This is a genomic window from Domibacillus sp. A3M-37 (genome assembly GCF_024213455.1).
Classification (GTDB): domain Bacteria; phylum Bacillota; class Bacilli; order Bacillales; family Domibacillaceae; genus Domibacillus; species Domibacillus tundrae.
Genome location: NZ_JANAVL010000001.1, coordinates 1 through 56,044, shown reverse-complemented (window position 1 = coordinate 56,044; position 56,044 = coordinate 1). Strand labels below are relative to the sequence as shown.

Sequence of the window (56,044 nt, the reverse complement as noted above, 5' to 3'; positions counted from 1 at the left end):
TTTGCAGGGTGATGCTTGAATCTTTTAAATTTTTTGATATTGTTTCTTGTGGGCAAAAAATTTAAAAGAAAGGAGAATCGTTTATTATGAGAACAAATTATGCTTACCCACTTTTAGCTCTTTCCCTCATTTTTATACTAGGAGCTTGCTCAGATCAGGAGAAAGAAACACAAACAGAAGATGACCAGCCTGCTAAAACTCAAGAAAATCAAGCAATAAAACCATCTGACGCTCATTGGTCCTACAAAGAGGGGGAAACAGGTCCTGAACAATGGGGAGAACTGGATTCTTCTTACTCTGCTTGTATGAATGGAAGTGAACAATCACCGGTCAATATCGAATTTAGTCAAGTGAAAACAAGTGAAAAATCAGGAAACATTGAAATTAACTATACGCCGGCCGCTTTTTCACTCGTTAATAACGGCCATACCGTACAAGCCAACGCTGCAGGCTCAGGTAACCTTATGATCTTTGACGGAAAAGAGTATAACCTGGCTCAATTTCATTTCCATACACCAAGCGAGCATCAATTTAATGGCCACCATTTAGATATGGAACTTCATCTTGTACACCAAGACGCAAATGGCGAGCTTGCCGTTCTTGGGGTGATGATTCAAGAAGGAAAAGAAAACGAAAACCTGGCATCTGTTTGGGATAGGTTACCGAAGGAGGAAACAGAGAAAGAGGTTTCTGTAGAAGAATTGGACTTACAGCCGCTACTCCCTAAAGACCAAGCCTCTTTTTACTACAATGGCTCGTTAACAACACCTCCTTGTACGGAAGAAGTAAAATGGATTGTCTTTGACCAGCCGATTGAAATGTCGAAAGAACAAATTCAAGAATTTCGACAAATTTTCCCGGATAACCACCGTCCAGTCCAGTCTTTAAATGAACGGGAAATCATTAAGGATTAAAACATTTAATGTAATCATACAGACACTAAGCCATTAAGAGGTCAGCACCACAAGGATTTAATTACATAAGAAGGCGGACTGGGATGAGTATGCCATTCTAAACGAAATCGTGATACATATAAACATATAATCAAAATATTGATTATCGTTTTAAACCGTTAGAACAAATTGAAAATAGAAGGGCCAGACTTCTTGATTAGGGAACAGTTAATTTAACCAAGTAACAGAATCGATATTTCCTTAGATAAGAATACAAGTGAGTTCAAGAAGAGCTGACAAATTTGGGCGGTATTAATACAGCCCTTGGAAAAGCGTCAAACCATGATTTATTAGGTTTTGGCGCTTTTTTATTTTGCTTTGAAATACAAAAATTCAGAAGAGGTTGACGCGAATAGAAAAAAGAATAAAGGAATATGGTTGAGAACTGATAAAACAAGAAATACTTGTTGGGTTATATGTGGGTTTAATCCCTCGAATACCCATATTAGATAAATGAAAAAAGAAGCAGTAAAAATGTTGGCTGATAAACATTTTTATTGCTAAATAAAATTCTATTTTTGCCGCCAAATGATAGTTATGATAAAGTAGCGGTATATCGTAAGCTGATTGGAGATGGAAAAATGAGCACGAAAGAAGAATATTTGCGTAAACCGGAATGGTTGAAAATAAAGCTGAACACGAACGAGAATTACACAGGTTTAAAGAAAATGATGCGCGAGAAGAAGCTACATACGGTATGTGAAGAAGCGAAGTGCCCGAATATTCATGAATGCTGGGCGGTCCGCCGTACGGCGACGTTTATGATTCTTGGCAGTGTCTGCACACGTGCGTGTCGTTTTTGCGCGGTGAAAACGGGTCTTCCGACAGAGCTTGACCTGCAGGAGCCGGAACGCGTAGCGGATTCGGTTGTACAAATGAATTTGAAGCACGTTGTCGTCACAGCGGTCGCGCGTGACGATTTAAAAGATGGCGGCGCATATGTATTTGCTGAAACGGTCCGGGCGATTCGCCGGAAAAATCCATTTACATCGATTGAAGTACTTCCATCTGATATGGGCGGCATTGAAGAAAATCTGCAGATGCTGATGGATGCGAAGCCGGACATTTTAAACCATAACATTGAAACGGTTCGCAGCTTGACGCCACGCGTCCGGGCTCGGGCAAAGTATGACCGTTCGCTTGAATTTTTACGCCGGGCGAAAGAAATGCAGCCGAACATTCCGACGAAATCAAGCTTGATGGTCGGCCTTGGCGAAACGAAAGAAGAAATTATCGAAGTGATGGACGATCTTCGTGCAAATAATGTAGACATTATGACGATCGGCCAATACTTACAGCCGTCGAAAAAACATTTAAAAGTGCAGAAGTATTACCATCCGGATGAATTTGCAGAGCTTCGCGAAATCGCCATGTCGAAAGGATTCAGCCACTGTGAAGCAGGACCGATGGTTCGTTCTTCGTACCATGCTGACGAACAGGTCAATGCAGCGGCAAAAGCGAAACATGAACAGGGCGAGGCGCAGACAGCCAAATGATTACCATTCAAAATGACAGCTATGAAATTGTCGAAGAGCGGATGGAAGGCTTCAATGACGAAGCTTTCCGCGCCCGCTATAGCGACATTTTGTCCAAATATGATTACATTGTCGGTGACTGGGGATATGGACAGCTTCGGTTAAAAGGCTTTTTCGACGATATGAATAAAAAATCATCATATGACAACAAGTTTTCCACTGTACGTGATTACTTGCTTGAATACTGCAACTTCGGGTGCGGCTATTTTATTTTAAAAAAGCTGCCCATCACCTCAGCACCATCAAAAAAACCGGCTGAATGAGCCGGCTTTTTCTTTTACGGACACGCGTCCGAAGTCAGGTTACATCACTTCAGATAAAAACTCTTTTAGCTCAGCCGCTTCGTCTTCGCTCATATTAAACGCATATTCGATGTAGCCAGGTTCATCGAGGTCATCGCGTCCAATAATGGCGTACGTTTTGCCCTGCAGGTTAATGACAATCGATTTGCCATAATACCGATCCGTCTGCATAAGCGCCAAGTCGTACCGCGCATGCTCACCGGCGAAGCTGACAAATCGCGTTGTCGTTGTATCTTTTTCATCATAAAGAAAAAAACGTTCACTCATGTGCTGCCCTCCGCTGTCCATTTTCAACCATTGTACCACATGATACAATAGGAGCGGAAAGGATGGATGCCCTGTGTACTTTATTGACCGAAAAAAGATGGAAGCGACGCTCCGTTTTATGGAGCAGCAGCTTGCCCTGTTTGACTCGCAGCCTATTTGGGGCACTGCCATTGAAAAAGCAGCGCTCGAACGGATTGCTCAAACCGTTGTGGAATCTGTGATTGATGTCGGCAATGCGATGATTGACGGCTTTATTATGCGCGATCCCGGCAGCTATGAGGATATTATTGATATTATGGACGATGAAAACGTGATTTTGCCGGAACAGTCGGCGCCATTGAAAGATGTCATGGGTCTTCGAAAAACGCTTGTCCGTGACTACACCTCTATTTTACATGATGAACTGACGGCGGTGCTCGTCGCGAACAAAAAAGAACTGGCCGATTTTCCGAATCGTGTCCGCGTGTATTTGGAAAACGAACTCGGTCCCGTTTCTGCATTTTTACCGGAAGAAGGAGAATAATTAATGACACGTTATAAAGGCTATTTAATTGATTTAGACGGCACGATGTATGCAGGCACACAAGTTATCCCAGGTGCGCCGGAGTTTATTGACCGCTTAAACGAGGCAGGTATTCCCTATTTGTTTGTGACGAACAATTCATCCCGGACGCCAGAGCAAGTGGCAGAGAAACTTGTCAAAATGGGTATTCGGACAACACCGGAAAATGTATTCACCACATCGCGCGCAACGGCTCAATTTATTCATGACGAAAAGCCGGGCGCAACAATTTATGTGATTGGAGAAGACGGTATTTTAGAAGCACTCACCGAGCAGGGCCTCGAAGTCGTCACTCATGAAAACCCTGATTATGTCGTCACCGGAATCGATCGAGGCATTACATATGAAAAACTGGCTGGTGCCTGCCTCTCTGTCCGAAACGGCGCCCGCTTTATTTCCACAAACGGAGATATTGCCATCCCGACGGAACGTGGCTTTATGCCAGGCAACGGTTCGCTGACATCGGTTGTTTCTGTTTCAACGGAAACACAGCCTGTCTTTATCGGCAAGCCGGAACCGATTATTATGGAGCAGGCAATGGCTGTACTTGGCACGTCAAAAGAAGAAACCATCATGGTTGGCGATTATTATGATACGGACATCCGCGCCGGCATCGGCATCGGCATTGACACATTGCTTGTTCATACAGGCGTGACCCAGCCGGAATTTTTAAAGAGATACGAGGTCCAGCCGACTCATACACGGAATAATTTAAATGAGTGGGAATTGTAAGAAACAGCAGCGATGCTGTTTCTTTTTTTTTGGCTAAAAATGGGCGAACCCGGGTATACAAAGAATATGATTATTTTTAGGGAGGGCATTATGCAAATTCCAAATCAATCAATATCCTATTGGAAAGATCACGGTGCACCACGTTCATTTACACCTCTGCAGACAAATTTAAAGGTGGACGTTATTGTCGTTGGCGGTGGGATCACCGGTATTTTAACAGCATGGAAACTGTCGAAAGAAGGAAAGAAAGTTGCGCTTATTGAAGCAAGAAAATTAACAGATGGGACGACGGGTTTTACGACCGCCAAAGTAACGGCTCAGCACGGACTCATTTATGATGAGCTAATTAGTACGTTTGGAAAAGAAAAAGCCCTTCTTTATTACGAAGCAAATGAGGAAGCCATTTCGTTTTTAAAACAAACCGTAGATGAGCTGGAGGTTCAGTGCGATTTTACACCGCAGGACGCTTATGTGTATATCACAACAAATGAAATGAGACCGATGCTGGAAAAAGAGCTGGATGCCTATGAAAAGCTTGGCATTAATGGCGGCTTAGCCGGGGCAACGGCACGGATGAATTTGCCGTTTAACGTAGAAGAAGCACTTGTCATGCGGGATCAAGCGCATTTTCATCCCGTGAAGTTTTTAGAAGCGCTCGTGAAGGATATGGCGGATCGCGTCCACATTTTTGAAGAGACGCGGGCGGAAGCAATTGATGGGAAGGCAGTGAAAACAACAAACGGGCATAAGATCATCGGCGATCATATTGTCGTTGCATCACATTTTCCATTTAATGATTTTGACGGGGCCTACTTCGCCAAGCTGCATCCGGAACGGTCGTATGCAATCGGTGTGAAAAGCGAACATCAGCTTGAAGAAGGCATGTATATTAGCAAAGATAAGCCATCCAGGTCTGTCCGGTATGCAACAATGGAAAATGGCGAAAAGCTGCTTATTATCGGCGGTGAAAATCATCCAGCCGGACGCAGCGAACAGGAAACGATGCGTCATTACGAAGAACTGGCTGAGTTCGCGGACCGCCACTTCGGAGCAAAAGAAGTGCTTTATCGTTGGTCTGCGCAGGATTTAATTACGCTTGACCGCGTTCCATACATTGGGCGGGCACATGAAAATATATATGTGGCAACCGGTTACGCAAAATGGGGAATGACCAACGGAACGGTGGCAGCGAATGTGATCACTGATTTGATTATGAAGGGAGACAACCGATACGCTGAGTTATATGATCCGAAGCGGATGAAAGTAAAGCCGGCGGATGTGAAAACATTTGTCACGGAAAATGCGAAAGTCGCGAAAGAATTAATTAGCGGGAAATTGAAAAGCACAACAATAAATATTGATGCCCTGCTGCCCGGTGAAGGCGGCGTTGTAATGGTTGATGGGAAGAAAACAGGCGCTTACAAAGATGAACAGAGCCATTGCCATCTTGTTGATATAACATGTACACATATGGGCTGTGAAACGTCGTGGAATGATGCAGAGCGGTCATGGGACTGCCCGTGTCATGGTTCAAGGTTTTCTTATGACGGAGAGGTGCTTGAAGGGCCGGCGATTCAGCCGCTGGAAAAACGATAAAAAGAGGCAGCCTGTTGAAGGCAGCCTCTTTTTATCGTTTATTCGGTATTTGCCGCGCGGTGAGCAAGGCGGCTGGCTGCTGCTGCCGCAATGGCGCCAACGATATCATCTAAAAATGTGTGCACCTGGCCGGTTGATTTATCATTTAAAAACTGAAGGATGCCGGGTTTTTGTTTATCAATGTATCCGTAGCTTGTTAATCCAATCGTTCCATATACATTTATAATCGCTGTCGCAATCGTTTCATCAATTCCATAAAGCCCTTCATCCGTCTCAATAATGGATTGAAGTGGGTCATCCAGCTGCTTTTTTTCCGCAAGTATATCAAGCTGAATACCGGTCAAGACCGCATTTTGCACTTCACGTTTACGCAGAACGGCTTCCACATGTTCCATTGCTTCCACAAGTTTTAACTCAGGATGATATGGTTTTTGCAAATACACAACAAGTTCTGCGATATCTTCTAACTTGACGCCGCGCTCAGCGATCCAGCGGCGGGCTGTTTTTTCGGACATGCTCATGACGCGCTTTTCTTCAATAGTCATCCTCAACACACCTTTTTTTATCATTATATGTATTTCTCTTGTTCTCATACCCGTTTTCATTGTGACATACTCAGGTCGAAAATGATACAATAAGACGGAATAATCTGAAATGGGGTGCGCTGCGTGAAGCCATTTGTATATGTGACCAGAAAAGTACCAGATGACATTGTGGCAAGACTGTCTGCGTCCTATCACGTTGAGATGTGGACAGAAGAAGATAAAGCGGTTCCGCGAGAAATATTGCTCCAAAAAGCCGCGTCGGCTGACGCGCTGTTAACAGTTATTTCAGATGCCGTGAATGACGAATTACTTTCACACGCCAGCCAATTAAAGGTAGTGGCCAACATGGCCGTTGGTTTTGACAATATTGATCTTGAATCAGCTAGTCGTCATGGCGTGGCGATCTGCAACACACCCGATGTGCTGACAGATACAACAGCGGATTTAACATTTGCGCTCCTATTGGCCACAGCGCGCCGTATGACGGAAGCATCGGAATTTGTCAAAGAGGGAAAATGGACAAGCTGGGCACCTATGATGCTTGTCGGAACGGATGTTCATCATAAAAAAATCGGTATTGTTGGGATGGGCAAAATTGGAACGGCTGTCGCCAAACGAGCAGCCGGTTTTGATATGGAAATTCTTTATCATAACCGGAAACGTCATGAAGTCGCAGAAGAAATGCTTGGGGCTCAATACCGCAGCTTTGATGAACTTCTTGAGGAAGCGGATTTTGTTGTTTGTCTGGCCCCGCTCAATGAAGGGACACGAGGCTTATTTCAGCGGGAGCACTTTCAAAAAATGAAAAAAGAAGCGATGTTTATTAATGCAAGCCGTGGACCGATCATTAACGAGCAAGCACTGATTGAAGCGCTTGAAGCCGGGGACATCGCTGCGGCTGGTCTTGATGTATTTGACAAAGAGCCAATTCCTGCTGATCATCCGTTTTTATCCATGAAAAATGTTGTTGCACTTCCGCATATCGGCAGTGCGTCCAAAGAAACACGAATGGCTATGATGCAGACATGCTGTGACAATATTGAAGCAGTGTTTGACGATCGTCCGCCGAAAACACTCATCAATAAAGACGTGCTGCAGTTTTAAAATGGAATAAAGGCTAAGAACGCGGCATCGTGCTGCAACGCTTTTGTGACCCACATCGTGTGGACCTCGATGACGCCTAGAGGTGGACATTAAAAAAAGAGCTGATCCTTGTTTCGGATCAGCTCTTATCATTAAAATACTTGCTCAACTTCAACAATGCCAGGAACTTCTTCGAGCAATGCACGCTCAATTCCTGCTTTTAATGTAATCGTTGAACTAGGGCAGCTGCCACATGCGCCGAGCAGACGAAGTTTCACAATCCCGTCTTCAATATCAACGAGTTCGCAGTCGCCGCCGTCGCGAAGTAGGAATGGACGTAATTTATCAAGCACTTCCTGTACTTCACCATATATTTCTTGTTCTTGTGTTTGCATGAATCATCGGCTCCTTTCGATTCGTTACATATATTATAATGATTTTAAATTGAAAATGCAATTTCTCCTCTCAAGAAAGGAGAAATCAATCGGTTTATTCTCAGCACCAATGCGAGAAATGAAAAAAAAAATGTTTAAAAAGCAGCGGCCAGTCAATAGAATAGTATATGCATTTAAAAAAGGAGAGGATCTTTTTGAAAGAATGGAGCATGTACATAAATGGCCAATGGGTGTCAGCAGATGAAAAAATAGAAATCGTGAATCCGGCGACTGGTGACATCTTCGCAACGGTTCCTAAAGGTGGAGCATATGAAGCGAAACAGTCAGTGGATGCAGCATACAAGGCGTTTAAAACGTGGTCAAAAAAGACAGCCGGTGAACGTTCCGAACTATTAATGAAATGGCACCGCCTCATTGAAGAAAACAAAGAAGAAATAGGACGAATTATGACCGAAGAGCAAGGGAAACCGCTGAAGGAAGCTATAGGCGAAGTCAGTTACGCCAACAGCTTTATCTCCTGGTATGCGGAAGAAGGAAAGCGCATTTATGGCGAGACAATTCCGGCATCTGATCCGAATAAGCGTTTATTTGTTTCGCGTCAGCCAGTGGGTGTCGTCGCCGCGATTACACCGTGGAATTTTCCAGCTGCGATGATTACACGCAAAGTCGGTCCGGCGCTGGCATCCGGCTGTACAGCCGTCGTAAAACCAGCTTCCGCTACACCGCTTACCGCTATGAAGCTGGTTGAACTTGCTCATGAAGCAGGAATTCCAAAAGGTGTGCTAAACGTTGTCACCGGAGATTCAAAGTCTATTGCTGGTGCCTGGATGGAAGACAGCCGCGTTCGGAAAGTAACGTTTACCGGCTCAACAGAAATCGGAAAAGTGCTCATGAAGCAGGCGGCGGACACAATGAAAAAAGTATCGCTTGAACTGGGCGGCCATGCGCCGTTTATCATCACAGCGAATGCCAATATTGAAAAAGCGGCAAAAGGCTTGATCGGCTCTAAATTCCGTAACGCCGGCCAGACATGCGTCTGTGCGAACCGTGTGTATGTTCATGAATCCATTGAAAAAGAATTTATCGAAGCGTTTAAAGCGGAAGTGAAAAAATTGCGTGTCGGAAATGGAATAGAGGAAGGTGTCAACATCGGCCCGCTTATTGATAAGGATGCAGTTGAAAAAGTCCAAAGCCAGCTTGAGGATGCGAAGCAAAAAGGCGCTGTTGTCGAAATGGGCGGCGAAACGAATGGGAATTTTGTGACGCCGGCCGTTCTCACCAATGTAACCGATGATATGGACTGCATGGTGGACGAAACATTTGGTCCACTGGCGCCGATTGCCACGTACCAAACAGTGGATGAAGTGATCGAGCGGGCTAATAACACACCATTTGGCCTTGCTGCTTATGTATTCTCAGACAATATTTCAGAAGCCATAGAAATAAGCGAAGGGCTTGAATACGGCATCATCGGCTTAAACGACGGATTGCCTTCCGTCGCCCAGGCACCATTCGGCGGTTTTAAAGAAAGCGGGCTTGGCCGTGAAGGCGGGCATCATGGAATGGATGAATTTTTAGAAGTGAAATATATTTCGCTCGGCTTATAACAGAAGCCCTCTCCTATTAAATGAGAGGGCTTTTCACATGGACACAGAGAGTGTTAAATGAATAGAAATGTGGCCGATTGGGCAACGATATTAATAACTAAATATAAAAAAACCGACCAAAAGCCGGTTTCCTTTTTCATCCATTATGATATTTATAATAAACGACGAATGTAAAAAGTTTAATTCAACTTATATAGATGAATTATTTTTTATTCCTTTCGTGAATCAGCCAATAAATAAAAATACAGACCATAACTAAAACCGTTGCTAAAGCTCCATATTGGAAAATCATTTCTGAATTTTTCATAGCTGCACCTCGAAATTATATTGCCCGAATAAGAGGTGAACTAACACAAAAAAGACCGGCCGCAGCCAGTCAACTTGCCATTCCAATTACAATCTCATAAATATCATCAGAAGTTTGGACAGCAGGGAGCGGAGGGATGCCGGTTTCATCACAAAGTAAGAGCATGCTCAACGTGTATTTTTCGAGATCTTTTTCATCTGCATACTTTTTCCACACTCGAGCGTAGACGGCCCGTGTTTCATCATCAAGTGCCTCTTTTAGCCGCATGCCTTCTTTCAATAATTTCATGTCCTCATCCCTTTCCTTCATTATAAAAGAGGAAGGGATGACATAATATTAAGATTCCGTAAAGTTAATGATTAAAAAGCTTAATTATTAAAATAGACCACATCAATAACTGTGCATTCACGTTTAAAAAAGAGTTGCGGTAAATGGGAATAATACATTATTGTAGATAAAATGACATTATTTTTAAAATTTATAAATCATACGAAAGTTTGGTGTAGTGATGGAGATGATAACAAAGGATCTGCTCATAAGTTTTTTGTTTATCCTTTTGCCCTTATTCATAATGCAAATGTTTTACTTGTTGAAATACATATATCGACTTGAAAAGCTGAAAGAGTCATGGTTTGTGATTTTTCCTCTTATCTCTATTATTCTATGTATGCTTTTTCCTTTTTCTTTGGGTGATGGCCTGACATGGGATCTTCGAAGAATCCCTTTTCTATTAGGTGTGTTATATGGGGGGCCAAAATACGGGATTGTTTTACTGTTCTGGCTTTTAATAGTTCGGTATCTGTTAGGCGGATCGGGCTTTTACGTAACCGTTTGCACGTTTGGATCTATGCTTATATTAACAACCCTTATTTCAAGCTACTACATGAGCTTGACTTTAAAATATAAGTTAATAATAAGCGTCCTGCTGGTGTCCATTTCAACATTTATTACGTACTTTGCAGCTTTACATCTTACTGAAGTTAATTTGACAATAAGCATGTGGATTCAATATTTTGTAATTAATATTGTTGGTATGTTGATCGCGACAGCTGTGTTGGAAGTGATTAGAACTAATTTTGACGTATTGCAAAAGTTAATGAAAGCAGAAAAACTAGAGATGGTAAGCAACCTTGCAGCAAGCATTTCACATGAAGTACGAAACCCATTGACCACCAGCAGAGGATTTATGCAGCTTGCACATGAAAGTGATGTTTCGTCGGAAACAAAGTACCATCTTTTGATTGCGATTGAAGAATTGGATAGAGCGACAGAAATTATTAATGATTATTTAACATTCGCAAAACCAGCCTCTGAAGAAAACGAGAAAATCATGATTTATGAAGAGGTTCTTCATGTGGTCAATGTCTTAATTCCTTTAGCAAACATGAACAATGTTGAGATTGATTTATCCCTGGTAAAAAAAGAGTCTTATTATATCATGGGGGACAGAAAAAAATTAGAGCAGGCTTTGATTAACATCGTAAAAAATGGAATAGAATCAATGCCTAAAGGGGGAAAGATGGAGATCGGTATAGACTATTACCCTCATAGGCTGCGTATCAAAATCCGTGATCAAGGAAAAGGAATGACACAAAAGCAAATTGATCGTCTAGGTGAACCGTATTTTACAACAAAGGAAAAGGGGACAGGCTTAGGTATGATGGTTTCGTTCAGTATTATTCAGGGGATGGGCGGAAAGATTACTGTTAAAAGTGAGATTGAAAAGGGGACATACTTTTCAATCGAATTTCCAATTGCCGATGTCTAAGCAGATCCATTATAATCTTCTTTGATTTCTTATAGAAGAAAAGCAAAAATAAAAATAGCGGGGAATTCCCCGCCATTTCCCCGCCCTAATTTGGGCATTTTTTTATTTGTTTTTAGGAGTCATTTTTTAAAACCCTTGATATATCGCCTTTTTATAGGTGATATTAGCTAAGATTTTGAGTCATCCATTATGATATTTGTACATCCAAAGAACACCAGATTTCAAAAAGCGGGCGACGCGGCCGGTAATGGCACGGTCTGCCACAAAACCGAATCCCTGCTTTTTGCCGAGTGAGCCGAGAACGCCTTTTAATTTCATTTCCGGCATTGTTTCTGGCAGCGGCTCATTTTTCCAGCGTTTTTGAAGGACATCGACAATTTGCTCTGCTTGTTCTTCCGCAAGCTGGGCACTTGGGGCGTGCGGGAGACTAGCGCAGTCCCCGACAACATACACGTGTTCATTGCCGGGTATGTTATGATGCGGTGTCAGAACGACCCGGTCGGAGCGGTCTTTTTCCACATTCATTTCACGAACGACGAGAGTTGGCTGGATGCCTGCTGTCCAGACAACCGCATCCATTTCATACACGTCTTCGTGGTTGTAGATCCGGTCCGGTTCTACGCGTGTAATGTTCGCATCACTGACGACTTCTACTCCATGATCGATAAACCATTTTTCAATGTACCCGCTTAAACGCTGCGGGAAGTCTTTTAAAATACGCGGGCCACGGTCAAATAATTTGATGTTGAGGTCGGGACGGCTTTCGCGGAGCTCGCTTGCCAGCTCAATACCAGAAAGGCCGGCGCCGACAATACCGATTTTTGAACCAGCTGGCATATTGTTGAGCTTCTCATAAGTGGCACGGGACTTTTGAATGGACTGAATGCTGTATGTGTGTTCCGTGGCTCCGGGAACGCCATGATACTTATCTTCACAGCCAAGACCAATGACAAGATCATCATAGCTAAGCGAACCGCTTGCTTTCAAGGCTACTTCTTTTTGGTCCAGGTTTATGGACGTTATTTCATCATAAACAATATTTAATTTCTCATGCTCAGGAAATGAAACACGGACCTCATGATCGGAAGCGGTTCCAGCCGCCAATGCATAGTATTCTGTTTTTAAACAGTGATAGGGAACCTTGTCAACCAATGTAATCGTGACGTCGTCTGGCAGATGATTCGGCAGCAATCGCAAAAGTACGCGCATGTTCCCGTAGCCGCCTCCAAGCAAAACTAAATGTCTCATATGTATGACCCCTCTGTTTCAGATTCGTATGTAAAGTTTATCTGTTTATTCATATCCGAGTATAGCGAAAATAGCCATATTATACAACACACATCAAGAAAACTTCCCGCTTTTTTCTGTGCTGAATTGGTAGTACAATAAATGGGTGAGGTGAAGAATAAAAATGAAGCCAATAATTGAATTTTGCGTCAGCAATTTAGCAAGCGGGTCACAAGAAGCATTTGAAAAGCTTGAGCGGGATTCTAACCTTGATGTAATTGAATACGGCTGTCTCAGCTACTGTACACGCTGTTCGGATTCCCCGTTTGCTCTTGTAAACGGAGAAGTTGTCGGCGGTGCGACGACAGAGGAGCTTGTTTCCAATATATATACATTTATTGATGAGACGTGGCTTTTTTAAACGTCTAAAAACCGGGTGCCACACTAGGCACCCGGTTTTTCTTATGCAGATTCTTCCTGCGTTTTCATTTGTTCACGTAGTTCATGCCATCGGTCGCGGGCCATTTCGATAATTTGTTTTTCGTTTGAATTGCGCTGGCGCTCAATGACTTTCGAAAAATACGTTACCGCTTTTTCCTTGCGTTCTAATTTCCGGTTTAACTCACCGAGCAAATACAACACTTTAATTTCAGACATTTTCGCCGTCACATCTTCTGTGGAAAACGCTTCTTCATATTCCCGGGCTGCAATTGATAAAAAACGTTTTTCCTCTTTTTTTCGGCTCATATCCCGGTAAATCCATGCCGTACGAAGTGCAAGACCGGCAAGGATTAAATGTTTTTCTTTTTTTAACACCCCTGAATAAAGAGCGAGCTTGTAGCTTTTAATGGCTTTCGAAGGGGAGCGTTCCCCGCTGAAGTCTTGCTCGACCCAATGATCAGAAACGGATGCTTTTAAGACATCTGCTGTTCCTGGCGCGAAATAAGGCGTAAAGTCTTCTGTAAACGAATACCCACAATGAAAGCAGACATGAACATTATAAAAAAGAGGATTGATTTGGCCATTTTCATAAAGCGGCTTCAAATCCGTATCCTGCCCGGTTACTTTAATGGTGCTCTTTCGGACTTTTGTCGTATTAAAGGATTGTTGGCAATGAGGGCATTTCATAGTTTTACTATAGAGTGGAGGGACGTTTGACATTGATAAAGCCTCCTTAGTTTGATTTAAAGGTCTTTTTGCTTATTTTATTATACAGGATTTAAGGGTAAAAAGAATTATTTTTACAAAAAAATCAGTGAGCGGTTCAGTTGAGGATTTTAGAATTTAGCCGTATACTAAAAGAAAATGAAAGGAGAGATTTCATTTGTCTGAACAACAAGTTGTGACTATTACGGAAGCTGCGGCTTTTCAAATAAAAGATATGATGAAACAAAACGAAGAAGAAGGTTCATTGCTGCGCGTAGCTGTCCACGGTGGGGGATGCAGCGGGTTATCATACGGAATGGGCTTTACACCGTCCGCTGAAGAAGGCGACATTCACTTAAACCAGCACGGCATTTCTATTGTCGTGGCGAAAAACGATGCAGCGATTTTAAATGGAACAATCGTTGATTACAAACAGTCGCTGATGGGCGGCGGTTTCACTATTGATAATCCGAATGCGATCGCCTCATGCGGATGCGGCTCATCTTTCAGAACGAAAACGAACGAAGGCGCACCGGAAAATTGTTAACGTTAGCCAACCGTTAAGTTAAACGGCGGGGCGGTTAATCACCGCAGGTAATAGGTGTGCACGGCGTATTTTATTCGACTAAACACAACCGCAAATATGGCGGTTTAGGCTTATTTATAACGATCTTCTTTAACGGTTTATTCGTAATCCGTTGAGGGGGGTCGTTTTTTTGTGGCATTAAATTAAGAAGCGTTTGCGCACGGTTCGGAATGATATTTGAATGAGCTGTCCAGTGGTTACATGTTTTATTTGTTAACAATTGTGGTGGAAAAATAAACTGCATATAAAAAAGCCACGGAGGAAAACCGTTGCGTATGTTTAAAAAAAAGCTGATTTATATAATATTCGTTATGTGAGTTGATCGCTCAATCGTGTTATAGGCTCTAGGAATAAATTATAGAATATCCAAAATAGTAGGAGGTATTGGCGTTGCCAGAAGCTGAAACTATGATTAGACGAATCGTTTATAGCCTTCCTGAAACAAAATACTTGAGAGTTTGGGGTCTAAGGATTCCGTGGGGAGTGAATTGGGTTGATCATAGGGTGGGAATTTATGCGGGTTTTGATTATCCGAGTGTAACGCCTGAAAATCAAGCATTAATTTACGAGTGCGCGTCTCTCGCTGGATTGGCCGCTGCAGCTCCTTTAGCTAAAGCTGTGGCAGCTTGTCAAAGTGGGGTTGAATGTCCGGATGCTATAGCGGATGGTTTACCGGCAGCTGATTCAATATTACGGGAAACATTCTTTAAATATATTGAGAGTTCAGGATTGCCGGATGACGTAAAAAAAAGAGTAGATATCGGTATTTATATAAGGGACGAATGAAGGAGGAGCTGATTAAAATCGCTTCTTTTTGTGCATAAAAACTGTCAGTGAGAAATGAGACAGGGCTGCCATTGACTAAACAATATATGTACAACTAGATCAACTTTACTCATTGGAGGTGTTAAAACGATGAAAAAACGCAAGAAGAAACGCAGCAAACTAGTACGCAGAAGTGAAAAGCCGGGTGAATGAAAAAAACAGACGCAAACAGTCGTAGCCTCAGCACCGGGCGAATATCTTGTAATGACCGGCATGTCCAGCTCAGACGCAGCAGCGGAAGGGGCATGTTCAGCCGGAATCCGAAAGTGCGAAGGAGGGCCGGGGCATGAAACAACGGTGGAAAAGCTACGGACTGTGGATCGCAGTGGCCGCGCTTGTTGGTATGGTGCTGCAGGATTTTGGGGTAATGATCCCACCGGAAAGGTACGATGCTTACGTAGACATCTTGCTAACGATCGCAGTGCTGGGAGGCATCATCAACAACCCTGGCGGAAATGAACAACATAACTAGAGGAACACTAACGACTTTGACTCGCCATACACAAATAGCCATTGAAGTCCGAATGCGATCGCGTCATACAGATGCGGTTCATCTTTCAGAACGAAAATGAACGAGAACACACCGGAAAATTGTTAACAATATGTTCTTTTAATGAAAAAGCGTTCGCCAGTATCTATTTGGTACAGGCGAACGCTTTTTTATTAGTCCGTTTTCTTTTTTCGGGTAATCCATATTGAAATCAAAGGAACAACAATAAAAAAGGTGATAAAAAAAACGAAGATAAACTGTAAAAGCCAGAGATCATTATACAAATTGATTTCCTCCCGTACATCTATTTTTAATTTTAGTATGGACAAAGAGAAGAAGATCAATTCTAAAGAGCTTGATCATTTACAAAATCATTAAAAGGTTTTTATAGCTATAAACATACATATGATATTTTTCCTATTTTTCCTATTTATTAAAGTTTTTTAAATTATCTGTAAAGATTCTATTTTACAATAGAAAGTAGATTACAATAAAGAAGGTTCTTTCCGGGACGACTAAACACATTTCAGAGAGGGGTTTTTTTATGAGAAAGATTGGACAAGTTTTATTTGCTCTTGTACTCGTCATTGGCGCACTGCTTCCATTTCAGACACTGGCTAGTGCAGCTTCTATAACAGTTGCAGAAGCGATTGCCAGTAATACGGGGACAGCGACGGTCGAAGGATATATTGTTGGTTTTGCCTTGTCAGGAAGTAATTATACGACAGATCCTGAGCGATATAAAAACACTAATATTGGCATCGCTGACGAAGCAGGAGAAACCGATCCGGCTAAAATCATGCCGGTACAGCTGACAACGTCTTTTCGTACTGGCATTAATTTAGCAGAAAACCCAGATAATCTTGGTAAAAAAGTTCAAGTGACAGGCTCTCTAGAACCTTATTTTACTGTGCCGGGCTTAAAATCCCCTACGTCTGTCGTACTGCTGGATGATGACGGCATAGAAGAACCTGAAGAGCCGGTTGACATTGTGAAAGAATCGATTTCAGCAGTCCGTCAAAAAGCGGAAGGCACTGATGTGTGGACGTCCGGCACGGTGACGGCTGTTTTTGGAAACAACGTGTACATCCAGGATGAGACAGCCGGAATCGTGTTGTATGGCTCCGGCACGAATGTGGCGGTCGGTGATATCATTGAAGCAAAAGGAAAAATGGACGATTATAATTCCCTGCTTGAAATTGCAGTTCAAGCAGATGGGGTTACGGTCACGGGCAGCGGCGATATGCCGGCTTCGTCGACTGTGACAGCCGCTGATTTAACAGAAGCTGCTGAAGGAACGCTCGTTAAAATAAACAATGTATCGGTCGCCAGCTTTTCAGGAGGCAACTATACAGCAGCAGATAAAGACGGGAATGAATTTCAAATCAGACCGCAAGATGCAGCATTGGTAGCTGTAAATACAAACTATGATTCTATTACAGGTGTAGTAGGTTCCTACAATAACGTCTATCAATTAATTCCACGCGGTACGGAAGATATTGAAGCTGATTCATCGACTGTTCAAGCCGTGACAGCAAATCCGGCGGCGGGTGTAGTAGAAGCGGGAACAGGCGTCTCTCTTGCTTCACCGACAGAGGGTGCGGAAATTCGCTATACATTAGACGGATCGGAACCAGCAAAAGAAAGTACGCTTTTTTCAGACCCGATTGTTATCGACGAAAATAAAAAGATCAAAGCGAAAGCATTTAAAGATGGATTAGCGGACAGCACCGTTTCTGAATTTACGTATGTGATTCAAAAAGATATCGTTCGTATTCATGATATTCAAGGAGTAGGTCATACGTCTCCATACAGCAACTTGGCAGTCGAAAATGTGGAAGGTGTTGTAACGCATATTGTGGACAGCAGCAACTTCTATATGCAAAGTGTTGAAGCGGATAACGATGAAAATACGTCTGAAGGGATTCTTGTTTATAAACAGGCACACGGCTTATCAAAAGGCGACCTTGTCAGCGTAAACGGCACCGTGAAAGAATGGGTGCTTGAAGGCTATTCAGAAAAACTGCAGACCGACCTTCCTGTCACGGAAATTAACGCTTCTCTTATAACGAAAAAAGAAACCAGCTATGTCTTGCCAAAACCGGTTATTGTCAATGAAGACCGAATGATGCCGACGGAAGTGATCGACAATGACCAACTGGGGACGTTTGATCCGGCGCAAGACGGCATTGACTTTTTCGAAAGTGTGGAGGGCATGCTCATTCAAGTGAACAATCCGAAAGTCGTCGCGCCGCAAAACTACGGGGAAGTCGTGGTTGTACCGAATAACATTGAAACAAATACAACAGCCGGCGCACTGCGTATTACAGCAGATGACTACAACCCGGAGCGTATTCACCTTGATCTAAATGATGAAGATTTTGTTGCGAAAACAGGTGATTCGTTTAATGGCAATGTAACTGGTGTGGTCAGCTACGGTTACAGCAACTTTAAAGTGCTTGTCGATGAAGTACCAGAGCTGAATGATGGCGGTTTAACAGGTGAAGAAACAACACTCACCGCAACAGAAGACGGATTGACAATTGCTTCTTATAATCTTGAAAATTTTTCAACTGCTTCAGGAGCAGATAAAACGAACCGGTTAGCTGCCGGAATCGTAAACGGCATGAAGTCACCGGATATTATCGGTGTTACAGAAGTGCAGGATAACGATGGGCCGGCTGATTCCGGAACGACAGATGCTTCAGAAAGTGCGGCTGCGTTAATTGCTGCCATTGAAGCGCTTGGCGGACCAACGTATGTATACACCGATGTTGCACCGGCAGATAAAATGGATGGGGGGCAGCCAGGTGGAAACATCCGTGTTGGTTTCTTGTATAACCCCGAACGAGTTTCACTTGCTGAAGGCACAAAAGGAACGGCAACAGAAGCGGCAGCATACGTAGATGGAAAGCTGACGTTGAACCCGGGCCGGATTGATCCGGACAACGCGGCGTTTGAAGACAGCCGGAAGCCGGTTGCCGCACAATTTACATTTAACGGAGAAAAGGTCATCGTTGTCGCCAACCATTTTAATTCTAAAGGTGGAGATGAGCCGTTATTCGGAAAAAACCAGCCTCCATATTTGGGCAGTGAAGTGCAGCGAAAGCAAATTGCCGCCGTTGTCAACGGGTTCGTCCAGGATGTGAAAACAGCTGATCCTGATGCGAACGTAGTGCTTGTTGGCGACTTTAATGATTTTGAATTTACTGAATCACTGTCAATTTTAAAAGGTTCTGAATTGACAAATATGATCGAAAAAGTGCCGGCAGATGAGCGTTTCACATACTCTTACCAAGGAAATGCACAAGTACTTGATCATATTTTGGTTACAAACAACATGGCGCCTTCAACAGAAGTGGATATTGCTCATATGAATTCACAATTCATGGAAGAGCACGGTCGTGCAAGTGACCACGATCCGGTTGTGATTCGGACGACATTTGCAGATGACGTTGTAGAAGAAGATATTGTCTATGTACCAGCATTGAAAAAGAAACAATTTGTGGTCGCGAAACCGGGAATCCATTTGGAATTTGATAAAGGAGCCCGTTTCAGTAAAGGCATTGTCGTCAAGCATTCTGCAACGCTTCAAGGAGCAGGGCTAAAACACAATACCGTTATTATCTCGACTCCTCAAAAAGGACAAGTCATTGATTTGCGCGGGGCAGAAGTAAAAGAAGTTCAAATTGATACAAAGCAGGAAGTCGAGATTATCGGCGTCCAAAATGTGAAGAAATGGATCGATTCAGAAGGAGAAGAAACGCAAAAACCTGCTGCTTAACCAGCAGATAAATCGTCCGGCCGCCGCCGGGCGGTTTTTTTGGTCGCGAAACGAGCAGCAAAAAACCGGCGTGCGCAGGCGGCCGGTTTTCCTGTATCTATATTCTTTTTAGCGCTTCGCCAATGGGTACATCGCCTTCTACGATTTCAAAGATACGGCTTTCAGTCTTTTCAGCAAGCAAGCTCTGAACGAGTACTTCCGCGACGTCAGCCCGCGCGATCGACTTTGTCCGGCCGGCGACTTGTGCGGCCGCTTCAATTTTGCCGGCCGCCGCTTCATTCTTAAGTACTCCCGGCCGGACAATTGTATAGGTCAGTCCGCTTTGCATCAAATGGGCGTCTGCATCGTGCTTTGCCTGCAAATAATGCTGCATGGACTCCGGGCCTGCATCCGGCCGGTCTGCCCCCATTGAACTGAGCATAACAAACCGTTCAATACCATGAGAAACAGCAAGATCAATTGCTTTAATTGCCCCGTCCCGGTCGACAGTGGTTGTTTTATCCGGTCCGGTCGAGGAACCGGAACCTGCCGCAAAGATAACGGCATTTACGTCGTTCATCGCATAACTGAAATCCTGCTCTAAGTCTGCCAGTACAGGCTTGGCTCCGAGTTTTTCCATATCCGTCATCTGATCGGTTTTGCGCACCATCGCTTTTACGTGATGCTGAATGTTCTCCGCGAGACTTTGGACAACGAGCCGTCCTGTTGTGCCGGCTGCGCCGATGACAAGTACATGCATGGTTGACCACCCTTTTTTACCTTTAGTTTACCCGTGGTAAAAAAATTAAAACAAGGAAGTGCTATGCAGCGGCTGAACTTTCGCAGACGGGTCAATGTACGATTTTGCATTGTTGACAGCCGTCGGTGCTTCTCCGAATCCAGTCGCGATCAGTTTCACTTTGCCACCATATGTTGCCACATCACCCGCCGCATATACACCTTCAATGTTTGTTTCCATGCGGGAGTTAACCACAATCGAATTTTTCTCAATTTCCAGCCCCCAGTTTTTCATTGGACCGAGTGAGGAAATAAATCCATAGTTCACAACGAGATCATCAATTTCCAGTTTTTCAGTCCGGTCGCCTTTTACTTCTTCAAGCTGAAGATGTTGGCCATCAAATGATACAGGGACAAACGGCGTCATGACATTAACACGCGATTCATGCAAAAGTTCAACACTATGTTCATGTGCCCGGAATTTGTCGCGGCGGTGAATGATAGTCACGTCTTTTGCCGTATTTTCAAGCATCATTGCCCAGTCTACAGCTGAGTCGCCTCCGCCAAGGACAGCGACGCGGCGTCCGGCAAACGAGGACAGATCGTTGATGAAATAGTGGACATTGGGTAAAGTGTCTGCGCCGTCAATTTCCAGGCGGCGCGGCTGAAAAGCGCCATTGCCAGCTGTAATAATGACTGCTTTTGTCTCGTGCTTTCCTTTGTCCGTTTGCAGAAGAATCGTTCCATCCGGCTGTTTTTCAAGAACTTGAACGGCTTCTTCAAGACAAAGTTCAACCGGAAACCGATTCATTTGCTCGACGAGCCGGTCGACGAGCTCTTGGGCGCGAACAGCAGGAAAACCTGCTACATCATAAATAAATTTCTCCGGGTACAGAGCGGACAACTGGCCGCCCGGCTGCGGCAGGCTTTCAATGATTTTTACGGAGGAGCCGCGCATACCTGCATAAAAAGCGGCAAACAAGCCGGTTGGACCCGCACCAATAATCGTAATGTCTGTCACTCAAAATCCCCCTTTTTTTAAACCTGTGTAAAGCAGGTCATAAAGACGATGTATAAGCCGTCTTTTTTTTATCATTTCTTATTTTACAGAATTCATGAAGGGAAGTCTCATTTGAAATTTCTTGTTGAAATAACTTGAAAAAAGGACCGAAAACGTCTATGATAAAGCTAGTTGTGCACATTGTTACCATTTTGTGACATAGTAAAGGATGTTTTTTTACAATCATACGTGAAGAGTATCACATTCTTTGCGAGAATATTTTAATAGAGGTGGATAAAGATGACAGTGAGAAAGCCGAAAATTGTAGTATTGGGCGCCGGTTATGGCGGTCTTGTTACTGTAACACGTCTTCAAAAAGCATTATCTGTAGACGAAGCGAATATTGTGCTTATCAACAAAAATGATTACCACTATGAAACAACGTGGCTTCATGAAGCATCAGCAGGCACGATGCACCACGATCGCGTACGCTACGATGTTGATGCAGTCATCAACCGCAGCAAAGTAGAATTTATCCGTGCGGAAGTACAGGATATTAAACCTGAAGAAAAGAAAGTTATTTTAAATACAGGCGAAGTTGATTACGATTACCTCGTTGTCGCACTTGGCGGCGAGTCTGAAACATTTGGCATTGAAGGATTAAAAGAACACGCTTTCACGATTTCAAACGTAAACACTTCTCGTCAATTGCGTGATCATATTGAATTCCAATTTGCGACATATGCAAACGAAGAAGAGAAAAAAGACGAGCGTCTGACATTTGTCGTCGGCGGTGCCGGTTTTACAGGCATCGAATTCCTTGGTGAGCTTGCAAACCGAGTTCCTGAACTTTGCAAAGAATACGATATCGACTATTCAAAAGTACGCATCTACTGCGTAGAGGCAGCGCCGATGGTTCTTCCGGGCTTTGACCCTGAGCTTGTCAAATACGCCGTTGCCCAGCTTGAGAAAAAAGGCGTTGAGTTTAAAATCGGTACACCGATTAAAGGTGCAACAGAAACAGGTATCATCGTCGCAAAAGGCGAAGATGAAACAGAAGAAATTAAAGCTGGCACAGTCGTATGGGCAGCAGGTGTCCGCGGCAGCAGCATTATCGAAAAATCAGGCATTGAAAACATGCGTGCGCGCGTGAAAGTCAATCCGGATCTTCGTGCGCCAAACCAGGAAGACATTTTCGTTCTAGGCGACTGCTCATTGATCATCAATGAAGAAATTAACCGTCCGTACCCGCCAACAGCACAAATTGCGATGCAGCAAGGTGAAACAGTTGCACGTAACCTTGTGAAATTGGTGAAAGGGGAGACAGGTCTCGAAACGTTCACTCCTCATCTTAAAGGAACAGTTTGTTCACTTGGTGACGACGATGCAATTGGCGTTGTATTCGATAAAAAATTAACGGGTACAAAAGCGTCATTCATGAAGAAAATGATTGACAACCGTGCGCTCTTCATGATCGGCGGCCCTTCACTCGTCCTGAAAAAAGGGAAATTCAACATCCTGTAAAAAATCAGAAGGGCCTCTTTTCGAAGAGGTCCTTTTTTGATTGGCAGAAAGGAAGCATTTTATGAAGAGGGGAAAAGTGTGGCTCGCGGCGGCTGGTGTTGTGATTGACAGCAGCGGGCGCTGGCTTGTCGTGAAAAAATCATATGGCGGGTTAAAAGGGCAATGGTCGCTGCCAGCCGGTTTTGTGGATGCGGGGGAGACGGCGGACGAAGCTGCTGTTCGGGAAGTAAAAGAAGAAACCGACATTGAAGCATCTGTATGTGGCGTCGCTGGCATCCGGTCAGGTGTCATCCAAAACGATGTGAGTGACACGATGATTATTTTTCATATGACACTCAATGAAGAAAAAGAACCGGAAGCGAACGCGGGAGAGCTGCTTGACGCACAGTGGATGAGGACGGATGAGCTTGAAAAAAGTGTAGATACATCGATTCTTCTTCGCAGCATTATTCAGCTGTTTGAAAAGGCGGGACTTGCCTGCCAGGACATTCCAGATCCAGGTCCGCAATTTGGCTACACGTCCTATCGGTTTTTTATTTGAGATTGACAATTTATCAGAAAATTAAGATAATAATAAAAATAAACAAAAATGGTTATACTATGATGGGAAAGTTTATTTCCTTTTAAATAAGGAAATACCTTTATAAAGCATCGGATACGTATCCCCCTCGTATCCGGTGTTTTTTTAGGCCCGTAAGGTGCAGGTCACAAAGCATTGCAGCAGGACGCTGTGTTCCAGCCTTTGAACCTTTATACGTTTTATTGTCACATTTTCACTCATTGACCTTTTAAAGCGTGTTCAGTACACTTATAAGTATACAATTAGGGGGAATCGCTTCATGCACATCGCAACTGTACTCGTGTCAGCGCTGCTCTTTTTCGTGCTGTTTTTCGGCATCGGATTTATATTAAACATGCTGCTGCGGATGACGTGGATTATGGCTTTTGTTTATCCACTCGTCACCATTGCTATTGTAGACGGCATTAGTTCATTTGACTATTTATTCAACGCAGGAGAATCATTTCGTATTCTCGGTGATCGAATCACAGGTTTGCAGCCAGTAGACATTACGATTCTGCTGTGTGGTTTACTAGGCGCCGTTGCGAGCGGATTCGTTATGCGCCTGCTGCGCGCAAAAGGCTATCAAATGTTTTAACAAAACGACCTGCTCAAGGTCGTTTTATTTTTTGTTTAATAATTGATCCAGTTTGTCAAGACCTTTCAGCAGATTTGGTGAAGGCCGGCAAAAATCTTTTTCCTCCATCACAAAAATGGGTGTTTCATCATAACCTGGTCTCTTTTTTACGACATCTGTATTCACTTTCTCCGTCATGACTCCAACCCACGCCAGCAAAATAATATCGGGCTGTTTTTCCAATACCATTTCCCAATCTGTTTGCACGCTTGGCTCAGGATAATCTGAAAATATATTGATTCCGCCGCATAACATGCTTATTTCAGTCAGCCAGTTTGCGCCTCCCGGAGTAAACAAGGGCTTGGGCCACCATTCCCAGTAAAGACGCGTACGGTCTGCCCATTCCCGCGACCTGTATGATTGGAGCGAGCGTATCCACCTGCTTCGGGCATCTTTTCCATCTATCCCGCATGCCCCGGCAATTTGCTCAATTGACACACCAATATCATTAAGTGAATGCGGATTGGTTACAATATGCGGAATGCCAAGCCGTTCTAGAGAATCCACATTTTTCTCCATTCCCGGTACGCTGAGTGATGCCAGCACGATGTCAGGCTTAAGAGATTTCAGCTTGTCCATATCAATAGATAAATCCGGTCCAAGCCGTACCCGATCTAGATCGGAAAAGTCATCTACGCCAACGATCTGGTCCTCGATGTTGAGATATTCACATACTTCCGTATTGCTTGGGCAAATTGATACAATCCTCACAACAACACTCCTGTCCATTTTCCACTATAATAACATGTGAGGTGATGAAGATGTTTACAATCAAAAAAGAACCATTCATAAAAACAAAAGCGGATGCGCTGCTCATCGGGCTGTATGACAAACCATTGAAATTTGAAGGGGTACTGGAACCGCTGGATGCCGCTTTTTCAGGGCAGTTAACGGAGTTAGTGAAAAACGGGGACCTTTCTGCGAAAAAAGAAAGCGCATCTGTTGTCCCGACGCTTGGCCAGATTCCGGCAAAGCGGATTGTCACAGCAGGACTTGGCAAGGAAAAAGAAGCGGACTTTCATGCGATCCATAAAGCGGTTAAAAAAGCCGCTAAACAGTCAAAGCAGTACGGACTGGAATCAATCGCCGTTGTACTCGATTCATTCGTAACCGAAAACATAACAGCTGTTGAAGCGGCGGAAGCCCTAACCGAAGCGTTTTTTATGGCGCGTTTTGAGTATACGGGCTACCGGACCCCGGGGAATGAGCCGGAAAAACAATTAAAAACAATTGATGTGTATACAGAAGGGGATCCGGTGGAAATAAAAGCGGCGTGTGAAGTAGGAAAAACGATGGCGGATGGCACAAATACCGCTATCCGCTTAACCGCGACGCCGCCAAACATGATGACAGCAGCAGATCTCGCGCTGCATGCAAAAAAACTGGCCGATCAATATGGTTTTGAGCTTGAGGTACTGGAACGCGCGGACATGGAGAAAATCGGCATGGGCGCTTTTTTAGCGGTAGCCCAAGGATCGGTGGAACCGCCAAAAATGATTACACTCAAATACAATCCAGCAGATTCATGGGAAGACGTGCTTACCTTTGTCGGAAAAGGTATTACCTTTGATACAGGCGGCTATTCCATTAAGCCGAAAGACGGCATTGTCGGCATGAAAACAGATATGGGCGGAGCAGCTGCTGTACTTGGCGCGATGGAAATTATCGGTGAGCTGCAGCCGGACCGTCCGGTGATGGCAGTCATTCCGGCAACAGATAATGTGATCAGCGCAAACGCATTTAAACCTGACGACGTCATTACATCATTGTCCGGCAAAACGATTGAAGTAAAAAACACCGATGCAGAAGGCAGGCTCGTTCTGGCAGATGCGATCACGTATGCCAAACAGCAGCGTGCCGGAAAAATTGTGGACGTAGCCACGCTGACTGGCGGAGTTGTGATTGCGCTTGGCAAAGATAAAACAGGAGCTATGACAAACAATGAGCCGTTTTTTGAAGAGGTGCTGGAAGCCTCTCGTGAAGCAGGGGAAATGATTTGGCAGCTGCCGCTTACAGAATACGATAAAAAACGCATTCGAAGCAGTGATGTGGCGGATTTGAATAATTCACCGGGGCGTAATGGACACGCCATTATGGGCGGCGGCTTTATCGGTGAGTTTGCAGAAAATACGCCGTGGGTTCATCTCGATATTGCCGGCAGTGCTGAATTAACACCCGGGGTTATGACACGGACACTGGCGATTTTAGCGCTGTCAGACCAATCTGAATAATTCGCCTATTTATTTACTGGAAAAGTATATTGACAAGCGGACAGGCAATTTGCTATCTTTTAATCGGTTCTTTAGTGATTTAGCAAATTAAAGTGTTGGAGGTATAAAAGATAATGAATGCAGTTATAATGGCGGTTCTCATTATGCTCGTCCTCAGCCTGCTCCGTGTCAATGTTGTTTTTTCTCTTATTACAGGAGCACTTGTTGGTGGACTGATTGGCGGGCTTGGGATGGACGGGACGATTGCCGCGTTTTCAGAAGGCGTAGGCGGCGGGGCCAATGTCGCACTCAGCTATGCGATGCTGGGTGGGTTTGCGGTTGCGGTGTCAAGCACGGGACTGCCGGAAGCGCTTGTTAATTTTGTTTTAAAGTTTATTGGAGATAAAGAAGAAGCACGCTCAAAAAAATTGCCGAAAGCTCTTATTTTATTTGTCATTTTAATCATGGCGTGTTTTTCGCAAAACGTCGTGCCGGTTCATATCGCGTTTATTCCGCTATTAATTCCACCGCTCTTGAAAATTATGAATGAGCTGCGGATTGACCGGCGTTTAACAGCTTCTGTCTTGACTTTCGGTCTTGTGACGCCTTATATGCTTCTGCCGGTTGGGTTTGGCCAGATTTTCCACGAAATTATCGCGACAAATATGACGGAAAGCGGTCTTGAAGTCGCCATCGATCAAGTGCCAAAAGCGATGGTTCTTCCTGCAGTTGGAATGGTTATCGGTTTGTTAATTGCGGTCTTTTTCAGCTACCGGAAACCGCGTGAATACAATGAATCTCTTTTGCCGGTGCCGGTTGAAACAGAAGCGCACAAAGCGGAATATAATTCCTTTGGCCTTATCGTATCAGGAATTGCCATTGTGGCGGCTCTTGCTGCGCAATTGGCGACAGATTCAATGGTATTTGGCGCTCTTGCCGGGATCGTAGTTCTGTATGTATTCCGGGCGATTCGCTGGAGTGAAGCGGATCATTTGTTAACGAACGGGATGCGCATGATGGCTTTTATCGGATTTGTTATGATTGCAGCATCCGGTTTTGCAAGCGTCATGGGTGAGACAGGAGACGTAGAAACCCTTGTTCAAAATTCAGCTGATGCAATTGGCGGCAATAAAGCGTTTGGTGCACTCCTTATGCTTGTCGTCGGCTTGCTTGTGACAATGGGCATCGGGTCATCATTCTCAACCGTTCCGATTATCGCCACGATCTTTGTCCCATTGGCGCTTGAATTAGGCTTCAGTCCAATGGCGGCGATTGCTCTTGTTGGAACAGCTGGGGCGCTTGGTGATGCCGGTTCCCCAGCATCAGACAGTACGCTTGGCCCGACATCCGGCTTAAATGCGGACGGACAGCATGATCATATTTGGGACACCGTTGTCCCGACGTTTATTCATTACAATATTCCAGTCCTTATTTTTGGATGGATTGCCGCAATGGTTTTATAATGAGAAAAGGTGCCTCAACGCATGAGGCACCTTTTTTGTAAAGGGAGGGTTTTTATGGACTTTAACATTGAAAATACACTTATTGCCTCATTAGGAATTGAGACCGTAAAAGTGGAGAAAGGAACCGTGGTCATGACAATGCCCGTTGACGAGAGGACACGTCAGCCATTCGGTTTTCTTCATGGCGGCGCATCGGTAGCGCTCGCTGAAACAGCCGCAAGCATCGGATCAGCCGTTTTAATCGACTCTGAAACTGAACTCTGTTTCGGTCTTGAGATCAACGCGAATCACCTAAAGTCCAAACGTGAAGGTATTGTCACCGCAACAGCGAGTATTGTCCATCAAGGAAAATCAACGCATGTTTGGACCGTCGAGATTAGAGATGAAGACGAAGCGCTCATTTGCCTGTCACGCTGCACGGTTGCGGTCGTAAAGAAAAAATAACGTTTGAGCTTTTTAACAGGCGGGAACACTTTCCAAAAAGGAGTGATTCGATGCCCTGGAGCAAAAATGATTACCCGGATTCGATGAAAAACCTGCCGGACAACGTCAGAAACAAAGCCATTGAAATTGCAAATGCTCTGCTTGACGACGGTTATGAAGAAGGGCGGTCCATTGCCATTGCGATCGACCGGGCAAGAAGTTCTGAAGGGAAAAATAATGAGGGACGCCCGCGTTATGAAGTAAAGCATAAAAATGACCAGTGGGTATTGCAAAAAGAAAACGGCAAGCGTGCCATTTTATCAAAAGAAACAAAACAATCTCTTTTAAGCGAAGCAAAAGAATATGTAAAAGAGCATGAAGGCATATTAACAATTTATCAGGAAAATGGCGATAAAGATCACACTTTGTATGAATAAGAAAGAGGCTGTCCGTTTTGGACAGCCTCCTTCTTTTGTTACCTATTTTTTATCTTTCAAATCATCCCGCACGCTTTGATCCCACATTTTCACACCGGAATTGTACGCAGCACGGCTGATTAAATGGCCGGCAACCGGTGCGGTGATAAAAAAGAAAGCAATTCCGAGCAGCAGGCGGGAGCTGAACAGCCCATCTTTCACTAAGAAATAAAGGAACGTTGCCAGCAAGATACACATAACACCGAGAGTGGCGCTCTTAGACGCCGCATGATTACGTGTGTACACATCTGGCAGGCGAATAACACCAAAGGCCGCCACAAGGCTTAAAAACGCTCCTGTGAGCAAAAACAAGGCAATGACAATTTCACTGATCACGGTCATATTCAATCACCTCGCCTTTCTCCAAAAACTTTGCAAACGCAACAGTGCCGATAAACGCCAAAATGCCAATTAATAAAATAATGTCCAAATAGTTGCTCGTATCAAGCAGCATCGACAATACCGCTGTCATCGACACAAGGTTGACGCCCATTGCATCAAGAGCTACAACACGGTCCGGAACAGTTGGTCCTTTGATCAGACGATAAATTAAGCCAATCATAGCAATGGCAAGCAGCAGCAGGGAAATTTGCAAAATCGTTTCAATCATCCGCGGCTCACCTCCATAATCGCTTTTTCAAATGAATTTTTAATGCTGTCAACTGCTTCTGATACATCACCGATATCGATGGCATGAATATAAAGGGTTTTGTTGTCAGCCGATACGTCCACAACAAGCGTGCCGGGTGTCAATGTAATCAAATTCGCCAACAGTGTCACTTCCCAGTCAGATTTCAATTCAGTTTCCAACGCAAAAATACCTGGACGGATGTTCAATTTAGGGCGAAGGACGAGTTTTATTACGTCAATATTCGCTTTAATTAGTTCTTTTAAAAACAAAAGAAACAAGTATGTGACCGCCCAGACACGGTGCAGATAAAAATGGCTGCTAAAAAAGCGGCGCATGCCGAGCATAACGAGCAATCCAAGCAAATACCCGATAACAAATGTCTGTGCACTGAAAGACACTTGTAAAAACATCCAAAGGAAAGCGAGAAAGACATTTAATAAAATTTGAAAAGCCATACCATCTACTCCTTCAATACGGCATCAATGTAGATTTCCGGATGGATGAGTGCTTCAACAGCCTGCATCACATAAGGATAAACAGCTTCTGTTCCAACACCGTACAAAACAGAAAGAATCACAAGTGCCGCGGCTGGGATAAAAAGAGAAGCAGTTTGTTTCTTTGTTTCAGGCAGCGGTATTTCAGGTTTTTTCCAAAAGACGTCCATAAACAAATTCACAACCGAATACAGCACAGCAAGACTCGATAGGAGCACAACGATAGCCCCAACATATTCGCCTGTTTCAAATCCTGCCCGAACGATCAGCAGTTTACCGGTAAATCCGGACAATGGCGGAATGCCGGCCAGTGCAAATGATGCAATGAGAAACGTCCAGCCGAGAGACGGATACTGGCGGATCAAGCCGCCCATTTTGTTTAAATCAGACGTGCCCGTAATGTAAATCATGATGCCGCCAAGCAAAAACAGACCAGCTTTAATAATCATGTCATGAACAAGATAGAAAATGGTGCCCGCAATCGATTCCTCAGTCATGACGGCAATGCCGAATAATAAAACACCGACAGCGATAATAATGTTGTAAATTAAGATTTGTTTCACGTCTTTATACGCTAATGCCCCAATCGAACCAGCCACCATTGTGAGCAGGGCAAGCAATGCCAAAATGTCATGCGTAAACGGCTGGTCGTGGTAAAAGAACAGCGTATACGTCCGCAAAATCGCGTAGACACCGACTTTTGTCAGCAAGGCGCCGAACAACGCAAGAATCGGAGCAGGCGGCGCGGCATATGAACCTGGCAGCCAGAAGTAAAGCGGAAAAATTCCGCCTTTTAAGCCGAAGACGATTAAAAAGAGAATTGCTAGTACCGTAATGATTGGTTCGTCATTAATTTCTGAAATGCGCGATGAAATGTGCGCCATATTCAGTGAACCGGTAACCGAGTACAGATAGCCAACCGCGATAACGAAAATGGCTGATGAAATTACATTCACCAAAATGTATTTAATCGATTCCCGCAACTGAACTTTTGTGCCGCCAATCACGATTAATACGTAAGACGACATCAGCATAATCTCGAAGAATACGAACAAGTTGAAAATATCGCCTGTCGTAAACGACCCGTTCACACCGAGCAGCAAAAATTGAACGATTGGGTAATAGTAAAAAGCTTCCCGCCCGCTTCCGATCGATCGAAACGAGTAAAGCACGACGCAAAGCGTGATAACGGAAGCAGTCAGGACAAGCAGGATGCTCAACATATCTGACACAAGCGTAATACCGAATGGAGCCGGCCAGCTGCCCATATCAACGGTTTGAATACCTTCTGACTTGACTTTCAGCATGACAGTCCATGCAGAAGCCACGGTTGCAGCTGAAGCAATCACCGAAACAATTCGCTGCGCTTTCACGCTTTTTGACAAAAACATTAATAAAACAGCCGCAAGAAGAGGGAGGAGTATCGGCAAAATCGGTAAATTAATCATCCGTTTCCATTCCTCTCAGCTGTTCCATATTGTCGGTTCCAAGCTCCTGATAGGCCCGATAGGCAATGACGAGAAACACAGCCGTCACACCGAAGCTAATAACGATCGCAGTTAAGATAAGTGCCTGCGGAATCGGATCGGTATAAGATGAAGCATGTTCACCAAGGACAGGCGCTGCCCCTGTTTTTAGTCCGCCCATTGTCAACAGCATTAAATGCGTTCCATGGCTTAGAAGACCAGTGCCGATAATAATACGAAGCAGGCTCTTTGACAGCATTAAATAAACGGCGGCCGCAAAAAGCAGACCGGCGACAATACACATTAAAATTTCCATTATTCACTCTCTCCAATCGTTTGAATAATGGTCATGGTTACACCAATGACAACAAGGTACACACCTAAATCAAACAGCATCGCGGTGTGAAGCGATGTTTTGCCGAAAAGCGGCAATTGAAAGTAATCGTATGCGTGAGTGAAAAACGGCACATTAAATATCAATGAGCCGGCTGCTGTTCCAGCTGAAAACAAAAGACCAAGGCCGATCAGCCATTTGAAGTCGACCGGGAAACCGCGCCGGACCGTTTTCATGTCAAATGCCAGGAGCAAAAGGACGATGGCGCCGGACGTAAGCAGTCCGCCGACAAAACCGCCGCCAGGATAGTAGTGACCCGCAAAAAACAAGTGAACAGCAAAAAAGATAATCATAAAAAAAACGACTTTGGCGACCGTTTGAAAAATAACATCATTTGTTTTCATTCGTTTCGCCGCCTTTCTCTAATCGAAGCTTAATTAAACCGTAAATGCCGAGTGCAGCAACAGAAAGCACCGCAATCTCAAACAATGTATCAAAACCACGGAAATCAACGAGAATGACATTGACCATATTTTCGCCGCCCGCTTTTTCATACGTATTTTCGATATAGTATTCATTGATCGAAGCGAAAAACTTCGAGCTGTGCGCTGAAATGCCAAGCAGTGTGACGATGATACCGACTCCCGCGGCAATAATTGCATTGCCCGCCTGAAAGCGTCGTTTTTCTTCATGGCGCGACAGCTTTGGCAAATGATAAAAACAAAGCAGGAACAATGCAGTTGATATCGTTTCAATAACCAGCTGTGTTAACGCCAAATCCGGTGCCCGGAAAATGACAAAAAATAGTGATACAGTATATCCGACCGCCCCAAGCGAAATGATGGACGTTAAGCGTGACTTCGCCATTAAAATAGTCAGTGTTGCGGCAAGAAGCACAATGATTAAGCAGCCTTCATACAATCCGATCGGTGCCACTGCAGAAGCGTCATAGCGAAACGCATCTTTTGCCCACATCGTAAAGCCAAGCGCTGCGATGAAAAAAGCAAAAATGTACACAAGGTAGGTGCGAATGAAGCCGGTCATATAGGCATTTGTAATCGCATTTGACCCACGCTCAGCCGCGTAAAGCCCAGCATTATAAAACTGGTTGAGCGTGATTTTTCCAGGAAAATACTCATACACACGTACCCATTTTGGCATAAATTTGTATAAAAGAATACCAACAGCAACGACGCCGATTGTCATTAATAACTCAGCATTAATACCGTGCCAGAAATAAATATTCACATACAGCTGCTCGCCCGGTGGAATAATGGACGGCACAATCGCCGCGGCCGCCGGCTGAATCAAGCTGTAGGACAGCAAGTTTGGAAACAAGCCAAATACAACAACCAGCAATGCTAAAATAATCGGCGAAATGAGCATACCGACCGGTGCTTCGTGCGGTTTTTTCTCCAGTTTTTTCGGCTGGAATTTTCCCGTAAACACTTTGAAGACAATAATCATGCTGTAAATAAATGTAAATACGCTTCCGACCCAGGCGAGAACAGGGAAGAGAACGGCCCACGTATCGATATTAAATAAATTCAATTCCATCAGCTGCACCATGGACAAGAAGAACATTTCCTTGCTTAAAAATCCATTAAATGGCGGCAGTCCCGCCATTGAAAATGCGCCGATGACCGACAGCGTAAACGTAATAGGCATGAAGCTCATTAATCCGCCAAGTTTGCGGATGTCCCGCGTGCCTGTTTCATGGTCGATAACACCGACGACCATAAATAAGCTTCCTTTAAATGTCGCATGATTAATTAAATGGAAAATGGCAGCAATCACCGCTGTGGTGAATATGTTGTCGTCAAGCGAGTCGAAATGAAGCGACGCCGCTCCAATGCCGAGAAGGGACATAATCAACCCAAGCTGGCTCACTGTTGAAAACGCCAAGATGCCTTTTAAATCGGTCTGCTTCACTGCGTTAAAGGACGCCCATACCATTGTAAACAAGCCGACAGTCCCAACAATCCAGAACCAGTACCCGGAAAACGCGAAAATCGGGCTGAACCGGGCAACGAGGTAGATACCTGCTTTAACCATCGTAGCGGAATGTAAATATGCGCTGACCGGTGTCGGCGCTTCCATTGCATCCGGAAGCCAAATATAAAATGGAAACTGTGCTGACTTTGTAAAGGCCCCAAGCAGAACTAGAATCATCGCCAGTAAAAAAAGGGGATGTTCATTTAATTCAGTCGCCTGAGCGGCAAGTTCTCGAATGCTGAACGTGTTACCCATAATAGATAAAACGAGAAAACCGCCAAGCATCATGAGTCCACCAAACACAGTGATCAGCATTGACTTCAATGCTCCGTAGCGAGAACGTTCACGATCATACCAATACGCGATCAGCAGGAAAGACGAAATGGACGTAAATTCCCAGAACATGTACAGCGTAATAACGTTGTCCGACAAAACTACGCCAAGCATTGCGCCCATAAACATAAGCAAGTACACGTAAAAATGGTGCAGGCTTTCTTTCGTTTTGGACAAGTAGTAGATTGAGTACAAGACAACGAGTGATCCAATCCCAGAAATGAGAAGGGCAAACAGAAGGCTGAGGCCATCCATATACACGGTAAAATTGATACCGAGTGACGGAATCCAGGATGCTGTTTGCATGACAGAGTTGTTATTCATCGTGACAGGAAGATATTGAAGAAATGTTCCAAATAAAACGATCGGCAAGATCAGAACAAACCAGCCTGTATGTATAAGCGCTGCTTTTTTTCGCAAAACAGGAACGAATACGGCCATTATAAAAGGAGCGAGAACGGCCCAATGAAGCAAAGACAAATGAATCCCTCCTTATGTTTTCGTGCACGCTTAAAATTATAGCGTAAAAAAAATGATTGTGCATTTCACAAAATCAGACGAGTATGAAAACTCAATCACTGATAATAAATATGAAGAGATACGGTATTTTTGAGCAAAAAAAATTTAAAATTCGACAAAGAAGACATGCGGATTTTGACAGAAATTGTGCACATTTTCCAAAAAAAGATCGGAAATCACTTGTCATAACAATCAACCTCTTGCATAATGAACAATGACTGACTGTGACAAGGGAGAATCATGTTGATGAAAAACTCGTATTTAACCGGCTATATGCCGCTCTTATCCATTTTGCTGTTCAGCTTATCGCTTTCGATGTTTGGCCAAACGCTCATTGTCGATTTGCTGAAACAAGCAAACTTGTACGATACAATGCTCGACATTTTTACCAAAACGGAAATTAATCTCGTCGTGATCGGCGGGCTGATGGTTGTTTTTACAATGATCTTTGCCACGCTGAAGCTGCTCGCGAACACAGCGAATGAGCTGGCGCTGCTTTTCTTTTCAAAAGATGCGGATGGAGAATTGCTGAAAAAAACCCGTTTCGGCGCGGTCATCTTTTTTATCGGCGGACTGCTATCATTAATCAGCTTTTCATCCGCTGTCGGAACCGTTATTATTTTTCTCGTAACGGCTGTTGCGTATGTGGTGTACTTCGTTTATAAATTAAGCCCGCATATTACAACGCCGCAAATGATCGGTATTATCGTATTTGAAGCGATATTCTGGATTTTCTTCGGCTTATTACTTGCCTTGATTTTTATGAAACTATATAACGGATTACTAGCTTCCATTCCATTGTAAAAAACGGACTTCGTCTCAAGCGAAGTCCGTTTTTTCTTATTAAAAGAGTAAGGAGGTATAAGTTTTAAACGATGTCCAGCTCCAGGCGCCTGCCACTTTTCTTATGAAAACAGCGCAGCGATGTCACGCTCATTCGGTGCGATGACGCCCTTTTCTGTAATAATGCCGGTAATTAGGTCAGCCGGTGCCACATCAAACGCAGGATTAAATACAGCTACGCCTTCTGGTGCAACACGCATCCCGTTGACTTCTGTAATTTCAGTTGGGTCACGCTCTTCAATTGGAATCGCGTCGCCATTTGGCGTGTCAAGATCAAAGGTGGATAGAGGAGCTGCGATATAAAACGGAATACCAAATGATTTGGCCAGTACCGCAAGGCCAAATGTTCCGATTTTATTGGCAGAGTCGCCGTTTGCTGCCACCCGGTCCGCACCTGTAATGACTGCGGAGATGTTTTTCGTTTTCATCGTATGAGCAGCCATGCTGTCTGTAATCAGCGTCACATCAACACCAGCCTGCATCAGCTCCCATGTTGTCAGGCGCGCGCCCTGAAAAACAGGGCGTGTTTCGCATGCAAAGACGGACAGATTGATGCCGCGTTCTTTTGATAAAAAGAACGGAGCGAGTGCCGTGCCGTATTTCGCTGTCGCAATGGACCCTGCGTTACAGATTGTCATGACATGATCGCCATCATTAAATAATGGAAGCGCATGCTCGCCAATTGCGCGGCATACGTCTTCATCTTCTTTTTGAATAGCGAGCGCTTCAGCCAAAACATTTTCTCGAAGCGAGTCGGCCGTAGGGGCAGCAATAACGACTTCATTCATTCGGTTCAAAGCCCAAAATAAATTAACCGCAGTCGGACGAGACTGGGATAAATAGCCGCTGTCGATCAATACTTGTTCCTTCACTTCATCAATATCATCAGATGGGTGATTGAGCGCGGACAAAGCGACACCAAACGCTGCCGCAATGCCGATTGCTGGTGCGCCGCGAACGGCAAGTGATTTAATCGCATCAAATACAGCTGGGACTGTTTGGAGCGTTAAATAGTGGGTTACGTGCGGCAGTTTCCGCTGGTCAAGCAGCCGGATGGAGCCGTGTTCCCAGATGACCGATTGTGGAATGTTCATTGAACGGCCTCCTTAACTGCTGCGACGAGCTGATCGGCAGACGTGTACGCTTTACGCTTTTTAACAAAATGAGCGCCGATGAACAATGAATGACGTTTTGCGTCCAGCCGTTTTTTCTCGTCATCGATGCTGTCCAAATCTTTGACGTGAGCAAGCCCGATCGTCCGGCGGATCATTTCAAGTCCCATAAATCCTGTTGCCTGCTCAAAAATATCTGCGAGCAGCCAAGTTAAATAACCTTCTGTTTTTGCAAAAGCCTCGGTATTGTTTTCATTCCAAAGTCGGGTAAATTCACCTGTGAAAACATTCCACACCGTCACAATATGTTCGTAAAGCGGCTCTCGGCGGCTTTCTTCCCGCGACAAAGCATTCAGGAACAAATTAGCAGTGAAATGCGCGATATCAAAGCCGAACGGTCCATAAAAAGCAAATTCCGGATCAATTACTTTTGTTTCCGTGCTGCTCGCGAAAATGCTTCCAGTATGAAGGTCTCCATGCAGCAGGGCATCTCCGGCTGTTAAAAACTGGCGCTTCAACTGTGCAGCATGAAGCTTTAGCTCGGCATCATTCCACAGTTTTTCCACATCAGCGCGAAGACCCTCTTCAAAATCATTCGTCTCCACATCAAAAAAAGGATCGGTAAACACGAGCCCTTCAGTAATATCACATAATTCCGGATTGCAAAATGTATGCTGCAGCTTCTTTTTTTCTTGTGGGCCCATGGCAAAATCAGACGTTCCATATAAAGTACGCGCAATAAACTCGCCCGTATGCTGCGCAATAAGCGGGTAATCCTCTCCGCCGATTAAACCAGTCCGCGCAATCTCTAAATGCGACAAGTCTTCCATAATGGTAATCGCTAAATCTTTATCAGAATAGTAGACTTTAGGTGTATAGTCAGGCGCAAACGTTCCTTGAAGACGCAAAGCGCGATTTTCTATATCCGCACGCTCAAGTGTTAAAGGCCAGCTTTCACCGACGACTTTTGCGTACGGCAGCGCCTGTTTGACGATAGCGCTTTTTTCTGTTCCTTTTATATGAAACACATAGTTTAAGTTGCCGTCCCCAATTTCATTCGCAGAAACCGCGTCAGACTCTGCAAACAAGCCCAACTTTTTGACGAGTGTAACGGCAGAATCTATCGTTAATGGTTCATAAGAAGACATGATCATTCCTCCAAATATATTTACAATTTGACCAATAATATATATATTTATTTCTGAAATTGCAAGAAAATTTTAAGTGGGTGAATAAATGAAGCAGTTTGATCAATCGAATTTATTAAAATCATTGCCCGACCAATTTTTTGCAGCACTCACAAAAAAAGCGGCGCATTATGTGAATGCCGGGCATGACGTTATTAATCTTGGACAGGGAAACCCGGACCAGCCGACCCCGGATCATATCGTCGAGTCATTAAAAGAAGCGGCGGATCGCCCGGATTTTCATAAATACCCGCCGTTTCAGGGACAAGCATTTTTAAAAGAAGCCGCAGCGGAATTTTATAACCGGGAATATGATGTAGATTTAGATCCGCAAACAGAAATTGCTATTCTTTTTGGCGGCAAAGCAGGGCTTGTCGAATTGCCGATGTGTTTAATGAATCCGGGTGACTACATGCTTGTGCCAGACCCGGGTTACCCTGACTATTGGTCCGGTGCCGCGATGGCCGGGGCAAAGATGGATTACATGCCGCTAATAGAAGAACACCGCTTTTTACCGGATTATAATGAAATTGGCGAAGAACGGCTGGAACGGGCGAAATTGCTCCTCCTAAACTATCCGAATAATCCAACCGGAGCACAGGCAACCCGAGGCTTTTTTGATGAAACAGTGGCGCTTGCGAACAAGCATGACGTTTGTGTGATTCACGACTTCGCGTATGGCGGCATCGGGTTTGACGGGCAAAAGCCGCCGAGCTTTTTGCAGTCTAAAGGCGCAAAAGAAATTGGTGTTGAGTTGTACACTTTGTCGAAAACGTATAACATGGCAGGCTGGCGTGTCGCGTTTTTGGCAGGGAATAAAAGTATCATTTCAGCTGTTAATTTATTGCAGGACCACATGTATGTAAGTTTATTTAGCGCGATTCAACAGGCGGCTGCTACTGCGCTGACCGGCCCGCAGGATTGTGTGCGTGAACTATCTGACACATACGAACGCCGCCGGAACGCGCTCATTGATGCCTGCCAGGCGATTGGCTGGAATGTAACAGCACCAGCCGGATCTTTTTTTGCCTGGCTGCCTGTTCCGAAGCCGTATACATCAGTCGAATTTGCGGACTTGCTTCTTGAAAAAGCCCATGTGGTAACAGCACCTGGTATTGGCTTTGGTACGTACGGTGAAGGGTATGTGCGTGTCGGATTGTTAACGGATGAAGACAGGCTGACAGAAGCCTTAGAACGAATTGGAGAACTTGGTCTGTTTATTGACAAAACAACCGAAAAATGACACAATCCCGGTAAACTAGTAGGCATTTAGAATGGAGAAAAAGCAATGAGTGAAGTGATCGCAACGTATCGTCTTTTTGATCAAAAAGGCGCATTTGAGAAAAAAGCAGAAGGTATTGCACTTGGTCTCACAGTCGGTTCATGGACAGATTTGCCCATCCTCGAACAAGAGCAGCTGAAACACCATAAAGGACGGGTTTTATCGATTCGGAAAACGGGAATTGAAACGGCATATGGACAGGAAGCAGACATAGAAATCGCTTATCCTGCCGCGAATTTCAGTGCGGATTTGCCGGCGATTTTAGTGACGGTGTTCGGGAAGCTGTCACTTGATGGTGCGGTCCGTTTAATCGATTTATCTTTTTCTGAGGAGCTGGCCAGCCTTTTTACGGGTCCGAAATTCGGTGTTGAAGGAATTCGTGCGTTGACGGGTGCTTACAATAGACCTTTATTAATGAGCATTTTTAAAGGAGTGATCGGCCGGGATCTTGCTTATATGGAGGAGCAGCTAAAAGCGCAAATCGCGGGCGGCATCGATATTGTTAAAGATGATGAAATTTTATTTGATAACCCGCTGACACCGTTTGATGAGCGGGTAAAGCTTGGCCGGCAGGTTATTGAACAAAGTGAAGCAAAAGCGCTTTATGCCGTCAACTTATCAGGGCGCACAAGTGAATTAAAAGAAAAAGCACGTAGAGGCATTGAACTTGGGGCATCGGCGTATTTATTTAACGTATTCGCGTACGGGCTTGATGTGCTGCAGGAGCTGGCGGAAGACCCGGAGATCCATGTACCAATTATGGCGCATCCGGCTGTTTCCGGCGCGTTCACGTCAGCGCCGCATCACGGTTTTTCAACTGAGCTCATGCTCGGCAAACTCGTTCGGATGGCAGGGGCTGATTTCACCTTATTTCCCTCGCCATATGGGTCTGTGGCACTTGAACGGTCTGCAGCGCTTAAAACGGCAGAAATGGCGCTCGAAAACAGCGGACATAAGCAGACGTTTCCGGTACCTTCAGCAGGCATCCACCCGGGGCTTGTTCCGGTATTGTATGAAGACTTTGGAATGGATTCGATTATTAACGCAGGCGGCGGGGTTCATGGCCATCCGAGTGGAGCAACAGGCGGCGGAAGGGCATTCCGGCAGGCCATTGATGCAGTTACAGCCGGCCGGACATTAGAACAAGCAGCTGTTAAAAATGAAGATTTGCGTTTGGCGCTCGATTTATGGGGGACAGGCAAATGATGCAAAACCCGGTGTTAATATGTGACTTTGACGGCACGATCACTGAAAATGATAACATTATCGCGATTATGAAAAAATTCGCCCCGCCGGAATGGGTGTTGCTCAAAGACGGTGTACTGTCGCAGGGGATTTCTATAAAAGAGGGAGTCGGCCGTATGTTTTCACTGCTTCCGTCTTCTCAAAAAGAAGAAATTACTCAATTTATTTTACAGGATGCAAAAATTCGTGAAGGATTTGCTGATTTTGTGACGTATACAAAGGAAGCAGGCATTCCGCTTTATATTGTAAGCGGCGGTATGGACTTTTTTGTTAAGCCGATTTTAAACGGTCTTGTGCCGGATGATCACATTTATTGCAACGAAGCGGACTTCTCGAACAGTCATATTCATATTAGCTGGCCACACACATGCGACGGGCAGTGTACGAATGAATGCGGCTGCTGCAAGCCATCGATTGTCCGTCGAGTCGCCCCAGAGCAGGATATTATTGTGGTTGGGGACTCGGTAACGGACTTGGAAGCAGCCAAGCTTGCCGATCTTGTTATTGCCCGGGATTTGCTCTTGGAAAAAAGTGAAGTACTCGGCTTGAATTACAAACCGTTTCAAACATTTTACGATGTCATTGAGCATGTGAAAGAGGTGGTGAAATGAACGCACTGCAATTAAGATGGAACGATCTTGCAGATGTAAAAAGTGAACTGGCGGCGCGCGACTGGTTTCCAGGAACAAGCGGAAACCTTTCCATTAAAGTGGATGAGCGTTCTTTTTTAGTGACTGCAAGCGGCAAAGATAAGCGAAAAGAAACAAATGAAGACTTTTTGCTTGTCGATCTGGAAGGCAATGCGATTGACGGGTTTGCCGGCAAGCCGTCTGCTGAGACGCTTCTGCACGTTGAAGTATATGGGAAAACAAACGCCGGCTGCAGCCTGCATGTTCATACAGTCGATAATAATGTGATTTCTGAATTATATGGCAAAGCAGGAGAAGTATCGTTCAGCGGCCAGGAAATTATTAAAGCGTTTGGCATCTGGGAAGAAAACGCGTCGATCACCGTGCCGATTATTCCAAATCATGCGGACATTCCAGCACTTGCAAAAGAATTTGGCCAGTATGTCTCGCAAGATGCCGGCGCGGTATTGATTTGCAATCACGGAATTACCGCTTGGGGCCGTGACGCATTTGAAGCGAAGAAATTTTTAGAAGCATACGAATTTTTATTTTCGTGGCATATTAAATTACTTATGTTGAAAGGGAGATAATAAATGGCAGTCATTCAATTTCAAGAAACAGGCGAACGCATTACCGACAAAAACGCAATTGACGCGTTTTTAGGCGCACAGGAAGTCATTTATGAAAAATGGGATATGTCCAAGCTTCCGGAAAATCTTCGTGAAAATTATACCTTATCAGATGAAGACAAGCAGCAAGTACTCGATGCGTTCAGTGCGGAAATTAAAGACATTTCTGAACGCCGCGGCTACCAAGCACAGGATGTTATTTCATTGTCTGAGGGCACACCAAACCTGGATGAGCTTTTAACAAACTTCCAAAAAATTCACATTCACACGGATGACGAAGTCCGCTTTATCGTGAGTGGACACGGCATTTTTGCAATTCAAGCGAAAGACGGTCAATTTTTCAATGTTGAATTGGAACCGGGTGACTTAATCTCTGTTCCTGTGAACACGCGCCATTACTTTACCCTGATGGAAGACCGTAAAGTGGTAGCGGTCCGTATTTTCGTTACAAAAGAAGGCTGGGTGCCGATTTACGACGAAACGAATGATTAATGAAAAAACCGGATCTTGAGTCCGGTTTTTTTATGCAAAAAAACATCCCCGCATCTAATCAGATGCGGGGATGTAAATGTTTATCTCATAATGCGTTTCCAGATTAACTGATGCGGCGCATATTTTTCCATATATCGTATTCCTTGATATTCATTTTCATACCGGTCCTTACCGGTCCATACAGCGGCTGTGTATCCTTCTGTTAACCCTACAAACCATAGATCGCGGACGTTATTTGTTGTGCCGGTTTTACCACCGATATAAGATGTGGCAAAATTGGCTTTTTGTCCGGTACCACTTTTCACAACATTTGTAAGCATATCGCGCATTTTATAAGTTGTCGCAGAAGACCAGATACGCACAGGCTCATCTTCTTCCCATTTGAAAAGTGTATTGCCCTCAAAATCCGTGACGCGTTTGATTGCTTTTGGTTCCACAAATGTTCCATCGATGAATGACGTATATGCGCCAGCCATCTCAAGTGTTGTAAAGCCGTCTATTCCGCCAAGTGAGGCGGAAGGGAGATAATCTTCCGAAGAAATTCGGTCAAAATTAAACTTTTCGAGATAAGAGAATGACCGTTCAATGCCTGTCCGCATGTAAAGACGGATCGCTGCGGTATTATAAGACTTCGTGAGCGCTTCTTTTAATGTCACCATTCCATATTCTTGTTCAGAATAGTTTTTTGGACAATACGTGCTGTCGCAATATGCATCCGCAGAGACGAGCTCATTTACACCGGCGCCATACGTTTCGATGTACGGTGCATAATCCAAAATCGGCTTAATCGTTGACCCGGGCTGTCTATAGCCTTGATATGAACGGTTAAACTGTGTATTATCGTACTCTTTCCCGCCGGACAAGGCGACAATGTCACGTGACTGATTTCCGATAACGGCTGCTGCACCTTGCACAGTCGATCCAGAAAGCACGTTATTGACACCTCCGACCGCTTTCGCTTGAATAGACGGATCAAGTGCAGTGTGAATGATTACACCTGATGAGAGTACTTCCGCGACACGGGCACTCAATTTTTCCTGAATCGCGTCCCGCGCATCGCCTTCTGCGTTAATAAGCTGCTGGTCAAACCCTTCTGACTCTGAAATGAGCTTTCTGAATTCTGTCATTACATAAGTAGAATAATCGGGATATTTATCCAGGCGCTGACGTATATTCAACGTGATTTTTTCATTCTTAATTTGTTCAGCTTCTTCAGATGTAATAAATTCTTCCCGCGCCATGATGTCAATTAATCGTTCCTGGCGTTTCTTTGTATTCTCGAATCGCTTTTGTGGATCATAAAGGGACGGATTGTTCGGAATCGCTGCGATAAAGGCCATTTGCGCTTTAGACAGCTTGTCCACCGGCGTTTGGAAGTAATACTGAGCTGCTGCTTCAACGCCATAGACGTTATGATTGAAGAAAATAACATTCAAATATAAATCTAAAATTTCATCTTTTTCAAGCTTTTTTTCAATTTGATACGAATACAGCACTTCCGCAATTTTTCGGGCAAGTGTCCGGTCCTGCGTTAAATAAATATTGCGGGCTACCTGCTGGGTAATCGTACTTGCACCCTGCTCAATTTCATCTGATTGTGCATTCACCATAAAAGCGCGAATCACGGCGGCTGCATCAACACCAGAATGCTCATAAAAATGCTGGTCTTCTGATTGAAGAAACAGCTCCTTTAAAAAAGCGGGAATTTTGTCGCCTTCCACCACAATTCGATTTGGCTGATGAAGCTCAACATACACATTTCCATTTGTATCTTTTATCTTGCTTGCCTGTGGCAAATCTACTTCATTAATGACTATTTTTTCTTCTACGTAACTATCAAAATTTTGTACTTTTCCAGCTTCTGCATCGGCATAGTAAAAAGTCAATACAGAAAGCGGAACAAGCAAAATAATGAGTACGTATCCTAAAACCGTTCTCATTCACTAACCGCCTTTTTCGAGGTTTAAACGTGCATATGTACCATCATAAAGGAAACAAACATGGAAATAAAGGGCTGTTCTTCACAAAAGTGGGCTATTCGAACGAAACTTTATACATGAGTGAATATTCTTTTTTTACCGACTGAAGTGCTTCAAGACTTCGGGCAGAAAAAGCATCGTTCTTCGCGCTTAATCTCGTTTCAAGCTTCCCGACAGCAGCAATGAGCGAATCATTATACTCACCCGGCTCTTCTTCAAATGGGTGGACGGCTGATCCAGGAATATTTGCTTGTTCGTTAAACGCCAGCGCTTTACGCTCATGGAAAAAAGCCACATTCGCTTCGTTTGGATTATGAAGATCGCCCTGGGCGGGATGACGCAGAACCGATGAGATTTTTACTGTATAGCCGTCAGGACGTACACCTGTAATCGTCCCGGTGTATTTGCCGGATTTATAATGTGCTGTCACTAAGTCACCAATATTCATTATTTCCCCTCCTTAATGGCTTATTGTATCAATTTTCCTGTGCGAATGGAAATGTCACAATCACGTTGTTGGAATTGTGATGTTCTCCTGCTATAATATACGGGGAACAATGAATGGAGGCATGACGTGTGCTGATGAATCTGTTAATTGGCTTCGGCAACTTTTTATATTTTCCGGAAGACAAAAGCGAATACATTCCGGCAGCGATTTCCATGGGTTTTTTTGTGCTGATGGCGATCGGCACTTTTCTTCTTATTAAGCGTATGTCTAAAAAAGAAGAGGAAAAAACAAAGCATTTAGAAGAACAGATCCGCAGAGCCAACGAGCAGACGAAATAATAACTATAAATGAAAGAAGACATTCCGCTAAAAGCGGGAGAGGTTCGCGAATTCCCTCTATAAAAAACTAAGGAAAAAACCGGCGGATGACGGTTTTTTTCTCGTGTCTTCGCGCACCTTTTCTTTCGAATAGGAAAGAAGGAAACCAATATGTTAAAAAATGAAAAAGCCGTTGTTGTATTCAGCGGCGGACAGGACAGTACAACGTGCTTGTTCTGGGCAAAGCAGACATTTAAAGAAGTCATCGCGGTGACGTTTAATTACGGACAGCGGCATGATGCCGAAATCGATGTCGCAAAAGACATTGCGGCGGATTTAGAGATTCCGCACCATGTTCTGGATATGGGGCTGTTAAATCAGCTGGCGCCAAGTGCACTGACCCGCTCTGACATTAAGATTGAAACAAAAGAAGGGGAACTGCCGTCCACATTTGTCGAAGGACGCAACTTGTTGTTTTTATCATTTGCGGCGATTCTCGGCAAACAAGCCGGCGCCCGCCATATTGTAACAGGAGTATGTGAAACGGATTTTAGCGGCTATCCGGATTGCCGTGACGCATTTGTGAAATCATTGAATGTGACACTTAATTTATCAATGGATCATGATTTTGTCATTCATACGCCGCTTATGTGGCTTGATAAAAAAGAAACATGGAAGCTCGCGGATGAGCTCGGCGCGTTTAATTATGTGCGTGAGCGGACGCTCACGTGCTATAACGGTATAAAAGGATCGGGCTGTGGGGAATGTCCGGCATGCTCGCTGCGCCAAAACGGCTTGGATCAATATCTCGAAGAAAAAGGAGGAAACGTGTAATGATGCAGCAAATTTATCCAGCACCGGCGCACGATTTCCGGTACGAATTAAATAAGGACTTTCATTTTGCGGCCGCGCATTACGTGCCGCATGACGAAGCAGGCGCCTGCCGGAAAATGCATGGCCATACGTATTTTGTCAATATTACCGTAGCCGGAGATGAATTGAACGACTCCGGTTTTCTCGTGAACTTTCAGCTCATTAAGTCGCTTGTTCATAAGCGCTTTGATCATACAGTGTTAAATGAAGATGGATTATTTTCACAAGACATATCGGAACGGTTCCCGACAACAGAAGTGGTGGCCCGAGTGATTTGGGAAGTCATCCAAAAAGAATTGGATGAAACAGCAAACAAGCCAAAATGCTTGCAAGTATTCGTGCGTGAAACACCGACAAGCTATATTATATTTCGTCCGAAAAAAGAGGATTTCTCATGATTCCGGTTCTGGAAATATTCGGTCCGACGGTGCAGGGTGAAGGGGCAGTTATCGGCCGTAAAACAATGTTTGTCCGGACGGCAGGCTGTGATTATCGCTGTTCGTGGTGCGATTCCGCTTTTACATGGGATGGAAGTGCGAAAGACGCCATTCGTAAAATGTCTCCTGCAGAAATTTATGAAGAGCTTGTAGTGACAGGCGGCGATACATTTGACCATGTCACTATTTCTGGCGGCAATCCGGCGCTTTTGCCTCACATCGACGGACTGCTTGAGCTGTTTAAGGAAAAGGGAATTACGTCTGCACTTGAAACGCAAGGATCGAAATATCAGCCTTGGTTTCATGACATTGATGAGCTGACCATTTCACCAAAGCCGCCAAGTTCAGGGATGAATACCGATTATGACAAGCTTGCACATATTTTAAATGAAGTAAAAGGACAGTCGGTCAGCTTAAAAGTCGTTGTTTTTAATGAGGAAGACTTAGCGTACGCTAAACAAGTGCATCAGCGGTTTTTAGATGTGCCGTTTTATTTGCAGGTTGGAAACGATCAGCTTGATGAAACAGACGACGGCAGGCTTCTTGCTCATTTAGCCAACAAATATGAATGGCTGATTAATTTAGTGATGCCAGACCCGGATTTTAAACGTGTACGGGTTTTGCCGCAGCTGCATACATTTGTGTGGGGAAACAAAAAAGGAGTATGACAAAAGCCACGCCGGCTGGCGTGGCTTTTTCCTTTTAAAGAGATTCGACCGCTTTTTTCATCCGTTCCATCGTTTCAACAACCATTGAGCGTGGACAGGCGACATTAATCCGCATAAACCCTTCTCCGCCTGGTCCGTACTTAGCACCGTTTCCGAGGGCGACGCCGTGGTCCAAAAAGAGTGCCAATAATTCTTTGTCTGAAAGCTCAAGCGGCCGACAGTCTACCCAGACAAGGTAGCTCCCTTCCGGCTCCATTACGGTAAGAGACGGAATATGCTGTTCCGCGTAGTCCTTTACAAGACGGGCATTTTCTTGTATGTAATCTATGGCTTCATCGAGCCACTCATGACCATGACGGTAGGCAGCTTCCATTCCGGCAATGCCCATTTGGTTGAGCGTAAACTGACCTTGTTTTGCAAATACCTTTTGAAGCTTGGCACGAACGGCTTTATCCGGAATAATTAAAGAAGATGCCTGCAAGCCTGCTAAATTAAACGTTTTGCTTGGCGCAATGAGTGTCACAGTAAATGCGGCATAACGTTCCGATAACGAGGCAATTGAAATATGCTTATGCGGTTCACGTGTCAGGTCCGCATGAATTTCATCTGAAATGAGAAAGACGTTATGTTTTTCGCAAAGGTCGCCAAGGGTTGTTAATTCTTCCTTTGTCCAGACACGGCCGCCCGGATTATGGGGAGAACAAAGAACAACCATTTTTGCGTGCTCCGTCTTGACTTTTTCTTCAAGATCCGCAAAATCCATTTCATAGCGTCCATCTTTGAACAAGAGTTCATTATAAACAAGTTTGCGCCCATTTTTTTCGATCATATCGAAAAACGGATTATAAACAGGCGGTTGCACGATGACAGCATCGCCAGGCTCTGTTAATGCTTCGACTGCCGCGCCAATCGACGGGACGACACCGTGGTTAAACAGGAGCCATTCTTTTTCAATCGACCAGTTATGCCGGTCCGCCATCCAATTGATAATTGCTTCGCGTGTGGAATCTGGCACAATCGTATAGCCGTACACTCCATGCGATGCTGATTGCCCAATAGCTTGGATAACCACATCCGGCGCTTTGAAATCCATGTCTGCTACCCACATTGGCAGCACATCCTCGCGGCCAAAAACTGCTTTTAATCCATCCCACTTTACCGCGTTCGTGCCGCGGCGTTCAATTACTTCATCGAATCTTGACATGACTCTCACTCTCCTTGACAATAAACATACATTAAGTTGAAAGGTGAATACAAATGAATGAAACTGCCCAATTAAATTTTGCGCTTGCGGATGTCCTGCAGGCGTTTGATCCCTACAAAGCCGGAGAAGGTTTTTATGAAACAGAAATGGCCGATGCGATTTACGCGGTTCACCAGCAGGAAGATGCGGTGCAGCTTGCGGCTGAAATCCGGCGCATTTATGAACACTCATTTGATGCGCCAATGCCTGGTGGAAACCCAATTAAACTAGCGGAAACATTGTTGATCATTAAAAACAACTCATCTTGCTTTTTGTGAAAAATCACAAAAATGATATGTTTTTTTAGTGTATAAAACAAATGAAGATGATTTTTGTTATAATGAACGATGTAGTTTTGACCATCTAGAGGAGGATTAAGTAATGAAGCTGAATGAAAAAGAAGTGGAAATTCTGGAAATTCTGCAAAAAGACGCGCGTTTTGAAGCAACGGACATCGCGAAAATGATTGGCCTTTCAGAAGCAGAGGTTGCGGAGACGATTCGCCGCCTGGAAGAAGAAAAGGTGATTGTGCATTATGCCACGCTCGTTGACTGGGCGAAAATGGATAATTACACAGGTGTAACGGCGATGATCGACGTGAAAGTGACACCGAAACGTGGCGTCGGCTTTGATGAAGTGGCAGAACGGATTTACCGCTTTAAAGAAGTCAGCTCTGTTTATTTAATGTCGGGTGTGTATGATTTGTCGGTGACCGTTGAAGGGAAATCGATGAATGAAATTGCCCGTTTCGTATCCGAAAAATTATCGACGCTTGATTCGGTTGTTTCAACGACGACTCATTTCCAGCTGAAAAAATATAAGCATGATGGCATGATTTATACAACAAAACTTGAAGACAATCGAATCGTGGTGTCACCATAATGACTGTGACGAAAAGTTACGTAGCGAAATCAGTAGAACAAATGCGTCCATCCGGTATCCGGAAGTTTTTTGACTTGGCGGCGACAATGGAAGGAGTTGTGTCTCTCGGTGTCGGCGAGCCGGATTTTGTTACAACGTGGTCGGTACGGGAAGCAGCGATTAACTCGCTTGAACGTGGCTTTACTTCGTATACGGCTAATGCCGGTTTGATCGAACTTCGGCGCGAAATTTCCTATTACATGACTGGACGATTTCATGTAGAGTACTCACCAAAAGAAGAAATTATTGTGACAGTCGGAGCCAGCCAAGCGCTCGATATTGCCATGCGTGCCATTACCGATCCTGGTGATGAAATTATTGTTGTGGAACCTTGTTTCGTTTCGTATGCACCGCTTGTAGAGCTTGCAGGAGGGCGTGCTGTGACGATTGGGACAACGGATGAGACAGGATTTAAATTGCAGCCTGAGCAGCTCGAGGCAGCGATTACAACGAAAACAAAAGCAGTTCTTCTTTGTTATCCGAATAACCCGACAGGTACACAGCTCGACCGGGAGGATCTTGAATTAATTGCCGATATTGTGAGAAAACACGATTTGCTTGTCATTGCCGATGAAATTTATGCGGAACTCGCGTACGATCAGCCGCATACGTCGATTGCGGCACTGGACGGCATGCGTGAACGAACGATTTTAATTAATGGCTTTTCCAAAGGGTTTGCGATGACCGGCTGGCGGCTTGGGTTTACATGTGCGCCGAAAGAAATTTCAAGTGCTATGCTGAAAATTCACCAGTATGCGATGATGTGTGCATCAACACCCGCGCAATATGCAGCGATCGAAGCACTACAGCACGGCATGAGTGACGTGGAAAGCATGAAAAAAGATTACCGGCAGCGCCGTAATTACATGGTGCAGTCGTTTAAAGAAATTGGGCTTGACTGCCACCTGCCGGGCGGCGCGTTTTACGTTTTTCCGTCTATTCAGTCGACGGGTCTTACGTCAGAACAATTTGCAGAGCAGCTTTTGTTAGAAGAAAAAGTAGCCGTTGTGCCGGGATCGGTGTTTGGAGAAGGCGGTGAAGGCTACATCCGCTGCTCATACGCTTCATCAATGAGCCAGCTTCAGGAAGCAGTGAAACGAATCAGCCGATTTCTTGAGAAACGAAAAGGAAGAGCCATTTGAGGCTCTTCCTTTTTTAATTAAATGATCTAAGTGATTGAAATAAGGTGAACAAAATCGCCGCTGGTGCCGCAAATTTAACGAGTACATACCACACATTAAGTAATCTAATGCTCATAGTAGAACCGCACAGTACTTTTTTACCTAAAAATATTGAAATGACTACTGTACTTCTTTTTTTTCGAAAAACCAGTCACTAATTTCATGTCAAACAAAAGTGTGATATAATATCGCGACGCATAAAACAAGAAACCAACTAAAAACTGGAGAGATTTGATGGAATTAAAATTTAAGCCGGGGCAGATTGTGACCGGGAAAATTACCGGCATTCAGCCATATGGCGCATTTGTTGCGCTTGAGCATGGCCGCCAGGGACTTGTTCATATATCGGAAATCACACACGGGTTTGTCCGTGATATTCACGATTATTTGACAGTGGGCGATGAGATTACAGTGAAAGTGTTGTCTGTAAATGAAGATGAAAGCAAAATCAGCTTGTCGATCCGTGCAACAGATGAAGGCGCCCGAAATCAACGGCGAGGCATTCAAATTGATGACGACGGGGATGGCTTTCATCCACTTCAGGACAAGCTGCAAGAATGGATTGAGCAATCAATGAAAGAAGAACGAAAAAAAGGATGACGTAATTGCTTGCGAAGGCTCTATATGCCGGCGTACAATGAAAGCGGAAGCACGAATCAATGTTGAAAAAATGATAATAAAAGAGGCGAAGGTACATGGCTGAAAACTTGAACTTATTCACATCAACCCAGAATGTCATTAAAGAAGCGCTGACAAAACTCGGCTATACAGAAGAAATGTACGAGCTATTGAAAGAGCCGCTCCGTATGTTGACGGTGCGCATTCCGGTAAAAATGGATGATGGATCAGTTAAAATTTTCACCGGCTACCGGGCACAGCATAATGACGCTCCAGGCCCGACAAAAGGCGGTGTCCGCTTTCACCCAGAAGTAAATGAAGAAGAAGTGAAAGCGCTATCGATGTGGATGACGCTAAAAGCTGGAATTGTCAATCTGCCGTATGGTGGTGGAAAAGGCGGCGTTGTATGTGACCCGCGTCAGCTGTCCATACGTGAAATTGAAAATATCAGCCGTGGATACGTCCGTGCGATTAGTCAGATTGTCGGTCCGACGAAAGATATTCCGGCACCTGATGTGTATACGAACTCGCAGATCATGGCATGGATGATGGATGAATACAGCCGGATCCGTGAATTTGACTCACCGGGATTCATTACTGGAAAGCCGCTTGCACTCGGCGGATCACATGGGCGTGAAAAAGCGACCGCTCAAGGCGTGACGATTTGTATCCATGAAGCCGCTAAAAAACGTAATATTGATATTAAAGGCGCCCGTGTCATCATACAGGGCTTTGGAAACGCGGGAAGCTTTTTATCGAAATTTATGCATGATGCCGGAGCAAAAGTCGTTGGTATTTCAGATGCATACGGCGGACTTTACGACCCGGACGGTCTGGATATTGACTATTTATTAGACCGGCGCGACAGCTTTGGCACGATTACAACTTTGTTTGACAAGACGATTACAAACCAGCAGCTTCTCGAAATGGACTGTGACATTTTAGTGCCGGCCGCTATTTCTAACCAAATTACGGCTGAAAATGCCCACAATATTAAAGCGTCGATTGTCGTAGAAGCCGCAAACGGTCCCACGACACTTGAAGCGACGAAGATTTTGACAGGACGCGGCATTTTACTTGTCCCGGATGTGCTGGCAAGCGCTGGCGGTGTGACGGTTTCTTATTTTGAATGGGTGCAGAATAACCAAGGTTATTACTGGACAGAAGAAGAAGTGAATAAGAAATTGCATGAAAATTTAACGAAAGCATTCAATAACATTTATGAAGTTGCGCAAACACGCGGTGTCAATATGCGTCTTGCTGCCTATATGGTCGGTGTACGCCGCGCAGCAGAAGCTTCTAAATTTAGAGGATGGGTATAAACCGGCTGATCGGCAGCCGGTTTTTTGTGATGTCAGCTCCAGGCGCCCTCGAGGCCCACAGGAAGCAGGTCACAAAAGCGTTGTGATGATCCGGATGATAAAAATGCTTCCGCCAGAGCTCGTCTTATGCTTGTCGCCGAAAGACGGGCGCCTTGCGTTTTTCTTATTTCAAGTTCAATTAGTTGAAAAACGAACGGCTCTTTTCGCATAATGGTATGGAAAAGGAGCTGAGTCATAGTGAATGAATTTGTTTATTGGAATCCGGTAAAGTGGATTTTTGGTAAAGACACGGTTACACAATTACGGGAAAATGTCGCTTCATTCGGTGAAAATGTTCTTCTCGTTTACGGAGGAGGCAGTATTAAGAAAAGCGGCCTCTATGATCTTGTTTTAAAAGAGCTCGCCGGCTTTACTATTACAGAACTGTCCGGCGTTGAGCCAAATCCGCGTCTTTCAACAGTTAATCGCGGTGCGGAATTGTGCCGGGCAAACGATGTGTCCTTTATTCTTGCGGTTGGCGGTGGAAGCGTCATTGACTGTGCAAAAGCCGTTGCAGCAGCTGCGAAGTTTGACGGTGATCCGTGGGACTTTATTACGAAAAAAGCAGCGGTTGAAGGCGCACTGCCGCTTGGAACGATTTTAACGCATGCAGCTACAGCATCTGAAATGAACGCAGGATCTGTTATCACAAATTGGGAAACGAACGAAAAACTTGGCTGGGGAAGCCCGTATGTATTCCCGAAATTTTCGATTTGCGATCCGCATTGGACGCTTACCGTACCACGTGATCAAACGACTTATGGCGTTGTTGATATGATGACCCACATGTTGGAGCAATATTTCCATAATGCTGAGCAGACGGATGTGCAGGACCGGTTGATTGAAGGGACGCTGAAAACGCTTGTGGAAAAAGCGCCAGCGCTTATGAATGATCTTCAAGACGAAAAGCTGCGTGAAACGGTTATGTTTGCCGGCACGATTGGACTGAACGGTATGCTGCAAATGGGCTACCGCGGCGACTGGGCGACTCATAATGTCGAGCACGCAGTATCGGCCGTTTATGACATTCCGCATGGCGGGGGGCTGGCCATCTTGTTTCCGAACTGGATGAAGCACAATCTGGACGTGAAGCCGGAACGATTTAAGCAGCTTGCTGTCCGTGTGTTTGATGTGGATCCGGAAGGGAAGTCTGACAAAGAAACAGGGCTTGAGGGTATTGAAGCATTGCGAAACTTCTGGACATCAATCGAAGCGCCGGTCCGTCTTGCTGACTACAATATTGATGACAGCCGGATTGAGGAAATGGCGGACAAAACACTATTTAACGGACCATTTGGGAATTTCACCAAATTGGATCGTAAAGATGTGATTGCTATTTTGCGTGCATCACTTTAACCGGGCAGAATTCAGCCCGGTTTTTCTCTGCTTTTTTTCTTGCGAAACCGCGTTCAGTCGTATACAGTAAAGTGGAAAAATACAGTTTAGACGGAGGGTTATTGAGCATGACGCATATTAAATTTGATTATTCAAATGCGCTGCCTTTTTTCGGCGAGCATGAAATTGACTATTTACGGGATGCTGTAAAAGTGGCACATCATTCTCTGCATGAAAAAACAGGCCAGGGAAACGAATACCTCGGCTGGATTGATTTGCCTGAAGATTACGATAAAGAAGAATTTGCCCGTATTCAAAAATCGGCAGAAAAAATCCGTAACGACTCTGACGTATTAATTGTGATTGGAATCGGCGGCTCATATCTTGGTGCCCGTGCAGCAATTGATATGCTGAACCACAGCTTTTACAATGTGCTTTCGGCTGAAAAACGCAACGGCCCACAAGTATTTTTTGCGGGCAATAACATTAGCTCTACATACATGAGTGACTTGATTGAAGTGCTGGACGGAAAGAACTGGTCAATCAATGTTATTTCCAAGTCAGGTACAACGACAGAACCAGCGCTTGCATTCCGCTTGTTCCGTGATCTTCTTGAAAAGCAATACGGAAAAGAAGAAGCGAAAAGCCGTATTTATGCAACGACGGACAAAGCGCGTGGTGCTTTGAAAACAGTTGCAGATGAAGAAGGGTATGAAACGTTTGTCATTCCAGATGATGTCGGCGGCCGTTACTCTGTACTGACAGCAGTCGGGCTTCTTCCAATTGCAGCATCCGGCGCGGATATCGAGGCGATGATGCAAGGTGCACGTGATGCACGCGAAGCCTACAGTTCATCTGAATTAGAAGAAAACGAAGCCTATCAATATGCGGCAGTCCGCAACGTGTTATACAATAAAGGGAAAACAATTGAAATGCTGATCAACTATGAGCCGGGCCTTCAGTACTTTTCTGAATGGTGGAAGCAACTGTTTGGTGAAAGTGAAGGAAAGGACTTTAAAGGTATTTATCCATCATCCGCTAACTTTTCAACAGACCTTCATTCATTAGGCCAATACGTGCAGGAAGGGCGCCGTGACTTGTTTGAAACCGTCATTCGCGTTGAAAATCCGCGTAAGTCATTGATCATTGAAAAAGCGGAAAATGATTTGGATGGCTTGAATTATCTTGCTGGCGAGACAGTGGATTTCGTGAACAACAAAGCATTTGAAGGAACGCTTCTTGCGCATACTGACGGCGGTGTACCGAATTTGACAGTGTCGATTCCGGCAATGGATGCCTATACATTCGGCTATACAGCCTACTTTTTTGAAAAAGCATGCGCGATCAGCGGCTATCTTCTCGGTGTCAATCCATTTGATCAGCCGGGTGTAGAAGCATATAAAGTGAACATGTTTGCTCTTCTTGGCAAGCCAGGTTTTGAAGAAAAGAAAGCTGAGCTTGAAAAACGACTTCGCGGGGAATAATCCCCCGAAGTTTTTTTATAAATAGGCTTGCATTAAATTGAAAAATAAGTATAATTTATTCTAGACGTTAATGGTTAATGAAATAAACGTATTTCATATGGGGGCTTAGCTCAGCTGGGAGAGCGCTTGCATGGCATGCAAGAGGTCGTCGGTTCGATCCCGATAGTCTCCATCATATTTTAGCGTAAAAAGGACTGCTCACACCTGTGAGCAGTCCTTTTTACGAAAATTGAAGAGAAGGAACATTTAAGCACTTTCTACATCGACAAATTGTATGTTTGGAATTTCAGAAAGTATGTAATAGACTTCTGTTGTTCTTCGTTTAAAGTATACTCCAGCTGTCAGTTCCAATAAATGTGTGTGGTTTTTCTCGTCATATAAAATATGAATTCTTTTCACTGAAATGTTCTCTTGCTCGACAGCGCGTATAATGTCCTGAACATGATGATGAGAGGCAGTACGGAGTTTTATATACAACATTTTTTCTCGAAGACGACTTGGACCTGTGAATCTAAGTATAAGGGGTAAAATCTCTACCGCTAAAAGGATCATAATTACACCTGCAAGAGCAGCAGCGTAAAAACCGGCGCCTACGACTATCCCAATACCTGCTGCTCCCCATATCATAGCGGCCGTCGTTAAGCCGGAAATGCTGTCATTTGCTCTATGCAAAATAACACCCGCTCCAAGAAATCCGATTCCGGAGACGATTTGAGCAGCAAGCCGTAACGGATCCATCGTTATATTTACATTCGTGTCTTTATGGTAAAAGTAGACGGACTCAACTGAAACAATAGTTAACAAACAGCTAATAATAGAAATAACAATACTGGTTTTTAATCCAACGGGTTTTCTTTTTAATTCACGTTCAAGGCCAATTACAGCACCGAGACCGCCGGATAATCCCAACTTCATTAAAGTAGCTGTATCCATTACCCATTCCATCGAATAAGCACCTACTTTCGATTGAATCCTTTGTTCGTATTATACATGACACAAACAGGATCTAGACTGGTTTCTTAAAAGTCATATTTAAAACAAAATGTTCTTTTTAAAATGCTTGCATAATTATAAGAAATTATGGTATATTACTTTTTGTCCGTTACAGATGAACAAAGAAATTCTTTCGAAAATTTATTATGAAAATGATTGCTAAATATTTTTGTTATGCTATAATAATGATTGTCGCAAAATAGTCAGGTGGCTACAGCGAAGAGGTCACACCCGTTCCCATCCCGAACACGGCAGTTAAGCTCTTCAGCGCCGATG

General features: G+C 44.4%; 61 protein-coding genes, 1 tRNA gene, 1 rRNA gene and 1 riboswitch. Of the genes, 41 read left to right on the top strand and 22 right to left on the bottom strand.

Features of this window, described 5'->3' with window-relative positions; genetic code table 11:
* Positions 1-86 precede the first annotated feature (86 nt).
* The 3 genes from NLX67_RS00310 to NLX67_RS00300 all read left to right on the top strand — a co-directional run bounded on the left by NLX67_RS00310 (position 87) and on the right by NLX67_RS00300 (position 2,751).
* Positions 87-914, top strand: coding sequence for a carbonic anhydrase (locus NLX67_RS00310; RefSeq protein WP_254309922.1), 828 nt, complete (start codon positions 87-89; stop codon positions 912-914).
* Positions 915-1,534: 620 nt separating this feature from the next.
* Positions 1,535-2,449, top strand: a complete 915-nt coding sequence (gene lipA, locus NLX67_RS00305; protein ID WP_254309921.1) for a lipoyl synthase — start codon at positions 1,535-1,537, stop codon at positions 2,447-2,449.
* Positions 2,446-2,751, top strand: coding sequence for a YutD family protein (locus NLX67_RS00300; protein ID WP_254309920.1), 306 nt, complete (start codon positions 2,446-2,448; stop codon positions 2,749-2,751). The genes lipA and NLX67_RS00300 overlap by 4 nt, the downstream gene beginning before the upstream one ends.
* 39 nt (positions 2,752-2,790) lie before the next feature.
* Here NLX67_RS00300 and NLX67_RS00295 read toward each other — a convergent pair whose 3' ends face one another.
* Positions 2,791-3,057, bottom strand: coding sequence for a DUF3055 domain-containing protein (locus NLX67_RS00295; protein WP_046178453.1), 267 nt, complete (start codon positions 3,055-3,057; stop codon positions 2,791-2,793).
* Positions 3,058-3,130: 73 nt separating this feature from the next.
* Here NLX67_RS00295 and NLX67_RS00290 point away from each other — a divergent pair, with 73 nt between their 5' ends.
* The 3 genes from NLX67_RS00290 (at position 3,131) to NLX67_RS00280 (ending at position 5,947) form a co-directional block, all read left to right on the top strand.
* Complete coding sequence (locus tag NLX67_RS00290; RefSeq protein WP_046178454.1) at positions 3,131-3,580, top strand: DUF86 domain-containing protein; 450 nt, start codon at positions 3,131-3,133, stop codon at positions 3,578-3,580.
* 3 nt (positions 3,581-3,583) lie between these two features.
* Positions 3,584-4,351, top strand: a complete 768-nt coding sequence (locus tag NLX67_RS00285; RefSeq protein ID WP_046178455.1) for a TIGR01457 family HAD-type hydrolase — start codon at positions 3,584-3,586, stop codon at positions 4,349-4,351.
* 90 nt (positions 4,352-4,441) lie between these two features.
* Positions 4,442-5,947 carry an FAD-dependent oxidoreductase gene (locus tag NLX67_RS00280; protein ID WP_254309919.1) on the top strand — a complete coding sequence of 502 codons (1,506 nt, stop codon included), beginning with the start codon at positions 4,442-4,444 and terminating at the stop codon, positions 5,945-5,947.
* A 38-nt stretch (positions 5,948-5,985) separates the two neighbouring features.
* Here the strand turns inward: NLX67_RS00280 and NLX67_RS00275 are convergent, their stop codons facing one another.
* Positions 5,986-6,492, bottom strand: a complete 507-nt coding sequence (locus tag NLX67_RS00275; RefSeq protein ID WP_046178911.1) for a phosphatidylglycerophosphatase A family protein — start codon at positions 6,490-6,492, stop codon at positions 5,986-5,988.
* A 123-nt stretch (positions 6,493-6,615) separates the two neighbouring features.
* On the opposite strand from NLX67_RS00275, the gene NLX67_RS00270 reads away from it, so the two are divergent.
* Positions 6,616-7,596 (top strand): 2-hydroxyacid dehydrogenase, encoded by a 981-nt coding sequence (locus NLX67_RS00270; RefSeq protein ID WP_046178456.1) that lies wholly within the window; start codon positions 6,616-6,618, stop codon positions 7,594-7,596.
* A gap of 131 nt (positions 7,597-7,727) precedes the next feature.
* Here NLX67_RS00270 and NLX67_RS00265 read toward each other — a convergent pair whose 3' ends face one another.
* Complete coding sequence (locus tag NLX67_RS00265) at positions 7,728-7,970, bottom strand: NifU family protein (RefSeq protein WP_045851782.1); 243 nt, start codon at positions 7,968-7,970, stop codon at positions 7,728-7,730.
* A gap of 209 nt (positions 7,971-8,179) precedes the next feature.
* On the opposite strand from NLX67_RS00265, the gene NLX67_RS00260 reads away from it, so the two are divergent.
* Both NLX67_RS00260 and NLX67_RS23140 read left to right on the top strand, forming a co-directional pair.
* A complete protein-coding gene (locus NLX67_RS00260; RefSeq protein WP_254310468.1) occupies positions 8,180-9,577 on the top strand; it encodes an NAD-dependent succinate-semialdehyde dehydrogenase in 1,398 nt (465 codons plus the stop codon).
* 57 nt (positions 9,578-9,634) lie between these two features.
* On the top strand, positions 9,635-9,751 hold the full coding sequence (locus tag NLX67_RS23140) for a Tudor-knot domain-containing protein (RefSeq protein WP_353913640.1): 117 nt from the start codon (positions 9,635-9,637) through the stop codon (positions 9,749-9,751).
* A gap of 202 nt (positions 9,752-9,953) precedes the next feature.
* On the opposite strand, the gene NLX67_RS00255 is transcribed toward NLX67_RS23140, so the two are convergent.
* Positions 9,954-10,172 (bottom strand): hypothetical protein, encoded by a 219-nt coding sequence (locus tag NLX67_RS00255; RefSeq protein ID WP_254309918.1) that lies wholly within the window; start codon positions 10,170-10,172, stop codon positions 9,954-9,956.
* A gap of 346 nt (positions 10,173-10,518) precedes the next feature.
* Here NLX67_RS00255 and NLX67_RS00250 point away from each other — a divergent pair, with 346 nt between their 5' ends.
* Positions 10,519-11,652: an ATP-binding protein gene (locus NLX67_RS00250; RefSeq protein ID WP_254309917.1), complete on the top strand. Its 1,134-nt coding sequence runs from the start codon at positions 10,519-10,521 to the stop codon at positions 11,650-11,652.
* 180 nt (positions 11,653-11,832) lie between these two features.
* Here the strand turns inward: NLX67_RS00250 and NLX67_RS00245 are convergent, their stop codons facing one another.
* Positions 11,833-12,900 (bottom strand): NAD(P)/FAD-dependent oxidoreductase, encoded by a 1,068-nt coding sequence (locus NLX67_RS00245; RefSeq protein WP_046178461.1) that lies wholly within the window; start codon positions 12,898-12,900, stop codon positions 11,833-11,835.
* 163 nt (positions 12,901-13,063) lie between these two features.
* On the opposite strand from NLX67_RS00245, the gene NLX67_RS00240 reads away from it, so the two are divergent.
* The gene (locus NLX67_RS00240) at positions 13,064-13,300 is read left to right on the top strand and encodes a YuzB family protein (RefSeq protein ID WP_046178462.1); all 237 of its coding nucleotides are present in this window, start codon (positions 13,064-13,066) and stop codon (positions 13,298-13,300) included.
* A gap of 41 nt (positions 13,301-13,341) precedes the next feature.
* Here NLX67_RS00240 and NLX67_RS00235 read toward each other — a convergent pair whose 3' ends face one another.
* Positions 13,342-14,040: a DUF2225 domain-containing protein gene (locus NLX67_RS00235; RefSeq protein ID WP_046178463.1), complete on the bottom strand. Its 699-nt coding sequence runs from the start codon at positions 14,038-14,040 to the stop codon at positions 13,342-13,344.
* A 163-nt stretch (positions 14,041-14,203) separates the two neighbouring features.
* On the opposite strand from NLX67_RS00235, the gene NLX67_RS00230 reads away from it, so the two are divergent.
* The 4 genes from NLX67_RS00230 (at position 14,204) to NLX67_RS00215 (ending at position 19,710) form a co-directional block, all read left to right on the top strand.
* Complete coding sequence (locus NLX67_RS00230; RefSeq protein WP_082091437.1) at positions 14,204-14,572, top strand: HesB/IscA family protein; 369 nt, start codon at positions 14,204-14,206, stop codon at positions 14,570-14,572.
* A gap of 429 nt (positions 14,573-15,001) precedes the next feature.
* Positions 15,002-15,397: a hypothetical protein gene (locus NLX67_RS00225; protein WP_254309916.1), complete on the top strand. Its 396-nt coding sequence runs from the start codon at positions 15,002-15,004 to the stop codon at positions 15,395-15,397.
* 325 nt (positions 15,398-15,722) lie between these two features.
* Complete coding sequence (locus NLX67_RS00220) at positions 15,723-15,908, top strand: hypothetical protein (protein WP_046178465.1); 186 nt, start codon at positions 15,723-15,725, stop codon at positions 15,906-15,908.
* A 562-nt stretch (positions 15,909-16,470) separates the two neighbouring features.
* The gene (locus NLX67_RS00215) at positions 16,471-19,710 is read left to right on the top strand and encodes a DUF6359 domain-containing protein (RefSeq protein ID WP_254309915.1); all 3,240 of its coding nucleotides are present in this window, start codon (positions 16,471-16,473) and stop codon (positions 19,708-19,710) included.
* 97 nt (positions 19,711-19,807) lie between these two features.
* On the opposite strand, the gene NLX67_RS00210 is transcribed toward NLX67_RS00215, so the two are convergent.
* Together NLX67_RS00210 and NLX67_RS00205 are read right to left on the bottom strand one after the other, a co-directional pair.
* A complete protein-coding gene (locus NLX67_RS00210) occupies positions 19,808-20,449 on the bottom strand; it encodes an SDR family oxidoreductase (protein ID WP_254309914.1) in 642 nt (213 codons plus the stop codon).
* Positions 20,450-20,494: 45 nt separating this feature from the next.
* Complete coding sequence (locus tag NLX67_RS00205) at positions 20,495-21,448, bottom strand: NAD(P)/FAD-dependent oxidoreductase (RefSeq protein WP_254309913.1); 954 nt, start codon at positions 21,446-21,448, stop codon at positions 20,495-20,497.
* A 285-nt stretch (positions 21,449-21,733) separates the two neighbouring features.
* Here NLX67_RS00205 and NLX67_RS00200 point away from each other — a divergent pair, with 285 nt between their 5' ends.
* The 3 genes from NLX67_RS00200 (at position 21,734) to NLX67_RS00190 (ending at position 24,108) form a co-directional block, all read left to right on the top strand.
* Positions 21,734-22,951 (top strand): NAD(P)/FAD-dependent oxidoreductase, encoded by a 1,218-nt coding sequence (locus NLX67_RS00200; protein WP_046178916.1) that lies wholly within the window; start codon positions 21,734-21,736, stop codon positions 22,949-22,951.
* Between the two features lie 61 nt (positions 22,952-23,012).
* Positions 23,013-23,492, top strand: a complete 480-nt coding sequence (locus tag NLX67_RS00195; RefSeq protein WP_254309912.1) for an NUDIX domain-containing protein — start codon at positions 23,013-23,015, stop codon at positions 23,490-23,492.
* 298 nt (positions 23,493-23,790) lie between these two features.
* The gene (locus tag NLX67_RS00190; protein WP_046178469.1) at positions 23,791-24,108 is read left to right on the top strand and encodes a YuiB family protein; all 318 of its coding nucleotides are present in this window, start codon (positions 23,791-23,793) and stop codon (positions 24,106-24,108) included.
* 24 nt (positions 24,109-24,132) lie between these two features.
* On the opposite strand, the gene NLX67_RS00185 is transcribed toward NLX67_RS00190, so the two are convergent.
* Entirely contained in the window at positions 24,133-24,858 is a 726-nt protein-coding gene (locus NLX67_RS00185; protein ID WP_254309911.1) for a cobalamin-binding protein, read from the bottom strand.
* 50 nt (positions 24,859-24,908) lie between these two features.
* On the opposite strand from NLX67_RS00185, the gene NLX67_RS00180 reads away from it, so the two are divergent.
* From NLX67_RS00180 to NLX67_RS00165, 4 genes are all read left to right on the top strand, one after another.
* Positions 24,909-26,378: a leucyl aminopeptidase gene (locus NLX67_RS00180; RefSeq protein WP_254309910.1), complete on the top strand. Its 1,470-nt coding sequence runs from the start codon at positions 24,909-24,911 to the stop codon at positions 26,376-26,378.
* A gap of 113 nt (positions 26,379-26,491) precedes the next feature.
* Complete coding sequence (locus NLX67_RS00175) at positions 26,492-27,820, top strand: Na+/H+ antiporter family protein (RefSeq protein ID WP_254309909.1); 1,329 nt, start codon at positions 26,492-26,494, stop codon at positions 27,818-27,820.
* Between the two features lie 54 nt (positions 27,821-27,874).
* Positions 27,875-28,264, top strand: coding sequence for a hotdog fold thioesterase (locus tag NLX67_RS00170; protein WP_254309908.1), 390 nt, complete (start codon positions 27,875-27,877; stop codon positions 28,262-28,264).
* Positions 28,265-28,314: 50 nt separating this feature from the next.
* Positions 28,315-28,680, top strand: a complete 366-nt coding sequence (locus tag NLX67_RS00165) for a DUF2188 domain-containing protein (protein ID WP_254309907.1) — start codon at positions 28,315-28,317, stop codon at positions 28,678-28,680.
* Between the two features lie 42 nt (positions 28,681-28,722).
* Here NLX67_RS00165 and mnhG read toward each other — a convergent pair whose 3' ends face one another.
* The 7 genes from mnhG to NLX67_RS00130 are packed head-to-tail and all read right to left on the bottom strand — an operon-like array spanning position 28,723 to position 34,452.
* Positions 28,723-29,061, bottom strand: coding sequence for a monovalent cation/H(+) antiporter subunit G (gene mnhG, locus NLX67_RS00160; protein ID WP_254309906.1), 339 nt, complete (start codon positions 29,059-29,061; stop codon positions 28,723-28,725).
* Positions 29,045-29,329, bottom strand: a complete 285-nt coding sequence (locus NLX67_RS00155) for a Na(+)/H(+) antiporter subunit F1 (RefSeq protein WP_254309905.1) — start codon at positions 29,327-29,329, stop codon at positions 29,045-29,047. Before NLX67_RS00155 ends, mnhG begins: the two co-directional genes overlap by 17 nt.
* On the bottom strand, positions 29,326-29,805 hold the full coding sequence (locus NLX67_RS00150) for a Na+/H+ antiporter subunit E (protein WP_254309904.1): 480 nt from the start codon (positions 29,803-29,805) through the stop codon (positions 29,326-29,328). Before NLX67_RS00150 ends, NLX67_RS00155 begins: the two co-directional genes overlap by 4 nt.
* Before the next feature lie 5 nt (positions 29,806-29,810).
* Positions 29,811-31,292: a Na+/H+ antiporter subunit D gene (locus tag NLX67_RS00145; RefSeq protein ID WP_254309903.1), complete on the bottom strand. Its 1,482-nt coding sequence runs from the start codon at positions 31,290-31,292 to the stop codon at positions 29,811-29,813.
* Positions 31,285-31,626, bottom strand: a complete 342-nt coding sequence (locus NLX67_RS00140) for a Na(+)/H(+) antiporter subunit C (protein WP_254309902.1) — start codon at positions 31,624-31,626, stop codon at positions 31,285-31,287. The genes NLX67_RS00145 and NLX67_RS00140 overlap by 8 nt, the downstream gene beginning before the upstream one ends.
* Positions 31,626-32,048, bottom strand: a complete 423-nt coding sequence (locus NLX67_RS00135; protein WP_069936669.1) for a Na(+)/H(+) antiporter subunit B — start codon at positions 32,046-32,048, stop codon at positions 31,626-31,628. Before NLX67_RS00135 ends, NLX67_RS00140 begins: the two co-directional genes overlap by 1 nt.
* The gene (locus NLX67_RS00130) at positions 32,035-34,452 is read right to left on the bottom strand and encodes a Na+/H+ antiporter subunit A (protein WP_254309901.1); all 2,418 of its coding nucleotides are present in this window, start codon (positions 34,450-34,452) and stop codon (positions 32,035-32,037) included. Before NLX67_RS00130 ends, NLX67_RS00135 begins: the two co-directional genes overlap by 14 nt.
* A gap of 285 nt (positions 34,453-34,737) precedes the next feature.
* Here NLX67_RS00130 and NLX67_RS00125 point away from each other — a divergent pair, with 285 nt between their 5' ends.
* Complete coding sequence (locus tag NLX67_RS00125; RefSeq protein WP_254309900.1) at positions 34,738-35,295, top strand: DUF5366 family protein; 558 nt, start codon at positions 34,738-34,740, stop codon at positions 35,293-35,295.
* Positions 35,296-35,396: 101 nt separating this feature from the next.
* Here the strand turns inward: NLX67_RS00125 and mtnA are convergent, their stop codons facing one another.
* Both mtnA and mtnK read right to left on the bottom strand, forming a co-directional pair.
* A complete protein-coding gene (mtnA, locus tag NLX67_RS00120; RefSeq protein ID WP_254309899.1) occupies positions 35,397-36,428 on the bottom strand; it encodes an S-methyl-5-thioribose-1-phosphate isomerase in 1,032 nt (343 codons plus the stop codon).
* Positions 36,425-37,594 carry an S-methyl-5-thioribose kinase gene (gene mtnK / locus NLX67_RS00115; protein WP_254309898.1) on the bottom strand — a complete coding sequence of 390 codons (1,170 nt, stop codon included), beginning with the start codon at positions 37,592-37,594 and terminating at the stop codon, positions 36,425-36,427. Before mtnK ends, mtnA begins: the two co-directional genes overlap by 4 nt.
* Positions 37,595-37,682: 88 nt before the next feature.
* Between mtnK and NLX67_RS00110 the strand changes: the two genes are divergently transcribed.
* From NLX67_RS00110 to NLX67_RS00090, 5 genes are read left to right on the top strand one after another with little or no spacing between them, the layout of a single operon-like run.
* Positions 37,683-38,876, top strand: coding sequence for a pyridoxal phosphate-dependent aminotransferase (locus tag NLX67_RS00110; protein WP_254309897.1), 1,194 nt, complete (start codon positions 37,683-37,685; stop codon positions 38,874-38,876).
* 45 nt (positions 38,877-38,921) lie between these two features.
* Positions 38,922-40,121: a 2,3-diketo-5-methylthiopentyl-1-phosphate enolase gene (locus NLX67_RS00105; RefSeq protein ID WP_254309896.1), complete on the top strand. Its 1,200-nt coding sequence runs from the start codon at positions 38,922-38,924 to the stop codon at positions 40,119-40,121.
* Positions 40,118-40,771 (top strand): 2-hydroxy-3-keto-5-methylthiopentenyl-1-phosphate phosphatase, encoded by a 654-nt coding sequence (locus NLX67_RS00100; RefSeq protein ID WP_254309895.1) that lies wholly within the window; start codon positions 40,118-40,120, stop codon positions 40,769-40,771. Before NLX67_RS00105 ends, NLX67_RS00100 begins: the two co-directional genes overlap by 4 nt.
* Entirely contained in the window at positions 40,768-41,379 is a 612-nt protein-coding gene (locus tag NLX67_RS00095; protein ID WP_046178486.1) for a methylthioribulose 1-phosphate dehydratase, read from the top strand. The genes NLX67_RS00100 and NLX67_RS00095 overlap by 4 nt, the downstream gene beginning before the upstream one ends.
* Before the next feature lie 3 nt (positions 41,380-41,382).
* Positions 41,383-41,910 (top strand): 1,2-dihydroxy-3-keto-5-methylthiopentene dioxygenase, encoded by a 528-nt coding sequence (locus NLX67_RS00090; protein WP_254309894.1) that lies wholly within the window; start codon positions 41,383-41,385, stop codon positions 41,908-41,910.
* Positions 41,911-41,990: 80 nt separating this feature from the next.
* Here NLX67_RS00090 and NLX67_RS00085 read toward each other — a convergent pair whose 3' ends face one another.
* Both NLX67_RS00085 and kapB read right to left on the bottom strand, forming a co-directional pair.
* Complete coding sequence (locus tag NLX67_RS00085; RefSeq protein ID WP_254309893.1) at positions 41,991-43,850, bottom strand: transglycosylase domain-containing protein; 1,860 nt, start codon at positions 43,848-43,850, stop codon at positions 41,991-41,993.
* 94 nt (positions 43,851-43,944) lie between these two features.
* Positions 43,945-44,337, bottom strand: coding sequence for a kinase-associated lipoprotein KapB (kapB, locus tag NLX67_RS00080; protein WP_254309892.1), 393 nt, complete (start codon positions 44,335-44,337; stop codon positions 43,945-43,947).
* Positions 44,338-44,471: 134 nt separating this feature from the next.
* Here kapB and NLX67_RS00075 point away from each other — a divergent pair, with 134 nt between their 5' ends.
* The 4 genes from NLX67_RS00075 (at position 44,472) to queE (ending at position 46,632) form a co-directional block, all read left to right on the top strand.
* Positions 44,472-44,675, top strand: coding sequence for a hypothetical protein (locus NLX67_RS00075; RefSeq protein WP_046178920.1), 204 nt, complete (start codon positions 44,472-44,474; stop codon positions 44,673-44,675).
* A gap of 33 nt (positions 44,676-44,708) precedes the next feature.
* A riboswitch (PreQ1 riboswitch) is annotated at positions 44,709-44,752 on the top strand.
* Between the two features lie 73 nt (positions 44,753-44,825).
* A complete protein-coding gene (gene queC / locus NLX67_RS00070; protein WP_254309891.1) occupies positions 44,826-45,488 on the top strand; it encodes a 7-cyano-7-deazaguanine synthase QueC in 663 nt (220 codons plus the stop codon).
* A complete protein-coding gene (queD, locus tag NLX67_RS00065; RefSeq protein WP_046178491.1) occupies positions 45,488-45,925 on the top strand; it encodes a 6-carboxytetrahydropterin synthase QueD in 438 nt (145 codons plus the stop codon). Before queC ends, queD begins: the two co-directional genes overlap by 1 nt.
* On the top strand, positions 45,922-46,632 hold the full coding sequence (gene queE, locus NLX67_RS00060) for a 7-carboxy-7-deazaguanine synthase QueE (protein ID WP_254309890.1): 711 nt from the start codon (positions 45,922-45,924) through the stop codon (positions 46,630-46,632). The genes queD and queE overlap by 4 nt, the downstream gene beginning before the upstream one ends.
* Before the next feature lie 34 nt (positions 46,633-46,666).
* Here the strand turns inward: queE and NLX67_RS00055 are convergent, their stop codons facing one another.
* Entirely contained in the window at positions 46,667-47,836 is a 1,170-nt protein-coding gene (locus NLX67_RS00055; protein WP_254309889.1) for a MalY/PatB family protein, read from the bottom strand.
* A 53-nt stretch (positions 47,837-47,889) separates the two neighbouring features.
* Between NLX67_RS00055 and NLX67_RS00050 the strand changes: the two genes are divergently transcribed.
* From NLX67_RS00050 to NLX67_RS00015, 8 genes are all read left to right on the top strand, one after another.
* Positions 47,890-48,153 carry a DUF1871 family protein gene (locus NLX67_RS00050; protein WP_254309888.1) on the top strand — a complete coding sequence of 88 codons (264 nt, stop codon included), beginning with the start codon at positions 47,890-47,892 and terminating at the stop codon, positions 48,151-48,153.
* Between the two features lie 103 nt (positions 48,154-48,256).
* A complete protein-coding gene (locus tag NLX67_RS00045; RefSeq protein WP_046178497.1) occupies positions 48,257-48,757 on the top strand; it encodes an Lrp/AsnC family transcriptional regulator in 501 nt (166 codons plus the stop codon).
* On the top strand, positions 48,757-49,938 hold the full coding sequence (locus NLX67_RS00040) for an aminotransferase (RefSeq protein WP_046178498.1): 1,182 nt from the start codon (positions 48,757-48,759) through the stop codon (positions 49,936-49,938). Before NLX67_RS00045 ends, NLX67_RS00040 begins: the two co-directional genes overlap by 1 nt.
* 273 nt (positions 49,939-50,211) lie before the next feature.
* Positions 50,212-50,577, top strand: coding sequence for a S1 domain-containing post-transcriptional regulator GSP13 (yugI, locus tag NLX67_RS00035; RefSeq protein WP_046178499.1), 366 nt, complete (start codon positions 50,212-50,214; stop codon positions 50,575-50,577).
* Between the two features lie 95 nt (positions 50,578-50,672).
* A complete protein-coding gene (locus tag NLX67_RS00030; protein ID WP_254309887.1) occupies positions 50,673-51,917 on the top strand; it encodes a Glu/Leu/Phe/Val family dehydrogenase in 1,245 nt (414 codons plus the stop codon).
* A gap of 237 nt (positions 51,918-52,154) precedes the next feature.
* Entirely contained in the window at positions 52,155-53,312 is a 1,158-nt protein-coding gene (locus tag NLX67_RS00025) for an iron-containing alcohol dehydrogenase (RefSeq protein ID WP_046178501.1), read from the top strand.
* Between the two features lie 107 nt (positions 53,313-53,419).
* A complete protein-coding gene (locus tag NLX67_RS00020) occupies positions 53,420-54,775 on the top strand; it encodes a glucose-6-phosphate isomerase (RefSeq protein WP_254309886.1) in 1,356 nt (451 codons plus the stop codon).
* A gap of 99 nt (positions 54,776-54,874) precedes the next feature.
* Positions 54,875-54,947: transfer RNA gene (locus tag NLX67_RS00015), tRNA-Ala, on the top strand.
* A 74-nt stretch (positions 54,948-55,021) separates the two neighbouring features.
* Here the strand turns inward: NLX67_RS00015 and NLX67_RS00010 are convergent.
* The gene (locus tag NLX67_RS00010) at positions 55,022-55,720 is read right to left on the bottom strand and encodes an MgtC/SapB family protein (RefSeq protein ID WP_254309885.1); all 699 of its coding nucleotides are present in this window, start codon (positions 55,718-55,720) and stop codon (positions 55,022-55,024) included.
* Positions 55,721-55,971: 251 nt separating this feature from the next.
* Between NLX67_RS00010 and rrf the strand changes: the two genes are divergently transcribed.
* Positions 55,972-56,044 (top strand): 5S ribosomal RNA (gene rrf, locus NLX67_RS00005); the annotation flags it as partial.

Excerpts from the sequence above, each read along its gene's own strand:
- NLX67_RS00140 (WP_254309902.1), bottom strand. The coding sequence starts at position 31,626 with ATGGAAATTTTAATGTGTATTGTCGCCGGTCTGCTTTTTGCGGCCGCC.
- NLX67_RS00245 (WP_046178461.1), bottom strand. The coding sequence starts at position 12,900 with ATGAGACATTTAGTTTTGCTTGGAGGCGGCTACGGGAACATGCGCGTA.
- NLX67_RS00055 (WP_254309889.1), bottom strand. The coding sequence starts at position 47,836 with ATGTCAAGATTCGATGAAGTAATTGAACGCCGCGGCACGAACGCGGTA.
- NLX67_RS00310 (WP_254309922.1), top strand. The coding sequence starts at position 87 with ATGAGAACAAATTATGCTTACCCACTTTTAGCTCTTTCCCTCATTTTT.
- NLX67_RS00095 (WP_046178486.1), top strand. The coding sequence starts at position 40,768 with ATGAACGCACTGCAATTAAGATGGAACGATCTTGCAGATGTAAAAAGT.
- queE (WP_254309890.1), top strand. The coding sequence starts at position 45,922 with ATGATTCCGGTTCTGGAAATATTCGGTCCGACGGTGCAGGGTGAAGGG.
- NLX67_RS00220 (WP_046178465.1), top strand. The coding sequence starts at position 15,723 with ATGAAACAACGGTGGAAAAGCTACGGACTGTGGATCGCAGTGGCCGCG.
- NLX67_RS00110 (WP_254309897.1), top strand. The coding sequence starts at position 37,683 with ATGAAGCAGTTTGATCAATCGAATTTATTAAAATCATTGCCCGACCAA.
- yugI (WP_046178499.1), top strand. The coding sequence starts at position 50,212 with ATGGAATTAAAATTTAAGCCGGGGCAGATTGTGACCGGGAAAATTACC.
- mtnK (WP_254309898.1), bottom strand. The coding sequence starts at position 37,594 with ATGTCTTCTTATGAACCATTAACGATAGATTCTGCCGTTACACTCGTC.
- NLX67_RS00125 (WP_254309900.1), top strand. The coding sequence starts at position 34,738 with ATGAAAAACTCGTATTTAACCGGCTATATGCCGCTCTTATCCATTTTG.
- NLX67_RS00165 (WP_254309907.1), top strand. The coding sequence starts at position 28,315 with ATGCCCTGGAGCAAAAATGATTACCCGGATTCGATGAAAAACCTGCCG.
- NLX67_RS23140 (WP_353913640.1), top strand. The coding sequence starts at position 9,635 with ATGAATAGAAATGTGGCCGATTGGGCAACGATATTAATAACTAAATAT.
- NLX67_RS00150 (WP_254309904.1), bottom strand. The coding sequence starts at position 29,805 with ATGGCTTTTCAAATTTTATTAAATGTCTTTCTCGCTTTCCTTTGGATG.
- NLX67_RS00020 (WP_254309886.1), top strand. The coding sequence starts at position 53,420 with ATGACGCATATTAAATTTGATTATTCAAATGCGCTGCCTTTTTTCGGC.
- NLX67_RS00180 (WP_254309910.1), top strand. The coding sequence starts at position 24,909 with ATGTTTACAATCAAAAAAGAACCATTCATAAAAACAAAAGCGGATGCG.
- NLX67_RS00050 (WP_254309888.1), top strand. The coding sequence starts at position 47,890 with ATGAATGAAACTGCCCAATTAAATTTTGCGCTTGCGGATGTCCTGCAG.
- NLX67_RS00085 (WP_254309893.1), bottom strand. The coding sequence starts at position 43,850 with ATGAGAACGGTTTTAGGATACGTACTCATTATTTTGCTTGTTCCGCTT.
- lipA (WP_254309921.1), top strand. The coding sequence starts at position 1,535 with ATGAGCACGAAAGAAGAATATTTGCGTAAACCGGAATGGTTGAAAATA.
- mtnA (WP_254309899.1), bottom strand. The coding sequence starts at position 36,428 with ATGAACATTCCACAATCGGTCATCTGGGAACACGGCTCCATCCGGCTG.
- NLX67_RS00155 (WP_254309905.1), bottom strand. The coding sequence starts at position 29,329 with ATGATTGAAACGATTTTGCAAATTTCCCTGCTGCTGCTTGCCATTGCT.
- NLX67_RS00100 (WP_254309895.1), top strand. The coding sequence starts at position 40,118 with ATGATGCAAAACCCGGTGTTAATATGTGACTTTGACGGCACGATCACT.
- NLX67_RS00135 (WP_069936669.1), bottom strand. The coding sequence starts at position 32,048 with ATGAAAACAAATGATGTTATTTTTCAAACGGTCGCCAAAGTCGTTTTT.
- NLX67_RS00285 (WP_046178455.1), top strand. The coding sequence starts at position 3,584 with ATGACACGTTATAAAGGCTATTTAATTGATTTAGACGGCACGATGTAT.
- NLX67_RS00235 (WP_046178463.1), bottom strand. The coding sequence starts at position 14,040 with ATGTCAAACGTCCCTCCACTCTATAGTAAAACTATGAAATGCCCTCAT.
- queC (WP_254309891.1), top strand. The coding sequence starts at position 44,826 with ATGTTAAAAAATGAAAAAGCCGTTGTTGTATTCAGCGGCGGACAGGAC.
- NLX67_RS00040 (WP_046178498.1), top strand. The coding sequence starts at position 48,757 with ATGACTGTGACGAAAAGTTACGTAGCGAAATCAGTAGAACAAATGCGT.
- NLX67_RS00010 (WP_254309885.1), bottom strand. The coding sequence starts at position 55,720 with ATGGAATGGGTAATGGATACAGCTACTTTAATGAAGTTGGGATTATCC.
- NLX67_RS00195 (WP_254309912.1), top strand. The coding sequence starts at position 23,013 with ATGAAGAGGGGAAAAGTGTGGCTCGCGGCGGCTGGTGTTGTGATTGAC.
- NLX67_RS00175 (WP_254309909.1), top strand. The coding sequence starts at position 26,492 with ATGAATGCAGTTATAATGGCGGTTCTCATTATGCTCGTCCTCAGCCTG.
- NLX67_RS00090 (WP_254309894.1), top strand. The coding sequence starts at position 41,383 with ATGGCAGTCATTCAATTTCAAGAAACAGGCGAACGCATTACCGACAAA.
- NLX67_RS00300 (WP_254309920.1), top strand. The coding sequence starts at position 2,446 with ATGATTACCATTCAAAATGACAGCTATGAAATTGTCGAAGAGCGGATG.
- NLX67_RS00265 (WP_045851782.1), bottom strand. The coding sequence starts at position 7,970 with ATGCAAACACAAGAACAAGAAATATATGGTGAAGTACAGGAAGTGCTT.
- NLX67_RS00030 (WP_254309887.1), top strand. The coding sequence starts at position 50,673 with ATGGCTGAAAACTTGAACTTATTCACATCAACCCAGAATGTCATTAAA.
- NLX67_RS00255 (WP_254309918.1), bottom strand. The coding sequence starts at position 10,172 with ATGAAATTATTGAAAGAAGGCATGCGGCTAAAAGAGGCACTTGATGAT.
- NLX67_RS00145 (WP_254309903.1), bottom strand. The coding sequence starts at position 31,292 with ATGATTAATTTACCGATTTTGCCGATACTCCTCCCTCTTCTTGCGGCT.
- NLX67_RS00295 (WP_046178453.1), bottom strand. The coding sequence starts at position 3,057 with ATGAGTGAACGTTTTTTTCTTTATGATGAAAAAGATACAACGACAACG.
- NLX67_RS00280 (WP_254309919.1), top strand. The coding sequence starts at position 4,442 with ATGCAAATTCCAAATCAATCAATATCCTATTGGAAAGATCACGGTGCA.
- NLX67_RS00275 (WP_046178911.1), bottom strand. The coding sequence starts at position 6,492 with ATGACTATTGAAGAAAAGCGCGTCATGAGCATGTCCGAAAAAACAGCC.
- NLX67_RS00240 (WP_046178462.1), top strand. The coding sequence starts at position 13,064 with ATGAAGCCAATAATTGAATTTTGCGTCAGCAATTTAGCAAGCGGGTCA.
- NLX67_RS00260 (WP_254310468.1), top strand. The coding sequence starts at position 8,180 with ATGTACATAAATGGCCAATGGGTGTCAGCAGATGAAAAAATAGAAATC.
- NLX67_RS00190 (WP_046178469.1), top strand. The coding sequence starts at position 23,791 with ATGCACATCGCAACTGTACTCGTGTCAGCGCTGCTCTTTTTCGTGCTG.
- mnhG (WP_254309906.1), bottom strand. The coding sequence starts at position 29,061 with ATGACCGTGATCAGTGAAATTGTCATTGCCTTGTTTTTGCTCACAGGA.
- NLX67_RS00215 (WP_254309915.1), top strand. The coding sequence starts at position 16,471 with ATGAGAAAGATTGGACAAGTTTTATTTGCTCTTGTACTCGTCATTGGC.
- queD (WP_046178491.1), top strand. The coding sequence starts at position 45,488 with ATGATGCAGCAAATTTATCCAGCACCGGCGCACGATTTCCGGTACGAA.
- kapB (WP_254309892.1), bottom strand. The coding sequence starts at position 44,337 with ATGAATATTGGTGACTTAGTGACAGCACATTATAAATCCGGCAAATAC.
- NLX67_RS00075 (WP_046178920.1), top strand. The coding sequence starts at position 44,472 with ATGAATCTGTTAATTGGCTTCGGCAACTTTTTATATTTTCCGGAAGAC.
- NLX67_RS00105 (WP_254309896.1), top strand. The coding sequence starts at position 38,922 with ATGAGTGAAGTGATCGCAACGTATCGTCTTTTTGATCAAAAAGGCGCA.
- NLX67_RS00045 (WP_046178497.1), top strand. The coding sequence starts at position 48,257 with ATGAAGCTGAATGAAAAAGAAGTGGAAATTCTGGAAATTCTGCAAAAA.
- NLX67_RS00210 (WP_254309914.1), bottom strand. The coding sequence starts at position 20,449 with ATGCATGTACTTGTCATCGGCGCAGCCGGCACAACAGGACGGCTCGTT.
- NLX67_RS00170 (WP_254309908.1), top strand. The coding sequence starts at position 27,875 with ATGGACTTTAACATTGAAAATACACTTATTGCCTCATTAGGAATTGAG.